Genomic DNA, 57,671 nt, shown 5'->3' on the forward strand with positions numbered 1-57,671 from the left:
ACCGCCACAGCCTCAACCGTTACCGGGTCCGCTACGCGGACCCGACCCGGTGTGTCACCCAACCCGGCCAACGTTTGTGGTCACGGCACTAGCCGGTCGATGAGACCGGGTGCCTCCGCTGTTCTGCTGGCGAGGCGGTGTTACTGGTGCTCGCGGACCTTCTCGACTGGCCAGCCGATTAACTGCGCGATGTCCTCGGCGGATGTGCTGTTCTGGCTGATCCACTCGTAGAGTGCCTTCCCAAGTGAGGGTGGTACCCCTGGGGTGTTTACCTCCGGCAGCGGCAGGTCGTCTGTGAGGCTGTCGACGTGAACCCACCGGCCGTCGGGGCAGAGCCGCTTGGTGGCGGCTGTGTAGCCCTCCCACCCGTCGTCGCCTTCGGCGATCACCTCGTCGGTGCGCCAGTCCAGAACTTTCCACTCATCGACGCCGACCTGCCCGCCGTCGACAATGCGATACCCCTTCTGCTCGAGCTCCTCCAGGCGCTCGTAGCGGGCGTCGTCGATGGTCAGTTGCGCCCGCAGCAGGCGCCTGACGTGCTCGACGGCGGCATCGCCGCTGCTGCGTACCCCGCCGTCGCCCAGCGGTGATTCAACCGCTGTGGCGGCGGCGCGGGTGTAGTTCTGTCCAGTCTTTGCCATCTCGGCGCGGATAGCTCGGGTGCGTGCACGGTTGCGCTTGCCCATGATCTGTCCTTCTGCGAAGGCCCACGCCCCTCGCGAGAAAGGGTCTGGTGTGGAATTCACGCTGCGTCGGCGACAGCTTGTCCTCGATCACCACCTGCGGCGTGGGCACCAGCGGCTTGGAGACGGGCGGGCGCGTGACCGCCGCCCGCAGTCTACGAGGTGCCGCGGGGGGACATGAAAGATGGGGCACCCGAACGTCGGCGCGCCTTGTCAGCCAGCGTCAGGGAACGGACCGATGTGTTCGTCGCTGATCTGCGCTATCGCCGCGATCATCCGCTCAAGGCCCCACCGGGGATCGAGGATCGGCCGCGCACCCCACCTCGCGCTGATTTCGGTGAGTTCCTCTCGAAGGTGCTCATGGTCATCGGCGGGTGCCAGGACCGCGACGGTCCTGCGGGGGGACAGGGGGAAGTCGCCGATGCGGCGCCACTCTCGCTCCCACCAAAACTCCTTGCGGCTGTACTTGGTCGGGCCCATCTGCTCGAAGAACGGGGTGATCTTGAAGATGGCCTCCTCGCTCAACTTGTCGCGGTCGACTGTCCGGCCGGTCGTGGCTCGGCGCACGGCGTCGTTGACCATGGCGTTCACCGCGGCGATCGGCCAGTCGCGGCCGGGCGTGATGTCGGAGTACCAAACGGGGTTGCAGCCGGCCTTGCGAGCAGTGGTCTTGGTGACGGCCAGGCCGTAAGGCTGGAAGCGCACGTCGCGCTTGTCGATGTTCTCCAGCATCATCCAAGTGTGCTCGAGCGGGGTCTCGGTGAAGCACACGACTTTCTGTGTCGCCGCCTTCCTGAGGCTCGGCTCGTGCACCGACGCCGGTCCGAACGGTGAGCGGGCTTCGATGTATCCGTCCCGGATCATTGTCAGTAGGTTTTCCCGGGCAGTGGGCCCGTTATGACCGGGAGTGTCACGGGTCAGGTGGATCAAGAAGGTCGACAAGTCGGTACGACGCTGCAGAAGGTCCTCGATGCTCGCCACAGGTCCACATTGCTATACCTCGCCGTAGCCGGGTGGGCTGCCCCACTGCCCGTCAGGTGTGGGCTGCTCAGCGCACGACAACGCCTGCCACCCGCTCTCGGCGGTGGCCACACCGCGAAGGCGTTTGGAATAAACGAGCCAGTGGGGGCGGTGAACGCCGCCGGGGCCGGCACGCGCTTGGTGACTAGAGGGCATTCGTGCTGCATCGTGGCGAGGAGGCCACGCACAGGCCCATGTTCCCCTCTGTGCCACCGTGGCCGGGTCCGTACGCGGTGCGGTTCGCCAACTTTTGGATAGGGGGCCATCAAGACCGCGCCCGGCGGGAAGCTGCGCGAGCTGCGTGCGCGCTGCTCGATGCCGGTGGTTACAGGGCCGTGCGAGAAGGCTGACATCTTCACCGTCGCCGGACCGGGGGCTGTCACTCGTGATCGGTCGGCTGACGTGGAGATGATCCTTCCCGTGTGGCACCGACGGCTGACCCCATTCCACCGGCGCCGTTTGCCCGCGGCCGTGCGGCCCGAGGGCGGGCTCGCCGGAACGGTCCGCGGCGTGCCGGGTGGGCCGGTCCGGGTGTGACGGCGGGCCTCGCCCCGATACCTGCCTGTTGAGTGATCAGAGGCTAACGCTGGTGATTGCGTGGTAGGTGGCCCAGTGGCCCTCGCTGTCGGCGGGGGTCCGGCCACACTGGCACGGCTCGTTGGTAGCCCGGTACAGCAGCTCGAGTCGGCCGAATCGGTCGCGGGCCTGGTGGAAAGCCTCCTGAAGTTCCACCTGGTAGATCTCGGCCCGTTTCATGGCGTCGCGGATCACCGGCCAAGGATCGGTCGGCTCGCCAGGGTCTTCCAGCGGCAGTTCGGCGATATAGATGTCCAGCGTCGCCCCCGCCGAGAGTCCCGTGTGCGCGAGTGATGTCGCCCCTTTCCCGTCGATGAGGTGCGCCCCGGTCACCCAGAAGTCGTAACGGCCGTTGTTCGTGACCTCCGCGAAGATCCCTCCACCATGGCGATCCTGTCGCCAGACGAACTGCACGTCGACGTGGGGGCCCAACTCGTCGTGATGGCGCGTCGACTCGATGGTGGAGATCCTTTGCGCCTCGCGCGCGGAGATGTCGGCCGCCTTCGCGGCCTGGTCGGCGGCATCGACGGCCTGTTGTGATGTGGTGAGGGCGGCCGCCGCGATGTCCGCCGAGCGTTCCGACGCCAATGCGGAACGGCGGCTCAGGCGCCAGGACAGCAGCCCGAAGACTAAACCCCCAAGCACGCCGACGGAGCCCCCGACAACGCCGAGGACTTCGGTCCAGGAAGAACCCTCCGCCGCGGCGGAGATCACAAGGTCAGTCACAGCGCGTGAGCGTATCGCGGGGGTACGACAACAACGCGGACGACCGAACCGCACCTAGCACTCAGGGCACCAAGGGCCGGGTACGGCGAGTCCTCGAGCGCCGACCGACCCCGACGCCGTCGTCGCCGGCCGCGCCCAGCCCTGGAGTTCAGGCCCGGTCGAAGGCCACGTCAACCGCATCAAAACGATCAAGCGAGAGGTATGGCCGCGCGAACCTCGACCTCCTCCGCAGACGCGTCCTGGCCAACCCGTAAGCCGCCATCAAGATCAATCACAGAATATGTGCCAGAGCCAAGGTTGAGCCGGCGTTGACACGCGGAGCAAGGTTGAGCCGGCGTTGACACGCAAGATATGGCCATTGCTTATCGATCTGCGACCGGGCGCGGTCGCAGATCGGCAATTGGGGTGGGCCGTGCCCCGCGCGTCGCCCTGGCTGGCGCCGGTAGCCGCTGGCGCTGACGTCGCCGGCAACGCTCGGGGCGCACAGTGGCGACGATGGACAGCGATCAGCCCGCCCCACCTCGAAAGGTGCGGCACCGCGCGCACAAGCGACCGGCTCGCCCGCACGCCGTGTTGCTCAGGCTGTCCGACGACGAGAAGGCTGCGATCGACGCGGCGGCGGCTGCTGCCCAGCTGACCCCAACCGGCTACGCCGCCAGGGCTGCGGTCGCCGCCGCGTCCGCTCTTCAGGCGCCCGGTGGTGTGACCGGTGACCTGCGCGATATGCAGCACGAGTTGTTCGCCGCTCGCCGCGCCGTGGCGATGTTCGGCAACAACGTTAACCAGGCGGCTGCGGCGTTCAACGCCACCGGTCGGCTGCCCGATTGGACCGCTGACGCCGTCCGGCTGTGTGCAGCCGCGATCGCCCGGCTCGACGAGGTAATCTCCCTGATCGACCGGCGGCTGCGGTGATCACGCGAGTGCACCGGCGCGGCTCGCGGGTCGGAGGGCTGCTGCGCTACCTGTGGGGCCTGGGGAAGGCGGAGGAACACGTCAACCCACGCTTAGTGGCTGCCTGGGACGGCGCGGGTCCCTTGAGCGACCTGGAACCAAAGGTCACCGCCAGCGGCAAGCGGGACCTCCGTGCGTTGACGGCATTGCTGGAGCAACCGGTCCGTGCGGGCGACCGGCCGCCCAACAAGTTCGTCTGGCATGCCAGCATGCGGCTCGCGCCCGAGGACCGGCACCGCACCATCAGCGACTCGACCTGGGCGAGCATGGCGGTGCAGATGCTCAGTGAGGTCGGCGTCGCCACCACGGCCACTGATCCGGGCCCTGCGGTGGATCGCCATGCGGCATGCCGATGAGCACGTGCACATCGTCGCCACGCTGGTGCGCGAGGACGGGCGGACCAACTGGATGCGCAACGACTACCCGCGCTGCGTCAAGGCGACCTACAACGTCGCTCGCCGCTACAACCTGCAACGCTGGGTGCCGCCGGCTGACCGGACCGCCCACCGCCGCCCCCATCCGGTCGAGGTCAGCAAGGCCCGTCGCGTAGGCCGCGCTCAGACGCCCAGGGATGAGCTGCGCCGGCGCGTACGCACGGCCGTGGCCGCGGCCGGCTCGGAGGAGGAGTTCTTCGCCCGGCTACGCGAGGCAGGAGTGCTGGTCCGGCTCCGGCCTAGCAGCACCGATGCACGGCAGATCACTGGCTACGCGGTGGCTCTTCCCGGCGCACGCACCGCCGGTGGGCAGCCGGTGTACTTCGGCGGGGGCCGGTTGGCACCCGACATGTCGCTGCCCAAGTTGCGGCTGCGGTGGGGCGCCCCGACACTACCGCCGACGGCTGCACCGACGGTGAGCCGGAGCCGGCGCGTCGAGGTCATGCGCCAGGCCGCCAGGGTTGCAGCCGCAGCCGCCGCCAACATCCGCCGTGCCGCCCGCACCGAACCGGCGCGGGCGCAGGCCACTGCGGTCGCCGCAGCCGACCTGCTCACCAGCCTGGCCTACGCGATGGAGGGTCACCGGCGTGGGCCATTGCACCGGGCCGCCGAGGTTTTCGACCGCGCAGCCCGCGAATCTACGGACGGATCCGTCGGTCCACCAGCCGTTCCCAGGAGATGCGCGCAATGTCGCGACTGGTAGCGCTCACGGGTCGCAACTCCGGCGACGACGCCGCGGTCGCCGCGCTCGCGCTGGTGCTGGACCTGGCTCGGCTCGCCGACACCCTCGAGCAGCTTCGGCGTGCCCAGCAGCGCCTGCACCAAGCCGAGACGGCTCGTGCCGCAGCCGACGCGCTGCGAGTGGTAGCGGGTGGCCGGCAACCGGCGGTAACGCTACCGCTAACTCCCACGCCAACACCCGACAGTGGGAGGCGGCCAGCGTGCTGGGCGCGGCCGCTGAGCAGGCAAAGGAGGTGCACGTGGCGCACCCGCAGCAACACGAGGACCCGATGGCCGAGACCCGCCAGCAGTTCCTGCAAGGGCTGGCGACGATGGCGACCGTCGGCGAGGCCGGTGCCCGCTGGGCCGCCGTCGGTATCCAAAACAAGGCCGCCGAACGGGAACGCCAGGCCCAAGGTGACCAGGCAGCCTCGGCGGCTCGGCGGGAAGCCGACCGGCTGGCAGCCAAGGTAAGCGGCGACCGCAAACGGATGGCAGCGTCGCTGGACGGTGACTGGCTCGTCGACAAGGCTACCTTCGCCGAGGCCGCCGCCACCTGGCGAACCGCGACGGTCCACGCCAGCAGCGACCCACTAGCCCGGCGGGCAGCAGAGTTCGCCGAGCAACGACTACGTCAGTTCCGCCCGGATCTGATGGCCGCCTACGAACGCCATCGGCAGGCCGGAACGCCGATCCCTGAGGCCATGCGTGCCGCCGCTCGGGAGGTGTGGAAGCGCGATGCCCGGGCCGGCCACCGCCACCACGGCGCTCGCGCTCACGGCGGCACACCCGACCGGGCGGGGATTAGCCAGGACGGCCCAGCCGCGCTGCCACCGGGTGGCCGTGCGCTGGTCGACGACTTCGACGCCGCTGTCCGCCAGGAGGTTATAAAACTCGCCGAGCACGTACGGCCCGAAGCTCTCGACGAGTTACAGCGCCAGTGGCGCGCCACCGGCAAACTCCCCGCGGGCGAACCCGTGCAGCTCCTTCGTGACCTCGCGGCAGAGATGAACCAGGCGATCCGGGCCGGCGAGGCTAACGGACGCCCGGTCGAAGGGATCCGTCTCGCGCAGAGTCATGTGGAGGAGGCCTTGGACCGTGATCTGCAAGGTAGGAGCGCTGCTGAGCGAGGTGAGGGAGTCCGAGAGGGCGGGGCGTTGGACGATCCTCGTACCGTGGCCGACGAGTACGCAGTCGCGCAGCCGGCGAGCGTGGTGCACGACGACGGTGCTGACTACACCGACGCCACCGCGGCCGCCGTCCACCACGCTGACCAGCTTGCGACGCCCGCGTGGGTGCAGGCCTTCCCGAAGCTTCGCGTAGCCCAGGTCGACGCGGCGCTTGCCGCCAAGCAACCTGCGGCAGCGACCGCAGTGCCGATGCGCGGACGATCGCGATGACCGTCCCCACGTCCCAGCAGGTCCGCAACGACGTGCCATACGACTCGATGAGCTCGCTGCGGAGGTGGCGAGACTGACGGCGCAGGTCGTCGACCTCCAGCAGGCCCAGGCCGAACGCGTCCACGCTGGTGATGGGGATGATCAGCCGCCGCTGTACTCGACGGTCGAGGAGTGGGTGACCACGTATCTGCTGCCGACCTTCCCACGCCCGGTCGGTGAAGTCGGCATGACTCGGTGGCACTGGTACGAACAATGGTGGCGCCACGACGAAGCGGTCACCCGGCTGACAGCCCTGTGGTACGGCTGGGAACAGGCCCGGCTGCAGATGACCGGCATGCTGCCCTGGCTGAGAGAGCTCGACCACCAGCTGCCCATCCTGTACGGCGATGACGGGCCATTCCGCGATTGTGCTGCCGGCAATGACGTCAGCGAAAAGCGACACCGCTCATTGCCAGAGACGCCGACCGAGCCCGCGCCAGAAGACTGGTGGAGCTGGTGGGCCTGACAAGGCGAAGGCCCGAGGTACAAGCTGGCGGCCGGACCGCTGCTACCCGGCTGTCCGGCCGCTATACCCATTCCCGCCTGCCATGACGAATCCGACGCCGCTAAGTGACACCGCCGTCATGGGTGTCGGAACCAGACGATTCTGCGGACGAACTACATCAGATTCAGTACGACGAGGATGGGCAGTGCGACCCCCATCGACGCGGCGAACGCCGTCCCGCCGTAGAGCACGGCTTCGGCCAATCGCGCGTCGACGCTCGACTTGAGGATGCCGGCGATGAGTGCGACCACCAGGGAGAAGAGCCCGGCCACGAGCAGCCAGAGAATCGATACGGTATGGACGGTCGGGCTACTCACGCGGATTGTCCTTTCTGCGTGTGATCAGCGGTGGGAACCGCCGATGGCGGGGAGATTTCTGCAGCGATGTCCACAAGCTGCTCCGACAGCAGGGTGCGGGCCCGCGCGGCAGCCGTAACGACGCGTTGGGCGGCGAGAATCTGTTCGTCGAGCGCGCCCAAGGCCGCGCCGACGTGCTCCTGTCGCGGTAAGGGCGGCAGTACGACCTCGAGCAACCCGAAGTCCTCGACACTGATCGAGGCGATGGCGGTGGCCGCTGATCGGCCTCTTATCCACTCCTGTACGCGCGGCAGGCTGAGGTAACTCAGCAGGTAGCCGAGGTCGACGTCGCCGGGTTGCCTCCGCCGTAGTCGAAGCAGGTTGGTACTGAACAGCCAGCCGTTCTGCTCGTGGCTCACCAACGCGGACGGCCCAGTGGATCCGGATCGTACGGAGACGATGTCACCTGCTTGCACCTGGAAGTCCTTTTTGAGTCGGTCCGCAGCCTGCGGCGGGATCCTCTCCTCCCCGGTGGCGTCGATGCGGCCGTGGCGGAGATGCTTCGGTAGCACCACGGATGTCCCCGACTGCACCTTCGGGGTGCCCAATCGGGAGTGGGAGGGCCCGGCGTGTATATCGCAGATGTCCCGAAGGTGGACGCGACGCCATCCGTCCGGAAGGCGGTCCTCGTCCAGGTCGGTCTCTGAGAGCAGGTCGAGCAGGGGACGCGTGTCGGCCTCGGCGGCGCTCGCCTGAGCCTGCTGGCGGGACAGGTCTCGGAGTGCGTCCTGCGTCTGCGCCATGGTGGCGCCGGGCGAATTGGTCCGCGCGCCGGCCATCCGATGTTCCAGCGGGTTCAGCGAGTAAGTCGGCCCGTGGAGCCTGTTGGTGTCGACGGCGAGGCTGATCTGCTCGGTGCCCAGATGATGACGGCCTTGCTCCCGATCGTCAAGGAACGATCGATAGGCGGCGACGACGGTGTCCTGGTCGATGGACGAGAGGGTGCGCTGCCCCTTGCTGGCTGCCCCCAATTTCTGGGCATTGATGAACAGCACCTGATCGCGGGGCTCGGTGGGCGCCGTCAGCAGCCACACTGAGACGGGGATCGCGGTGGTGGGGAATAGCTGCCGCGGCAGGGCGATGATGCACTCCACTACGCCCTTGTCGATCAGGACCTTCCGGATGGCGCGTTCCCGGGCATTGGTCGACGTCCCTGCGGTGTTGGGCATCACCACTACTGCCCGCCCGCCGGAGTCAAGCGATGCGAGGATGTGCTGTATCCATGCGAAGTTGTCGTTACCCTCCGGCGGCGGGCCGAAGGGCCAGTCCTCCGCACGACGCTGCTTGCTTAACAGTCCGGTGTTGAAGGGCGGGTTGGTGAGAATCAGATCCACTTTCTGCCGGGGCCAGGCCACGGTCGCCCAGGATCCGGGGGTGCCGTGTTGAAGGCGGCCTCGCAGGCCGCGCACGGCTAGGTTCATGCCGGCCAGCCGCAACGAGTCCTGGTCCGCGCTCTGCCCGTAGACCTCCACCTGAGCGTCGGCCTGGTATCGGTCGGCGAATGCGGTGAGCAGCTCACCGCCGCGGGCGTACGGGTCGAGGACGCGTCCCCCGGAGGTCCTGCCAGCCAGTAGCAGATCAGCCATTAGCCGGGCGACACAGTTGGGGGTAAAGGAGGTTTCAGGACCGAGCCGGGCCTGTGCCGCGTACCGGTCCATCAGCGTCCGGAAGGCGGCGGGCCCGAGCTGGCCGCTGGCCCGGATTACGGGACGAAGGTCGTCGGGTGAGCTTGGCTGCAGGCCGCCGAGCCCGAGCCGCACGCCAGGTAGCAGGCCACGTTCACGGAGCTGCCGATCAGCCATCACTCCGAGCTGCACGAGCAGCGTCCGGCCTTCGTTCGGTCCTCCTGACTGCCGCGACAGGTGGCGCAGGTGCTCCCATTCCTCGGGCGCACTGGCGCAAAGGAACGCCAGCGAAGTCAGCAGATGCAAGTACCCGGCCGAGGAGGCTGTGCCGGGAATGCGTCCCTCCAACGTGCTGAGAAGCCCCTCGACCAGTAGCCGCTCTTGCTCGTCCCGATTCAGAGTCTGCGTGACGGGCGGGTTCTCCCGGGTGGATTGGCCTTTCGCGGTACGGGTCCGGCGGACACGGTCGGCGTAGGTGATGCCGGCTCTCTCGCCCTCTCGCAGGGATCGGTCCGGAATCGTGCGCCTCTCCCACCAGCTCATGACCTCCGCGAGTCGGAAATACTCCGCATCGCCTGACCGGACGGGCTTCGGGAAGTCACCGTGTCTCCGCGCCCAGTTGGGGACGTTCTCCCGGCTGACCCCCGCCAGATCGGCGATCTCGGATCGGGTCACAAGCCGGTCATGGGAACCAGCCTCGTCAATCATCGACACCCCCGGTAGGACGTTGGTTACGACGCTCATCATGGCTACATGTCGATCGCCTGTCCAGCGCGCACACTAGTGCGCAGTACGTCACGAAGGCCCTGCGGTAGGTAGAGCCAACTGCATCGTCAGCGCCGAGAGGCTGATCTGAGCTGCCTTTTCAGGTCTAATAGGGAAGATTCAAACCCGCCTCGAGCTAGTCGTGAAGGATCCTAGGTGTTAACCCCCTGAACGTGACCGTGATCGAGGCGCGGGCGGGCCAGATGCGCGCGTGGAGTGGACAGGGTGATGAATCAGGAAGTCGCCGGCTCCCGAACAGCGGCTTCGTGCGGCAGCTTGGGGCTTCGTTCAACCACGGTGCTTGTCGGCGAAGCTGCCAAGCACCTCTTCGACGTGGTCAGTGGCCTGATCACCAAGCTCATCGACGTCCTGATCGTCATCAACCTGGCCTCGGCGGTCGGCACGGCGACGAGCGAGACGGGAATCGGGCCAGTCGTCGGCTACGGCGTGGCGGCCTACTACGCCTGGCAGGCGTACGACCTCTACAACGAGATTTCGACCTTCTACGGCAATGCCGAGGCCACCTTCAAGGGCATCGCCGGCACCATCAGCATGATTCAGGCCGGCGCTGCCATCGCCGCTCTTCCCAACCTCGAGACCTATCAGCACCCCGGACAGCAGGGATAGGCCATGACCGACGAGATCCACCGCCAGCCGCTGGCCCGCGCGATCCTGACGACACTCGCCAAAAGCCGCGCCGGCAACGACCCACTGGGTTCCCTGGCCCGTACCGTCCTCAGCGGCGAGGCTGACCTCCGCACGGCGGCGACGTTCTCCTGGCATGGCCAGGCGCTGGACGATGCCTTCACGGCATCGCTCAACGAGCGCGACGCCCTCACGCGCGACGAGCGCATCGAATGGGAACGGCAGGCGCAGCAGCTTCGTGAGGCGGGCGCAGAGTTGACCGTTGAGGTAGAGACTCTGGACGGTCCCACTACCGATGGCCGAAAGGAGCAGCGGTGAGCGCCAGCATGCGATGGAGACTTGCCGTCCCTTTGATCGGCCTGAGCCTGCTGTTCGTGGTCCCAACCATCTATGGCACCTGGGTGTTCTGGTCCGATTTCGGGAACACCTACCGGTCGCTCAGCGTCGTCATCTGCCTGGCCCTGCTGGCACAGCTGGCGCTGGCGGTGTCGATCGGCGTACGACCGAGCCGGGACGTGCCCTGGCTACGGATCGGACTGATCGCGGTCATGTTTTTGGCGGCCTGTGGTGTTGCGGCAGTGCGAAGGTCGGTCTGACAGCGACCGCACCGAAGCGGTCGCTGCTGATGCCGATCAAACTCCTTGCCGGAGCCTGGCCTGTCGACTCAGCCGAGCGGCTCCGGGATGTCGGACCCGACGCGGTAGTTCACCTTCCCCTCAAACTCCTCGAATCCGAGTCGTCGGTAGAAGGCGCGTGCACCGTCGTTGTCCCGGTCGGTCATCCACTCCACTCGACTGCACCCCGGCGCGGCGGCCGCAATTGCCCGCATCTCCTGCATGAGCCGCGTTCCGGTGCCCAGCCGCCGTCCGTCCGGCCGCACGTACAGCTCCTTGATGAACAGTGAGTGCGTCGATCCGGCAGCCGGCCATAAGAAGGAGTACGCCGCCAACCCCAACACCTCGTCGCCGCTAATCGCGAGCACGCAGTACGCCAGGGGTGGCGTCCCGAACAGCGAGGCTTCGACCTGTGTCAGTCGTTCGTCGAACGGTTGGATCGACGTGGCGCCGTAGTACCGCTCGATCTCCTCGATCATCGCGGCGACGGTCTTGGCGTCGCTGGGCTCGGCGTGGCGGACGACGAGGTGTTGCACTGTGCTTCTCCTTTAGGCCGGAAGCGTGGCTTGGACGTGCCGGATGAGGTGGGCGAGGTCCTGACAATAGACGGACGGGTTGCGGTACCCGCGCTCAGCGCTCAGCCGATGCGGCAGATACCCACCGCCGCAGACGGACACCAGGGGGCAGCGCTGGCACTCTTCTGCCAGGGCCGCCACGCCGACCTGCCGTCGCTGGATCGCCGGGTGGTTCGCCACCTCGTCGAAGGTGTGGTCGAAGACGTTGAGGCCGAGGCTTGCGGCGCCCGGGGCGGCGGCTTTGAGTGTGTCGATATTCTCGATTGAGCCGTCGGACTCGACCACGACGATGTCGGCCGGTGCGAGTCCGAGCGATTCGACGGAGCCTTTCGCACCGAGGCTGAGGGCGACGATGTCTTCGAGTATGCGCACCGAGTGCGTGTAGGAGTCGGCGCTGGTCCATGCGTCGTAGACGCGGCTCAGCCAGCGGCCGTACTCCGGCTCAGCGGGATTGGTGCGTCCCGGTGGGGCGTCGTGCGTGGCGTGCGGCAGGTTGAAGTCAATGACCGCCGGCCCGAGTGACGCGAGATAGTCGTGAACGTCAGCTGGGTCGTTGTGGAGGTCGACCACGGCCAGGACACCGGCAAACAGGTGGGGCCGATTGCGGAGCAGTTCGATACCGCGGACCGCCGCATCCGACGTCGACCGACCGCGGTGGCTGACCCGGTGGCGGTCATTCGCCGTGGGCCGGCCGTCGATGCTCACGCCGACCCGGACGTCGAACCGATCGAAGAGGTCCAGCCAGTCGTCGTTGAGCAGCATGCCGTTGGTCTGCAACTCGAAGCGGACGGACGGCACTCGGTCGTGAAGTATCTGCAGGATGGCGCCGAGGTTGCGCGGCCCGGCGAGCAAGGGCTCGCCACCATGCAGCACGACGTCTACGTGGTCGAGGTCGTGGGCGGTGGCGTGCTCGGCGATTCGCTGCGCGACGGCGTGGGCCACCTCGACGCTCATCCGTACGGGCAGGCCCCGCCAGGACTGGTCTGGCCCGTTGAACACATAGCAGTAGTCGCAGTTGATGTTGCAGCGGTTGACCACCTTGAGGATGAAGGTCCGCAGTGGTGGCATGCCTCGGCTCCGCGCGCGCTCAGGATTGCGCAGGAAGCGACGCCGCGTGTGCGGCTCGAACGGACTCCGGCTTCGCCTGCTCGGCCGCGATCCGGGCGTGGACCCTCTGGACCACCGTCGCCAGCACAGGCTGCACGTTCGACGTCGTCGACTGCTGCATGGTCGCCTCCTTCATGTCTGACGGTGACGATACCGGGACGCAGTGAAGTTACGTAGGTTGATTTCCGAGCCGTTCGTGGAGCATCTGGGCGGCGCTGCGGAGGTCGGCCGCTCGCTCAGGTCGCCCCAGAGCAAGTTCGCAGCGCGCGAGGCCGTCCAGCGCATGCGCCTCCTGCAGCGGCACGCCCAGGTCGCGGGCGAGGGACAGCGCGACCTCGTATCGGTCATTCGCCCGGTCGAGTTCCCCGGCGTCGAGGTGCAACGCGCCAACGTGGTTGTGCACTTCGAGTTGACCAGTACGGTCTCCGAGCTCGGCGTACCACCCGGCAGCGCTGTCCAGCGCACTCCTGGCACCGACGAGGTTGCCTTCGAGACGACGCAGGACGCCCATCTCGGCCGTGGCGGCGGCCAACCCACCCCGACTCTTCAATTCGGCGTAGATGGTCACGGCCCGCTCCTGGGCCTCGATCGCCGCTGCCTGATCCCCTCGGAGTCGGTGCAACACCCCGAGGTGCCGGATGGCGTTGGCCTCGCCGAATCGGTCACCGAGTTCGGCGTACTTGGCCAGTGCCTGTTCGTGCGATTCGGTCGCACCGTCGAGGTCTCCCTTCAGGCGACGAGCGACGCCCAGCTCGTTGAGCGCGTACGCCTGATGCACCGGGTCGCCGATCCTGGTGTAGATCGCCAGCGCCTCGCGGGCGTGGTGCTCGGCCTCGGCGTAGTCGCCTGTCAGGGAGTGGACCAGTCCGAGGTCGCGGAGCGCGTTGGCTTCGCCAAAACGATCACCGAGCAGTCGGTAGATCTCCAGCGCTTCCGTCGAAGCTTCGGCGGAAGGCCTCAGGTCACCGGTCATGCGCCGCACCATCCCCAGGTCCGCAAGTGCGTTTGCCTGACCGAGCAGGTCACCGGTCTCCCGGCAGATACTTAACGCTTCCGTCTGGGCTCTGGCCGCCTCGTCGTACGTTGCGGTCAGGTAGTGCACAATGCCGAGCTGGTTGAGCACCGACGCCTGCCCATGCAGATCGCTGAGAGCCCGGTAGATCGCGAGCGACTCGTCCAGGGTCTCCACCGCTGCCCGGTAGCGGGCCATGAGGCGGGACACCATGCCGAGGTTCGCCAATGCGTCGGCCTCTGCCTTCCGGTCACCCGTTCGGCGTGCCGCCACGACCGCGGTGCGGTGTAGCTCGGCGGCCTGGTCCCACGGACCCGCCTGGCGCAGGTACGGCGCCATCGCGGCGGCGAGTCCCACGACCAGGGCGTGCTGCTCGCGGCGCACGCACTCCTCGACGCAGGCGAGAACGTTCGCGCGCTCAGCGTCAAGCCACGCCGAGGCCGTGGCCGGCGAATCGAATCGGGCTGTGGTGGTCGTGGATCCACGGCTGATGTGGGTATTCGCCGCGTTGATGGTCTCCAGGTAATGTCCCGCAAGGTTCTTGATCGACATCGTCCCGTCCTGCCCGTCTTCCCCGAGGCTGCGTCCATAGTCCCTGACCAGGTCATGGAACCGGTACCGTCCGTGCTCGGTTTCATCCAGCAGGTGATCCCCATAGAGCGCCTCAAGCTCGGACCGCGCCACCTCCCGGGAGACCGAAGCCAGCGCCGCTGCGGCCTCTTCATCGACGTCGAGCCCGGGGAACCGGCTGAGTCGACGGAAGAACCGCTGACGTTCACCCGGCAGATCCTGGTACGACAGGTCGAACGCGGCTGCGACGGCGCGCTCGCCCGCCTGCATCTCCACCAGGCGGTACTGCGTCGACAACAAGCGATCCTTGAGATCCTCGACGCTCCAGGACGGGTGGTGCCGCAGCCTCGCCGCAAGCAGGGCAACCGCCAACGGCAGGTAACCGCAGACAGCGACGAGCTCACCAACCGATTCCTTGCGGAGCCGACTACGACCGGCCAGACGCATGAACAACGCGGCGGCGTCCGTCGTCGACAGCGCGCTCATCTGCAGACTCGTTGCGTCCGGTGCGGCTAGCCGACGACGGCTGGTGACCAACACGAGGCTGCCGGCCGCGCCCGGCAGCAGCTGCTCCACCTGCGCGTACGTGGCGGCGTTGTCGAGGATGAGCAGCATCCGCCGATCAGCCACCCGAGTGCGCCACAGTGCGGCGCGGGCCTCGGTCATCGCCCACTGATCGTCGCTGTTCGGGATCTTCTGCGGGGCGACGCCGTCGGCGAGCAGCAGCGACGCGAGTGCCTCGGCCGGTCCGACCGGCTCGCGTCCAGGTGTGTGCCCGTTGAGGTTCAGGAACAGCTGACCGTCCGGGAACTTCGACGCCAGCAGATGGCCGACGTGGATAGCGAAGGCGGTCTTGCCGACGCCAGGCATGCCGTCGATGGTCCGGACAGGCATGATCGACTGATCCATCGACGCCTCGTCCAGGATCTGCTGGATTTCGTCCTTCCGGTTCGTGAAGCCGGCCACGTCGCGCGGCAGAGTTCGCAAGACCCCGGCCGACCCCACCGACGACACGGGCTCATCGGCAGCCATCCGTATGCCGACCTGGTCCGGCTCAGTCAGGCCCGGCAGCAATGCGGCGAGGACCACGGCAACGACCGCAAGCAACAGGAACGACTGCCACGGGTACCGCTGCACCAGAGACAACCAGCCGGGCCACCGCTGCTGATTCGAGGCGGCGTTAGTCACCAGGCCGATCATCAGCGTCACTGCGGCAACGCCGGCAGCAACCAGTCCCGCAACGGTTACTCGGCGCAGCTTCACGATCAGCACCGTAGGGCATATCGACAAGGAGCACTATGGAGAATCCGTCGCCGCGACGGCATTTATCGCCTCAAGCGAACTATCCGAGTCATGCGCGGGTACGTCCCGAGGTGTCTGTCCCTGGTCGCGCCCCATGACGCGGACCGGGGTGGGTGTTGGCAGCGGCGGCCAGGGTGGTGGTTCGGTGGAGTGCAGCGCGACGATGACCTCGTGGGGGCGGCCACCGCACCACCCGAGGTCATCCGGAGTGGGTGCCTCGACGAGGACCGCTCGCGGTGCGGTGAGCAGGTGGGTGCGCAGCAGGACGCGGTGCGCCGACTCGTCGAGATCCAGCGGAAGGCGCTGGTCGGCCTCGACCAGGTGCACCAGGCGCGGTAACCGCCGGCTCGCCCGCCATTGGTCGAAGGCGTCGTCCCAGGCATACCAGGGTTGTTGTCTGCCCGGTAGCTCGGCGGCCTCCAGGCGCCAGGTGGCCGTAGCCAGGATCGCTCGTCCGTAACGCACCCGGGGGAGGAAGGGCAGCTTCGCCTGGGCGGCGGCGCCCCAGTCGAAAGCCGTGACCTGGGCGCACTGGGCGCGTCCGAGTTCGATGAGGAACCGGGCCAGCGGGGGAGTGTGGCTGCGCAGGTTCAGCGCGTGCGTGCCGACCGCCTCGATCCGGTGGCCGCGATCGGGCACCGCGAGGTACATCCGTCGGCCGTCGCACCCCACCGCCAGGTCGTCGATGGTGAGCACAGATCGACTCGGCCATCGGTGCTCGGCCAGGCTGATCACCGTTGGCAGCACCCGGATGGCACGCGCGACGTGCGCGGTCGCGGGGTCGAGCGGCGGGAATGACACCTGGGCCGGCTTGGTGGCCCGGTCGCTGGCGGGTAGATCGGCCAAGCTGGCGACGAACCTTCCCGCGTCGCTCGGCCGCAGCACACTGAGGAAGCGTCCGGTGAGTCCGCCGGCGGCCCGGGACACGGACGTGACCTCGATCGTGAACCTGCCGTGCGTCAGGTCCTCTTCATCGGCGGCCTGCACGCGTACGCACGCCTCGAGGTGCGGAGGTAGGCGTAGCCGTTGTGGACACAGGTCCAACTGTGCGATCAGTGCGTCGTCGAGGGCGACCTCGATCGCGCCGTCGAGTGCCGCGCGTTGCGCTACGTTGAGAAGCACCTCGTCCCGGCGTGACATCGGTGAGCGAGGCTCGGGGGCAGAACTTCCTACATAGCCGTCTGGCAGGCCGATGCCGCTGTCCGGGTCAATCACTTCGCGTACCGGCACCAGCGAACCGACCCCATAGCGTTCGTAGAAGCGCTGGTGGTAGGTCAGCCATGCGGCGGTGCCGTACGGGTCAGCGCTCAGCCGGGTCAGCGCCAGTACGGCACGTTCCACCTCTCTGGATACCTGATCGGGGAGCGTCACCGAGGCGTCCAATCGGAGATCCACGGCGAGCGGCTCCTGCTCGGAGATCGCGAGACCCCGCATTTGCGATGCCACCAGCCGTCGGGCCGCCGTGGCGTCGCTGGGCTGCGCCCTGTTGTGACGGTGCAGCCCAGCATGGATCTCCTGCAGAGCGCCAACGACGTCAGCGACGGATGTGCCGATTCTGGCGCCGGCCTCGTCGAGCTGGCGCAGCAGGTACCCGAGCGCGTCCAGCTCTGTGCAGGGGGCGTGCAGGCTCGTGATGAGGGCGTGGTGCGCGATCAGCTGGTTGAGCATCGCCGTAACGTCCGCCGCCGATGTTTGTGGAAACGCTCCACGGAGCTGCGAGGCGAGGACCTCCAGCCGGATCGGGATGTGGGCTGCCTCGATGGCAGCCTGTACTGGTGCTGAGTGACGCAGGGATACCTCCGTCGATCCAACTTGGCGGTTGAGCCCAGGACTCGGCTGGTAGGGGAAGATCAGCCGTTCGTCGCGGACCGTCAGCGTGTTGTTCGCGACCACGGGTAGTCGGGAGAGCAGCTCCGGGCAGTGTTCGAGATGGGCGATCACGTCGGCGAGCCAGCCGGCACCTGCCCGGGCGATAGCCTGATGGTTTGTGCCCCAGCGGGTAGGTGCTTTCGAGCCGAATACGGCCGGCGCCACGCCGGCGAGCAGTTCGAACGGCGTGGGTCGACCCAGTAGGCGCTGCGCGTACCGGGCGACGGCGTGGACCGTCCGCCGTGTCTCGCGTACCGAAGCCACCTCACCCGCGCAGAGCTTCCTGACCTTCGCCGCGAGCACCGGGCTCGAGAGCATAACCGCCTCGACCACAGCGTCGATGGCCCAGACCTGCCGTAGCCAGCCGACCCAGGACGGCACGAGGTCGGGGCGAGATTCGGTCAGGTCTGGCCACGGGGGCAGGTCCACCGCCGGCTGGGCGACGGCGCGGACAAGTGCGTTGGTCATTGACCGGTAGGCGGGGGACTGAACGGAACGGCTCACATGATCACCTCGGTCTGACAGGGGCACCCGGCCGGCACCGACGGTTGTGGCGGTGCCCACCGGCCTTGCTGAGTCCGTTAATCAGGCGACGTTGGTGGTGCATGAGGTGCAGGTACTGCCGCAGCCGTCGTCGGCCAGCTCGGCGTCCGTACTTCTTGAACGGTCGCCGCTACCGGCGGAGATCGAGAGCGTCACCTCAAGCGCATGACCACCGTGTCGTCGGTGGCCGAGACGGTCGACGCCGGCACGAGCCGGAGGGCTGGGGCGGTCCGGGCGTACGCGGAAAAACGATCGCGGGTAGGGGTTCCGCCAGCCAGGGGTGCAGGGCCGGGATACGTGGCGATGACTCGAGCCGCCCAGAAGTAGTACTCGCACGGGAAAGGCTTGAGCTGGTGGAAGTAGACGTAACAGCCGAGACAGAAGCCGTCGTCGTCCTGATGGATGTCCAGGACGACGCTCGCGGTCGCACGGAACTCGCTGTCCGTGGAGGCTTGCGCGGACTGGCTCCGAGCCAGACCGGCGGAGACCTTCACGACGTTCTCTCCTTTTCGAAGTTGCCGAGCTCGCCATCGATCCAGACCAGCTCGGCGCCGTGGATGCGTTCGCAGTGGGCGGCTTTGCTGCAGAGGGCGACCGCCTGGCTGTCGATGCTCAACGAGATGGCGGAACCGTCGGGCAGTTCGATACCCCACGCGATGACCACGGGGCTGTCATCGCCGTCCGGGTAGCGCACCAAGGCGAACCGACGGGGAACCGTGATGTGATCGCCGATCATGAACCGGTCCTGTCCGGGGTCGGTACACGGCCGCGGATAGGCTGCCGACCCCTGAAAGTGGCTGTGTGGGGAGTGATCCGTGGTGGCGTGCCGGCGCACGATGGCACCGGCACGCCACCCCGGCACCAGTGGTCCGGCGCGGGATCGCACGGGGGACGACGATCCCGAGCAGCACAGACCTCCGGTGTACGCGGGCGGGAAGGCTGCCGACGTCTCGGGTCAACGCCTGCGTGCTCTCCTGCCGCGCGCTGGTCCGAGGCGAGCGGGCCTCCTGCACAGCACCCACCCCGAACCCGTCCCTGCCAGCCTCGTGACCGCCGTCTTCACCGAACGGAGACTGGTCGGTTCCGGTCGCCAACCCCTGAGCGGGAACCCGGAGCTGGCGGTGGCGTCTGGCTGGCATGGCAACGACCTTCGCCGATGCTGCCTGTTACCAGCTAGCCACTGGTGAGCGCCCCATGGTGGGCGTCTCACCGTGAGATGGCCGGCCGTGTCCTCTGCGGCAGGGCGGACATCCTGACAGGAGCCGACTACTCTGCGCAGTATCCGCAGCCGGAGGAGGTGGCATCCATGCAGCGGGTCGTCAGACCGCAGTGGTGGCACGAGGGCACCTATCGCGGCGTCGCCATGCGCGTACACCTCGCCCATCACGACATCGGAGCTGTTTTCGGCTTTCTCAAGGAGCGAGGCTTCAGCTGGTCGTCGGTCGCGGCCGCGACGGGCCTGGGCGCCAGCCGAGTCTCGGAAATCGCCGCAGTCCGGCGCATCGTCACCGACTACGCCGTCCTGGAGCGCATCGCTGAAGGGCTGCTTATCCCGCGGCACTACATGGGGCTGGCACTTGACGAACATGCTCAGCAATACCGGCAGGGGACGTCGGTCGAGCCGGTCGGAGTCGTTGCACCACTCGATCCTCGCGAGTTGCTCGGCGTCGTCGCAAGCATCGCGGTAGGCGCCATACCCGCCGACGTAGAGCGGTATTTGCCCAGCTCCCACGATGCTGCGGTCCCTGGTGCGGTCGGCCATGACGAGGTCGCCACCGTTCGAGCCGTGACCGCCTTTCACCGCCGGCTCGACGCTGCCGCCGGGGGAGGCCGGTGCCTGCAGTCCGCACGTGGCTACGTGGCATGGGCGACGCAGCTACTGCAGGTGAGGTGCACCGAGGGGGTGGCTGCCGCCCTGCACGACGCACTCGCCGAGCTGCACAACCTCGTCGGCTGGGTGGCGCACGATCTCGACGATCACGACATGGCGCGTCGGCATCTCACCCAAAGCCTCGTGCTGGCCCGACGGACTGACTCGCTGCCACTGCTGGCAAACACGCTGTACCGCCTCGGGCGGGTCTGCCTGCACCAGGAGCAGCCCGCAGAAGCATTGCAACTCTTCGGCCTTGGGCAGCTCGCGGCGCAGCAAGCCGCCTGTCATGCCAGCGTCGCCATGCTGCACGCCAACACCGCATGGGCCTACGCGCTCCTCGGCGCTGACCGCCAGGTCGTCGACAGTCTGGCCCGCGCACGACGCGAACTTGATCAGACAGACCTGGACAGCGCGCCGGCCTGGACTCACTTCGCGCTGACCGAGGCTGACGTCCATGGAATGTCCGCCGTCGTCTACTCCGCTCTGGCCCGTCACCCAGAGCACATGCGGTACGTCGACCGCGCTGCCGAGCACTCCCACCAGGCAGTGCGGCTGCGCCGCCCGCAAGATCGTCGGTCGTTCATCTTCGACACGATCTCGGTCGCCACGGCGAGTACTCTGGCCGGTGATCTCGCAACCGCTGGCGAGTACGGGATGAAGGCGGTGGGCCTGGTGGCGGATGGGATGCGATCAGCTCGTGTGAACGATCGTCTGAACGCACTGTGGGAGCTTGCCGCGCCGCAGGCCGCGCGGGAACCGGCGCTTGCTGCTCTCGGCAGCCGGATCGCGGAGCTGCAGGCGGACTGATGACCACCGCACTCAGCGATACCGTCGCCGCTGAGCTTCATGGCCGCCTGAGCGATGTCTGTGCTCAGATCGGCGTCGACCCGCATGGTGCCAGGCTCGTCAAGTACACGATGAACGCAGTCTTCGTGGCGCCACCGATCGCGATCCGACTTGCTGCCGGTGCCCATGCTGCGACGCTCGCCCGCCGGGTGGTGTCGGTGGCGGCCTGCCTTGAGAAGGTTGGCATGCCCTCCGTGCGGCTGGCGCCCGGCGTGCTGTCTCGGCCGGTCTTCAGTGGGGAGTGGGTCGCCACGGTCTGGCAGTACGTCCCGACTGTCGATGACGAGCCGAAGCCGGTCGACCTCGCTGCACCGCTGCTTGCGCTCCACAGCCTTGATGGGCTCGACGTGGCGCTGCCGCGCTGGTCGCCGATAGAGAAGTTTCGCCAGCGTCTCAACGCTGCCGCGGCGCTACCACACGAGGAAGCCGCTGAGCTGGAGCAATGGTCGAGGACGGAACTGGCGATTCCGGCCGCCGACCTGCTGCGCGATGTTCACCGGCGATGTGACGAGGTAGAAGAGGATCTCGAAAAAGTCGCGTGGCGGCTGCCGCCGGGGGTCATCCACGGGGACGCGCACACGGGGAACGTACTTCTTCGACCAGCAGGTGATCTTGCGCCTACCAGCTCAGTCCCGTTGCTCTGTGATCTAGACGGCCTGTGCATCGGGCCGCGGGAGTGGGATCTTGTACCGACCGCCCATGGGGCCACTCGGTTCGGCCGCTCACCTGCCGCCTACCAGGGTTTCGTCGATGCCTACGGATTCGATATCACCGCCTGGACGGGCTGGTCGGTCTTGCGTCAGATTCGAGATCTGCAGCTGGTCACCAGCACCATCGACTCTCTCGCCGGGCGGCCGGATGTCGCCCGTGAGCTGGGGCACCGCCTGCGATCACTGCTTGCCAACGATGTGAGCGCTACGTGGACGCGCTATCGCTGACGACAAGAGCTACCTCAGCACACGGCCCCGAGAGGATGCCTGGCAGTCGTTCGCTTTCGAACGCTCCATGAATCTCTTCCGCGCTTCATCGGTCGAATGGTGATCGAGCACGGACCGTGTGGGGCTCGCACGGATGTGTGTAGATCAGGCAGACTAGGCCCTTCAGTGGAGCACGCTGTACTGCGGCGGGAAGGGTGCATAGCGATACATGAGTGATGTTCCCGCCCAGATCGGTCGTTACTTGGTCAAGCGCAAGCTGGGTGCGGGCGGTATGGGGGAGGTGTTCCTCGCGTACTCGCCGGCCGGTTCGCCAGTAGCTGTGAAGCTCATCCGTAGTGACCGGCTGGATCCCAGCACCCGTGCTCGCTTTGAGCGGGAGGCCTCGATCGCGAGGACGGTAATCGGTACGAATCGGGTTGCACGGTTCCTGGAGGCAGATCCATACGCCGCACGGCCATGGTTGGCCATGGAGTACGTCCCCGGCTACACCCTGCTCCAGTACGTGGACGAGTACCGAGCACTTCCACTGCCACTGGTGGCGAGCTTGGGTGCGTTGGTGGCTGAAGGACTCGAGGCGGTGCATGACTCTGGTCTGCTGCACCGAGACTTGAAACCGCAGAACGTCATGCTCGGCGCCGACGGTCCAATGATCATCGACTTCGGCTTGGCTGCGCTGCAGGATGCGTCTTCATCCCACGACTCGCTGTCGCACAGCGGCATGATCATCGGTTCGGTGCGCTGCATGCCGCCTGAGCAGGCGGGCGGGAACCCAAGGGTCACGGCAGCGGCCGACGTGTATGCGTTAGGCACAGTGTTGCTCTACGCTGCCGCCGCCCACTACCCGTACGACGGCCGGACTTGGCAGGCGATCGTCACTCAGGTGACCGACCCCCGCGCCGAGCCGGACCTCAGCGACGCGCCGCCACCCCTCCTCCCGCTGCTGCGGTCGATGCTTGCTCACGAGCCAGAGATGCGTCCGTCGGTGATCGAGGTGGCCGAGGCGTGCGCGGCCCTAATGCGCGGTGTGAAGATCACGCCCGCCGACGCACGGTTGGCCCTGATCGCGCGGACGACCGCCGTGCATCCGTCGCTGCGTGGGGACCAGGTGCCGCCGATCTCGATCGAGGAGCGGCTCGCGGAGATGAGCCCCAAGGTCGGAGAGGAGCAGCCAGGTCCGCTTGATGTCCCGCCGATCGCCCCTCCTGAAGCCGAGACCGAGGCGGAATCCCCGGAATCTCTGCCCGAGGCCGCACCTCGACCTGCCCCCGATGCTCCAGAGGCGCGGAGTCCGGCCGGTCGTCCGCCGAGACGGCCTGGTCGGGGTCCCGCCTCCACCCGGGTCGCGCAGGAGCTACGAGCCGAGTACGCGACGCAGCCGACCCTGTAGAAAGGTCACCGAGATAGCGGCAGCCTGGGTGGCCGACTGGACTGGAAGAAGGATCGGAGCGAGGGTGAGCGTCGAGGCCGAGGCCGTAGTCAGCGTGAAGCGCGTGTCGGCTGGCTATCCGCCGGGTTCGCAGGTTCTGGTGCGCGACGAGCAGTGGCTGGTACGCAAGTGCACCTACACCAAGCGCGACAAGTGGATGATCGAGGTCACCGGCGTATCACCGTTTGTGCGCGGCGTCGAGGCCGTCTTCTATCAGCGACTCGACGACATCAGGGTGCTCGACCCGCGGAAGACCGAGCTGGTGGCCGACGACTCCGCCCACCATCGGCGGGCTCGCCTATTCCTGGAGGCCGTGTTCCGCAAGACCGCCCTGCCCCAGACCGAGCACGGGCTGGCGTTGGCGGAAGGCTTCCTGATGAACCGCCAGGTACACCAGCTCCGCCCAGCCGAGCTAGCGCTGTCGATGAAGAACCCTCAACCGCGCATCCTGATCGCCGACGTCGTCGGTCTGGGTAAAACCCTGGAGATCGGCATCCTGCTGGCTGAGCTGATACGGCGTGGCCGGGGCGAGCGGATCCTGGTAGTCACCCCGCAGCACGTACTCGAGCAGTTCCAGCGGGAAGTATGGACGAGGTTCGCCATCCCGCTGGTGCGCCTCGACTCGACCGGGATCCAACGGGTCCAGCGGGAAATTCCCGCTGGACGGAACCCCTTTGCGTACTTCAAGCGCGTGATCATCTCAGTGGACACGTTGAAGAGCGACGTCTACGCCCATCACCTGGAGCGGACGGACTGGGACGCGGTGGTCATCGACGAGTCCCACAACCTCGTCAATCGCGGCACCCAGAACAACCAGCTGGCCCGGTTGCTGGCGCGCCGAACCGACGCATTGGTGCTTGCCTCGGCCACCCCGCACAACGGCAGGGCAGAGTCGTTCGCTGAGCTGATCCGGATGCTTGACGAGGCGGCAATCGCCGATCCTCAGAAGTACGACGTCAGCGACCTCGAACACCTGTACATCCGGCGTACAAAGAACTCTCCGGAGGTTCGAGAAGGACTTGCAGGCGCCTGGGCTGATCGCGGCCCATCATTGCCGATCCACGCACCCGCTAGCGACGCAGAAGCGGCGGTCTTCGCCGAGCTGATCGCCCGGTGGATCCCCGGGAACGGCGGCTCGTCGGTCAGCACTTCGCGCCTCGTGCCGTACCAACTGCTGAAATCGTTCCTCTCTTCGCACCGGGCACTGCTGGCAACCATAAAGACTCGGCTAAATACCCTCGACGTTACGCTTCCTGAACAGTCGGCCGACTGGGCCCGACGCGCCGAGCTGGCCGCCCTGATCACGCTGCGCAAGCTTGCCGAGCGCATCAAAGACGAGGACTCAGCGAAGCTGGATGCTTTGGTGGCACAGCTAGAGGAGTTCGGCATCGGCCCCGGTTCGGACACCCGCGTCGTGATCTTCTCGGAGAGCGTCCCGACCCTGAACTGGCTGGCTGACACTGTGCCGACCGCACTCGGCTTCGCACCTAGTGGGAGTGCCGATGCCCGTAAGCCATGGCTTGCGTTCGGCGGAGTGGCGCAGGTAATGCATCGCGACGTCACGGCCGGCGAGGAGCAGCAGCGAATCGTGGAGCGGTTCGGATTGCGCGGCGATCCGGTACGGCTGCTCTTCACAGGTGATATCGCCTCGGAGGGCGTCAACCTCCACCAGCAGTGCCACCTGCTGATTCACTACGACCTGCCCTGGTCGCTGATCAGGATCGAGCAGCGCAACGGCCGAATCGACCGTTACGGTCAGCAGCACCAGCCGCAGTTCCGGGCGTTGCTGCTCACCTGCGATCTGCCCTGGTCCACCGATCCTGAGACGGGTCAGGACCGGACCTTGGACGATCGGCTGGTCGGCGAAAAGCTGTTGCAGCGGGAGGCCGAGGCGCACAAGATCGACGGGTCGGCCGAGGCAGCCACCGGTCTGTTCCGCCCGGAAGACGAAGAGAAGCGGTTGATCAAGGACCTGGTCGCCGGCCGTACCGTCGAGCAGTCAATCAAAACTTCCCGACAGAGCGGTGCGGCGTTCCTCGCTGGGCTCGTCGGCCAGGTGGGCGCAGTGCCGGAACGCCCGGAGGTGCCGCGTGCGAAGGTGCTCAGCCTCTTCTCCTCCACGGCCGACTACTTCGAGGAAGGTCTCCGGCAAGTCTGCCGGCCCAATCCTGAGGACCAACTGTCCCTGCGGCGCGACAACGACGGCACCATCGCGTTCGAGCCGTCGCCAGACCTGCTCTACCGGCTGCGGTCGTTGCCCAAGGCGTACCTGACCGAGCAGCAGATCCTGCCAACGCCGGACCGCCCCGGACGAATGCGGATCACCTTCTCCAAGCAACTTGCCGAGGCCCGGCTGACGGCGGCTCGGGAAAGCTCCGACTCGCAATGGCCTAGTGTGTCCTACGTCACTGAGGTGCACCCGGTGCTGGACTGGCTGACCGACAAGGTCCTGGTGGAAATCGGCCGGCATGAAGCGCCTGTCCTGGCCGCGGCCGTCTCGGAGCCAGTCTTCCTGGTCCAGGGCATCGCCTCGAATAGGCTGGGACGCCCGACGATCGTAGAATGGATGGCCGTCAGTGGGTTGCCGCATCAGCGAAGCACCAGGCGGCTGACCCCGGAGTTGCTCGGCGACTACGGTCTCGGGCCCCGGATGCCGGCTCGAGCCGTCCCACGTGACTTGCACGGCCTTAAGGAGCTGGTGCCGGCGGCCATCGATGAAGCCTGCCGCTATTTCGAGAGCCTTGAGGGCGACTACCGACGGCAGATCGAGAGCACGTTGCAGCCGTACCGGAAACGGGTTAACCGGTGGCAGCAGGAGGCATTGTTCGCGGGCCCTCGCCCGAACCGGCGAAGTGTCGACTCAACCGCCGAGCGGCTGATGCAGCTCGTCGCATCGCTCGAGTCGGTGGGCACGCCGATGTTCCGCCTGCTCGCCGTCCTGGAACCGCTGACCGACCGCACGGGGGATGCAGCCGCATGAGTGCCGACTACGACTCGTTTACCAACCGCGGCGAGTACCTCTCAGCACACTACGTCGCCGAGGAACTGAGCACCGATCTCAAGAAAGGCATCTTTACCACCTGGGCTGCCCGGGAGAGCGATGAGAATGATCCCCGCAAGAGCCCTCGCGAGCGGGTCAGGGCCCTACGCGCCATCTATCTGGGGGAGGAGGATCGCCGGTATTTCGCCAGCGCCGCAAACTCCGATGGCGACGGTCCGGTCCGGCTGGCTACCTACGGCAATGCCGAGTGGCAGAAGCGGGTCACCGACTGGCACCAGGATGTGCTGCGTGCGCTCGGTTATGACGCCACGCCGGCTGAGGTCACCGTGCACCGCTCGGGACGCGTGCACACTCTGACGGTCGCATTCCATGGCGATGGCGTCGTCGCCGTCGACTGCGGTTGGACGGCAGACAACGATGCCGCGCTTGACCACACAGGCGCGGGACGGCTGCTGCACCCTCTGCGAGTCTCCGGTAACGAGCGGTATGAGACCGGCGCGGCCCTCGCCTCCTGGCTGTTCCAGAGTGAGGTGGGCGGCGCCGACGGAACCCGTCCCCGGTTCATTCTGCTCCTGCACGGCGGCGTGATCGTCCTCGCCGACCGAAATTCCTGGGCTGAGGGCCGCTACTTCGCCGTCAACCTCGATGCCGCCCTGGAACGCTACGACCGGTCCCAAACTGGCGAGTTAGCCACCATCGCCGCGTTGCTCAGCCTCGACATGCTGCGCCCCGGCGACAATGACACTGCCCCTGCCCTTGACGAATTGCTGAAGAGGTCAAGCACCAACGCCGTCGGCGTCTCCAAGGAGCTCCGCCAAGGCCTTCAACGCTCAGTCGAGATCATCGCCAACGAGGTCCTGCACCGAATGGCGGAATCGGGCAACAACGTCAGTCCCGCAGACATTGAAAGTCCAAAGATTCCTTTCGCCCGTGAGCTCACCCGTGAGTGCCTGCGCTACCTGTACCGCATCCTCTTCCTACTGTACGCGGAGGCACGCCCCGAGCTGGGCATCCTGCCTGCGGACGACGGCAGCTACGAGTCCGGGTACTCGATGGCGCGGCTCCGCGAGCTGGTCGCCCGGGACGAAGAACTCGTCGAGGAGGAGGCGAAGAACGGCCTTCACCTGTTCCTCTCGCTCGACGTGTTGTTCAACAAGGTGAACTACGGGCATCGGGCATACGGCACAGAGCCAGACGACGACCAGCCCGACGACGACGAGCAAACTCGTGCGGAAAAAGCTGCGCGCCGCAGCGAGGACATAGGCCTCCGGTTCGAGGCCTTGCGCAGTGAACTCTTCGAGCCCAAGGCCATCCGCCTCATCGGTCGCCGGGTGTTTGATCCGCGCAGCGACGAGGACGACGACCCTCGCTGGCTCGACCTTCAGCTGCGCAACTCAGCCCTGCATGCGGTGCTGCGCCTGCTCACTATGAAGAAGGGCAAGCGCGGCGAACGAGGTGGCTTCATCTCCTACCGCAACCTCGGCATCAACCAGCTCGGTGCCGTCTACGAGGGGCTGATGTCGTACACCGGCATCATCGCCAACGAGGAACTGTGCGAGGTCGCTCGTGGCGGTGACCCAGAGCAGGGATCGTGGCTAGTCCCGGCCCACCGACAGAGCGACTACCCGGAGGCGACTCTCGTTCGTTACACCGAGGAGGACGCCCGCCGCGGCCTTCGTGGCCCCAAGAAGTACGAGAAGGGGTCCTTCGTCTACCGGCTTGCCGGCCGGGACCGGGAGACCTCGGCCTCCTACTACACGCCCGAGGCGCTAACCAAGGTGACGGTCGAGCTGGCCCTGAAGGAACGCCTCGATCAGGAACGAGGCGCAGATGGCGATGTGATCAAGACGCGGGCAGCGGAGCTGCTCTCGTACAAGATCTGCGAACCGGCGTTGGGCTCGGGGGCCTTCCTCAACGAGGCGATTAATCAGGTCGCCGAGGAGTACCTGCGCCGTCGGCAGAACGAGCTTGGCCAGTCAATTCCGTCGGCTGACGTCTTGACGGAGAAGCAGCGGGTCAAGGCGTACATCGCACTGCACAACGCCTACGGGGTCGACCTCAATGCGACTGGCGTCGAGCTGGCAGAGGTGTCTTTGTGGCTGAACACCATGCACCCCGGCATGCGCGCGCCCTGGTTCGGGTTGCACCTCCGGCGTGGCAACTCACTCGTTGGCGCCCGCCGCGCTGTCTTCGCCGGTGAGGACGTCTCATCTCCGGCTAAGGCTTGGTTGAAGGCGAAGGGCGGCCTGTCCCCGACCCCCCTGCCGATGCGCGACGAGGACGGCCGACTGCAGCATCTGCCACACGACGCCGTGCACCAGTTCCTACTGCCCGCACCCGGCTGGGCGGCGGTTGCCAACTCTGCCGAAGCTAAGAAGCTTGAGTCGACGCAGACGGCGAAGTTGTCGGCTTGGAAAAAGGGCATCCTCCAGCGGCCGACCCGCAGTACCGCCCACCTCAACGCCGACGGTACGCCGAAGCTGAACCCCCGCACGAAGCAGCCAAAGGTGGAAGCTGCCTCCCAGTTCACCCGGCTGCGTGACGCTGCTCGACGCGTTGAGTTCCTCTGGTCGGTCGTGGTCAAGCGGATGGAGATCTCGGAGCGAGAGATCGCCCGCCGGATCCCAGTCTGGGGCGCAGACCCTGACGATCCTGAGTTTCGCTTTCTCCGGCGACCGGGGCAGGCGGTGCCAAAGGAGAAGGTCCTGCAGGACCTCTTCGAAGCGGTTGACACACCGTACTGGCGGCTCAAAATGGTCATGGACGCCTGGTGCGCGCTCTGGTTCTGGCCCGCCGATCAGGTCGCCCTGATCGATGGCACGGATGCAGAGTACGCGGTGGCGGCTGCGATGGGTCCGGACAGTCTGGCCGAGCTACTCGGCGGCGTAACCCCCAGCGGGGAACCACCAAGCGATTTGCCGTCATCCCAGGAACCGGCAAGCCTGATTGCTGCACCACCAGCAGCGGCAACCCCGTCGGTGGGACCCGCCATCTTTCGGCCGATGATGCTCTTCCCGATGGATGGGGATCAGACGACCTTCGACGAGCTCGGGTGGGGCACGACGAACGATCCGGAACCGTACGTCCCGAAGCCACGGACCCCACTAACTAAGAAGGCTCCAAAGCCGAAGGCGGTCGCCCGGCGCCGCGTCATTCCTCTCAAGGACCTCAACGACTGGCTCGACTTCCTCGAAGCCATGCTTGGGACCAGCGACATTCCGCAAGACACCTTCCTCGACGCGTACGACAGCCTGGACGCGCTCAAGGAGTTCGAGGCGCTCCTGCCCGAATTCATGGGCATGGACACCAGGAATCCGGAGGAGCGTTTTCCGTGGCTTCGGATCGTCCGAGACATCGCAGAACGGCAGGGCTTCCTGCACTGGGAGTTGGAGTTCGCCCTCATCTTCGCCGAGCACGGCGGTTTCGACCTCCAAGTCGGCAACCCCCCATGGGTACGGCCGCGGTGGGACGCCGACGCCGTCCTCGCCGAACACGAACCGTGGTTCGAGTTGGAGGAACGGCCCTCCGAGCTCGAGAAGGAGCGTCGGCGCCGCGAGCTTCTCCGGCGTTTCAAGGTCAAGCAATACGTTCTCCGTGAGCTGACCGAGAACAGCGCCCACGTCGCGCTGTTGGGTTCTTCGCAGGTGTACCCGCTGCTTGTCAGAACTCAGCCAGACCTCTATCGCGCCTTCATGTGCCAGGTCTGGACACACACCTCACCGAAGGGGAGCGTCGGGCTTCTGCATCCCGACACCCACTTCACCGGCGAGAAGGAGGGGCCGCTACGAGCGGCCGCCTACCAGAGGCTGCGCATCCACGGTGACTTCGTCAACTCCGGACAGCGGTTCTTTCCTGAGCCTGTGGGCCACACGGCTCATTTCGGAGTACACATCTACGGACCGATCAAGACGATCCGCTTCGACCACCTGTCATGGCTCGTGTCTGCGGATGCTCTGCGGCTTTCACGTCATCACGACGGCTCCGGGGAGACCCCTGGCATCCGTTACCGCCACCGTGAGTTCGACGAACGCCCGCATCGGACTCGCGTCGTCTCTGTCGACGAGACTGTCCTGGCAACGTGGCGCCAACTGCTCGACGAGGAGGACCGGCCGCTCACCCAGGCCCGTCTACTCTTCCCGGTCAGCACGGCCGAAGCGGCCGCTATCGAGGCCCTCGCGGCATACCCGTTGCGGCTTGGCGCACTCGACCCACAAATCTCACGAGGCTTCGACGAGTCTGGGGCAAAGAAGACAAGGCTGATTGAATATAACCGGGTTGACCCTGCCACTGGTAAGGAGTATCAGCCAACGGCCTGGGACGAGGTGATTTTCAAGGGCACCCAGTTGAGTACAGCGACACCGGTTTTCAAGCGGCACGATGCGAACAGCAACGACCCTTATGGGGTCGACCTCGTCAGCCTCCCCCCTGACTTCGTGCCTGACACCGAGTATGTGCGGGTTGCCGGTCGGGAGGCCGGCTATCGCGACGCGCCCGACCGGTGGGTCGACGACGCCGAACTCGCCCGCCTCCGGACAGACGAGAGCGCTGTCTCCGACGCCCGTTCCTTCATTGCGGAAGTCGAGGGTATAGCCGAGGCAGATGTCGCGCCGGACAAGGTGGACTCTGTCCTTATAGAAAGGTCTCGCCGCCCCTACCTTAACTTCTTCCGATTCGCGTGGCGTGAGATGGTGGCCCCGAATACAGAGCGCAGCCTTTACTGCGCCATAATTCCCCCGGGGCCGGCGCACACTAACGGTGTTCGCAGCGCCCGGGTGTTGAATGATCGGATGACTGCACTGATGGCAGGCATGTGGGCCTCTATCCCTATCGACTATTTGCTCCGCGCAACGGGCACCGGTCATCTTGACGTTGGCCGGGCCGGCGCTCTGCCCGCACCCTCACTAGATCACCCCCTTGTACCAGCATTGCTGCTGCGGTCACTACGGCTCAACTGTCTCACCTCGGCGTACGCCGATCTCTGGGAAGAACTGTTCGATCCAGTCTGGAGAGACACCGAGTCGTGGGCGTACGACTGGGAAGGGCTGCCACCACTTCAGGATGTTGACTCGGAGTGGCGACTCGAGACGCCGTTGCGCACTGAACGGGCCCGACGCTCCGCACTTGTCGAGATTGATGCACTCGCCGCAGTCTGGTTGGGCATGGATGCCGACGCCCTCATCGCCGCCTACCGGGGCCGGTTCCCCGTGCTGCAGAAGTACGAAGCGGTGACCTGGTTCGACGCGGAGGGTTGGAAGCTCGCCGGCAATGCCCGGACGATCGGCCAGCGGCAGTCCAAGACGACGTGGGCGCAGTTCGAGGCGTATCAGAGTGACAAGACCGTGCCGAGGACGGTGCCGGCGCCGGAGGGCTACACCCCGCCCTTCTACAAGGCGGAGCGCGAAAAGGAGATGCGCGAGGCGCATGCGGTGTTCTTGGCCAGGCTGGATGCTGCGATCGCTCGGGGTGACTGGGATCCGATGACTCGGAAGGCGGCGACGGCGTGAGGCCTACCCTCCAGGCACGCGGGTTGAAGGAAAGCTTGCTGCAGTACCTTTCGACGACGTATGCGCTGACTGACGAAGGCGCCCGCGAGGCCCTGCACCGGTTCCTCGGGAACGAGAACTCGGGCATGTTCCGTGGCCCGTTCCTGCGGATCCGTACACCGTTCACGTCGGCTGGCCCGGGGTGGGAGAAACACCTGGACTGGCAGCGAGAGGGCTGGTCGCCCTACGCCCACCAATCAAGAGCCTTCGAGCGCCTCACCTCCGCCAACGGGCACGTGCCGCAGCCGACGCTGGTCACTACCGGCACCGGCTCAGGCAAGACGGAGTCCTTCCTCTATCCCGTGCTGGATCACTGCCGGCGGGAGCGGGCTGCGGGCAAGACCGGTGTCAAGGCCGTTCTCCTTTACCCGATGAACGCACTCGCCACCGATCAGGCAGAGCGGATCAATGACCTTCTCGTCGGCAACCGGACGGAGTTGGGCAACCTCACGGCCGGTCTGTACATCGGTGACAAGGCAGCGATGGCATACGAGCGGGTTTATACCCGCCGGCTAGACATGCAACTGACCCCACCGGACATCCTCCTCACCAACTACAAGATGTTGGACCTGCTGCTCCAGCGAACCGATGACGCGCCGCTCTGGCAGAACGCGGACATCCGCTACGTGGTAGTCGACGAGTTCCATACCTATGACGGGGCGCAGGGCACGGATGTCGCGATGCTGCTCCGCCGGCTCGCGGCCGTCGTCAACGCTAGCGAGGAGGGCAGGCCGCTGGGTAGCATCTGCCCAGTAGCCACCTCGGCGACCCTCGCCTCCGCCACCGACGAGGTCGGCACGGAAGATCTCCTGAAGGTGGCGAGTGCTGTCTTCGGCACCGAGTTCACAGCGGACTCGATCGTCGCAGAGGACCGGCAAACGGTCGACGAATTCATCCCACTGGGCTCGATTGAAAATTTGCCGACGCCAACGCCGGACGAGCTTCTAGCGCTGCCGGACCCAACGACCGGTGAAGACTCACTGCTTCTGCTAGCGAACGCGGTGACAGGGGTTGACGACCTTGATCCGTTCGAGCTTGGTGCTCGACTGAAGCAACATCTCTTCACCAGGGCGATGTTGATAGCCCTCGGTAGTGAAGTGAAGACCGGTGCTGAGGTGCTCAAGCTGATGTGGCGGGCCGGCGCACACGGCTGGTCGGCGACCATCACCAAACAGCCGGAAAAGGCGGCGGAGGCCCTCGCCCGGTTTGTGGCTCTGCTTTCCTACGCCCGTGACCCGGACTCGACGAAGGAAAAGCCGCGCCCGCTCGTCCACGTGGAGGTGCACCAGTGGGCTCGGGCGGTTACCCGGCTGCTGCGGGGCGTACTGCCATGGCCGAAGGCCGAGTTCCGCTGGGACATCGCCGGCACGAGGGATACCAGCATTGGTGTCGGTGCCATTACTGCACCAGTCACTACCGCGACCGCCGGCCAAGCGGCCAACCTGTTCCTACCGGCGGTCTACTGCCGCGACTGCGGCCGTTCCGGCTGGGCGGTCTTTTCGCCAGAAAGCGATGACTTCGACGTTCAGTTCGACAGCTATAAGATCCGTAGGGCGTCAACGGGCCAGGACAAGGTACGGGTCAGGTACCTGATCGCGGCGACGGACCGGGAGGCCGGCGAGGGCGCTGGCAGCAACAAGATGCACGGGGCGGGCAAGCGGGTCGGGAACAACTCTTCGGCGCAGGGCCCCGGTGGGACGCTGATGGTGTTGGACGCCGTCCGGCAGCGGTTGCGGCTACCCGACCCTGCCAATGACTACGACTCCGCGGGCCGGCCCCTGCTGACTGCTCGGGACTCAGCATTCATTTTGGTGAACGTGGGCTCAACGGCGAACACCGCCGCCGCTGAGGACTGGTGCCCGGCCTGCGGTGAGCGCAACGCCATCCGGTACTTGGGCACCGGTGCGGCCGCGATGGCGGCAGCGTCAATTACCCAGTTGTTCACAGCGGGCGAGCTGGACAAGAAGCTGCACGAAGACAAGACGTTGATGTTCAACGCCTCAGTGCAGGATGCCGCGCACCGAGCAGGTTTCGTCGCAAATCGGTCGTACACCTTCTCGCTGCGGGCGCTGCTCACCGCACACCTCCGGCATGACGCTGGAACCGCCCTGAACGATCTGATCGCTGATGTGGTCGCGGCCACGACAAATCCCGAGACGTTGGCGGCGGTGGTCCCTCCGGATTTGCACGGCCTTCGGGGGGTGGACCGGTTGCTGTCCGGGCAAGGGCGTGGCGGGGACCTGGCAACGTGGCGGTTGATCGGGCAACGGCTGGCGTTCGAGACGCTGATGGAGTTCGGCTTTCGCTCCCGCAACGGGCGAACACTGGAGCTGACGCGCACTGCCGCAGCCCACGTTCGCATCCCTGACCCCGGCGCCACGGTGGCGCTGATCAAGCAACTGCATGCGGAGTGCAACCGCGACGATCTGTCGATTACTCCCAGGGACGATGCCCGCTACCTCGCGTTCGTGCGGGTCCTTTTGGAACGGCTTCGAAGCAGGGGCGCCGTTGCGCACAAGTGGCTGAGTAAGTACGTCGACGAGGCGGGGACGAGCCGCTATTTCATCTGGGGACAGCGCCCAGCGGGAATGCGGGCATTCCCAACCACGGTCGCGGCACCGAAGTTCTTGCTGGCGCAGCCCAAGAGCGGCAGTGACTTCGACGTCGCAGCGGGGCGCCTCTCCTGGTACGAGCGATGGGCGGGCCGTAGCCTCGGGCTGCCGCGGGAAGTCGCCCCCGAGTTTTGGGGCCGGCTGCTGCCCGAGCTGGCCTCACTCGGCCTGCTGTCGGTGCGTACCCCTAACGACACATCCGCCCGCATCTACGGGCTTCAACCGGGGAACATCGAAGCCCTGCTGCTCAACGACGACCAGGTTTGGCACGGGTTCGTGCGCTGCCCGGTCTGCTTCTGGGAACAGACCGTCCACCCGTCCCTGCTAACGCAGTGGCACGACCAGCCCTGCCCCGCATATCGATGCCAGAGCGGCCGGTTGGTGGCAGGCGACAGACCGGAGGGGTTGGGCCGTCACCAGCGTGACCGCGACTACACCCGGGACTACTATCGGCGGCTCTACCGGCGGGCGGGTACCTACCAGGTGGTGACTGCCGAGCACACCGGAATGCTCACCCGGGCTGAGAGGGAACGGGTCGAGAGGGCCTTCAAGCAGGGTAGGAACGTCGACGTGAAGCCGGGCAAGGAGCCCGACGACAAGCAACGCGCCGGTTACAAGAACCCGAACGTGCTGTCCTGTACGCCAACGCTCGAGATGGGCATCGACATCGGCGACCTCTCAGCGGTCGTGCTCGCCGCGCTGCCGCGGCGCCCGGCGAGCTACGCCCAGCAGACCGGCCGGGCCGGGCGCCGCACCGGCAACGCCTTCCTGCTCACGATTCCGGATCGATCGCGGCGTGACCTCTACTTCTTGGAGCAGCCCAAGGAGCTCATCGCTGGCACCATCATTCCGCCGGGGTGCTATCTCTCCGCAGTTGAGATCCTGCGGCGGCAGTACCTTGCCCACCTCCTGGACCTTGCAGCGGCCGGCCGACTTTACCGCGCCGACGGGACGCTCCTGCGCCCGCTACCTAATCGCGCACCCGCCTTGTTCGGTCCGTCTGGATATCTGATCGACCTTATCGAAGTCGTGATCGGCCAAGGCTCAGCGCTGGTCGAAGGCTTCCTGCGACTGTTCCCCAGCGGGGTTAGCGAGGACGCCAAGAAAGATCTTCAGGCGTACGCGAGCGGTGGGCTGCGTGCCGCACTGGAAGAAGCCGAGAGGGAATGGGGCCGCCGAACTCAAGGTCTGAAGGCCCGGATCCGTGCGATCGCCGAGGCGCACGACGAGTTGCACGACTCTGATCCGGAGCAGGCGGAACAAAAGGCCGAGCTCGACGCCGAACGGCGTGGCATCGGTAAGCGGCTGATGGAGTTGGGTGATACACCCGCGCAGAACGCGCTTTGCGACTTGGGTCTCCTGCCCAACTATGCGCTGGTGGACACCGTGACCAGGCTGTCTGCCACGCTGTATGGGCCAGACGGGGTTGACCCGAAGACCGGAAAGACTCGGTTCACGTCGACGACAGTTGCCTACGAGCGGCCGCGCCGCTACGCCCTGTCGGAACTCGCGCCGGGGAACACGTTCTACGTCAATGGCTACCGGCACGAGATCACCGGTCTGGAAATCACGACAGGTGGGCGACCGGAGTGGCGCAGTTGGAGGGTCTGTCCCGGATGTGGCTACGTCCGCACGGAGGACGCGACGCACGACCGGTCTGACTGTCCACGGTGCTATACCAGCCACATCGCGGACGACGGATGCCTGTTCCAAGTGGTGGAGCCCGTTACTGTGACCTCTCGTGACCAGCGGGAGGACGCTCGAATCCGGGACGACAAGGACGAGCGCGATCGCCGTTTCTACGCCGTCGTTGACGCAGTCGACTTCCCTGAGGACCACATCGCTCCGGGCTCGTGGCGGCATGCGTCGCAGACCTTTGGGGTCGACTACTGCCGACGTGCCATGATCCGTCGGATCAACATCGGGCCCGCCCGATTCGACGCGCCTGCTAGGGACGACTTCGCTGGACACGCCGTACGGGTCAATCCGTTCCACGTCTGCACTGGCTGTGGGGCGGCGAGTGCCGACGGGCGGCCGGTCTTCGACCATGACACCGACGCTCTGACCTCCTCGACGGCCCGGAACCCGGCCTTGAAGCACCATCGCCCGTGGTGCCCGCTACGGCGTGGCAAGCCGGACGGGATACGGCAGGAGCCTGTCCTACTCGCCCACCAGTTGCAGACTGAGGCGCTGAGAATTCTGCTGCCGGCCGCTACCGCGGACGTTGACACCAAGGTGCACTCTTTTCGGGCGGCCTTACGAATGGGCGTCGACCTGCACTTCGGTGGGGATCCTCAGCACTTGGACACAACCATCGCCTCCATGCCGGACAGCGAAAGCGGGCAGCGGCGCTGGTTCCTGGTCTTGTTCGACAGCCTCCCTGGCGGCACTGGCTATCTCGATCGGCTGACTGAGCCGGATGACTTCCGCAAGGTTCTTAAGAAGGCGCATGATGCTTTGCGCAACTGCCCGTGCGGCGAGGAGCAACGGCGGGCCTGTCACCGCTGTCTTCACCGCTACACGCCAGAGCAGACACAGGACGTCGTCTCCCGAGCGACGGCGCTCAGGATGATCGAATCTCTGCTCTTCGACGAGCAGGGCTGGCAGACGACTGAGGTCACGAACACCCGGCAGGTCGGTCTGGACCGCCAGGTCGAGTCTGACCTGGAGGCACGCTTCCTCTCGGTGCTGCGCGACTGGGTCACCGTGACAGAGGACGCCTCGTTGGACGAGGACGGCCACGCCAGCGGGCACCTGCGTTTTACCCGCGGCGCCGACGTTATTCACTGGAGGCTGACCGCCCAGGAGCAGCTCCACAAAACCCGCACTGACTTCACTTTTACGCGCGTCGACGGCCCGCAGCAGAGTGTCAAGGTGTATCTGGAAGGCTTCGAGTTTCACGCCAGCCGAAGACACAACCGCATCGCTGCGGACGCTCGACAGCGCACGATGCTCCGAGCCGACGGGCACGTGGTCTTCCAAGTCACTTGGGCGGACATCGATCTTTTTGAACAACGGCCAACCTCGGCTCGGCCCGCCTGGCCTCCCTACTCCGGCGCCGCACAGGAGCAGGCAAAGAACGCATACGAGCAGTACGGTGGTCAACGCGCTCAATTCGCTGCTGCGGTCTTTTCCAACCCCATCACCGCTCTGATTGGCTACCTTCGGGAGCCAGACAACGAACGCTGGGCCCTCCGCGCAAAGGCCATGGTCACCGGGCTGCTAGCCGCCGCAGGCACTACCCCGGTAGCAGTAACGAGCCGGCGTGATGTCTTCATCAACGCGCTGCGCTCCGAACTTCAGACCTTCGGTGGGCGTCAACGTGCGCCGGCGCAGCAGAGCGCCGGCACGAACAGCCTTGCGCACGTCTACCGCTCCAAGGACCTGACCGGTCTGCCGATCGTCGTCACGCTTGACACGGCCGACCCCGAGCATCTGCGATGGTCTGCGCTGGCCGTTCTGGACGACACCGACGCAGTGCTCGACACCGACGCGCACAAGGACCGATGGCGTTCCTGGCTCTACTGGACAAACCTCACCCAATTCCTTGCCTTCGACGGCGGCGATGGCGTCCAGTTGGCCTACAGCACGGCGGCTGACTACGACGTCGAGATGCTCGCCGTCTGTGGCGGCCTCGGTGAGCTGAACACTCTCAGCGGAGCCCGCGCTGCGTCCGCTCCGAAAGCTGGAGCCGCGCGTTCATCAGCGACAGTCCCTGCTCAGACGCGACGCGACCCAAGTTGGGACGAGGAAATCCTAGAGATCCTGCGCGACGAGCCGGACCAAGGTGGCGAGCTCGGCATCCTCGCGCAGCGTCTGGCCGAGCAGGGCAAACGCGCGCCCGTGTTCGGCTACGAACTTGGCACTAGCCGCTGGATGGCTGACTTTGCATGGGCCGAGTCCAACGTCAAGGTGGCGGTGGTCTACACAGCTCATGAGAGTGACCACGACGCGCGACGCCGCGACGAGGCGTATGTCGACGACGGCTGGACGCTTCTGACGGCGTCCGAGTGGCTGGGACGCTTCGACGAATTGGTTGCGCTGATTCCAGATGTGGAGGATCCAGCACTATGACCGCACGCCTCAGCCTCTACCGCAAGGCCGAGGAAGAGCTCTACAAGCTCGACCGGACGGTCAAAGGCCAGTTCTACGACTTCTGCCATCGCTTCAGAAAGAATCCGGACCAGCCCGGGCTCGACCTGAAGAAGCTCAAGGGCGATTCACGCATCCACCGAGCCAAGATTAATCAGTCGTACCGGGCGCTCCTGACCCCGGTCGGCACTGATCAGGACGGCATCCAGCACTGGCTGATTATTGCGGTACGGCACCGTAAGGACATCTACGACGAGCTTCAGGTTGCCGTCAACCGGATCACCGGCGAGATTGAGTTCGTCGACCTCGCCGTGGTGGGGGACAGTTCCCTCCGCCGGGCCGGCATCACCCTCACGCCGGCCGAGCCGGACGCCCCAGACCAACCGCCTGCTAGGGCCTCCGGTCACCCCAGCGCCCCGCCAGTCGAGCTAGTGGAAGCAACACCCCCGGCTTTACTCGCCGCCTACAGCTCAGATCAGCTTCGGGAACTCGGCGTCGCTGAGCAGCTCATCGGTTTGGCGCTGACCGTCACCACCGACGCGGAACTTGACCAACTGCTCGATGGGGCGCCGTTGCTGTCCAAGGACGTCCTCTACGGCCTCGCCGCGGGAATGAGCATCGACTCAGTTCTCGAGGAGGTCACCCGACCCGTCCGCCTGCAGACAGAACCCGACCTCGCCGACTTCGCCACGGCGCTTAGTCGGACCAAGGTCACATCCGTCGATGACGACGTGCAAGCGGCGATCGAGGAGGGTAGTTTTCGGGCCTGGAAGGTCTACCTTCATCCGGCCCAGGAGAAGATTGCTCACCACGACTACAGCGGCCCTGCCCGCGTCTCCGGAGGGCCAGGCACGGGTAAGACCGTGGTCGCACTACATCGGGTTAAGCACCTCGTCCAGCAGCTTCCCTCGGGAGCGGACAAGTCGATCCTGCTGACCACCTTCACCGCGAACCTTGCTGCTGATCTCCGGCTCCGGCTGACTTCGCTGATTGATGATCCGAACCTAATCGCGCGGGTCGACGTCACGCACATCGACCAACTCGCCGCCAGAATCATCGGTGAGAACACCGGCCAAGGTCATCGGCGTAGGAGGATCAGTGATCAGGTCGCGTTGATTGAGATGCGGCAGCTACTCACTGAGATGGACGAGCAACGCTGGGACGCCGAATTTGTCGTTGACGAGTGGGAACAGATCATCCTCGGCCAGGCGATACCAACTCGATCCGAGTATTTTAAGGCCCGCCGGGCCGGTCGTGGCCGGGCGCTCACTCGCCCCGAGCGCGGTCAGATTTGGAAGCTAGTCGAGCAGTTCACCGCGCGTTTGGACAAACTCGGCCTCGAGACCTGGGGACAGGCTGCGGAACGGGCGGCCCGTTACGAGATCGAACGCGCCAGGAAGATCGAGGCGGGGCGCGCCTCCAGCGGGCCCGTCGACGACGGGTCAGGGGCGTATCCTACGAGTTACCGCTACCAGCACATTGTGGTAGACGAGGCGCAGGACCTCCGCGCAGCGCATTGGAAGATGCTCCGGGCGATGGTCGCCCCGGGGCAACGCAGCGACCTGTTCATCGCTGGTGACACGCACCAGCGCATCTACGATCACCAAGTGTCTCTCGGTGCCCTCGGCATCAACATTCGGGGCCGGTCCACCCGGCTTACACTCAGCTACCGCACGACCCGCGAAATTCTGGCGCGGGCTGTGCGCATCGCCGACGGTAACCAGGTCCTTTACGACGACCTTAACGATGGAACCGACCACCTCGTTGGCTATCGTTCGGTCCTCCGCGGTCCACGGCCGATCTTCACGCCTTACCGAACCTGGGACGAGGAACTCGTCGGATTGGGGAACCTGCTGATCGCTTGGCGGGAGGAACTCTCCACCGATGAACGCGGCGCTCCACGCGATCCGGCCGGCCACATCGCCGTAGGAGTTGCTGATCGCGAGTTGATGAGCCAGGTCATGAACTACCTAACCACCAAGGTGGGCCTGACCTGTGCTGAATTGACCAAGGACGGTCCAAGCGGAGACGGCGAGATCCATGTTGGAACGATGCATCGGTTCAAGGGGCTCGAGTACCAACGGCTGGCGCTCGTCGGTGTGGGAGCGGGCGTCATTCCACGCTCTGCCATCGAGCGCTACCGGAGGGATGACCCCCAGCGGTACGAGCGCGAACAGCGCAAGGCGCGATCGCTGCTCTTTGTGGCATCGACGCGCGCCCGCGATGTCCTAGCCGTTAGTTGGTACGGCCTGCCCAGCCCTCTGCTCGACGGCGCGGCATGATCCGACGTGGCTGCGGGCCGTGACATTCCCGTGCCTACCGTGAGGCCACGAGAGCAGAGGAGATCACTTCAGGCTAGGGTTGGCAAATGCGCCTGAGCGGCGGACCTCCTGATCAGGGGGTCCAAATTAACGGATGCCGCCTGGCACCTGATGTGACCGAATGCGAATATGATCACTACCGTGACCTTCGGCACTTCCCCTCAGATGGTTAGGCAGGCGTCGTTCCTTCGCCTACTTGAGTTGGCCTTCGCCAGCCTGGACGGCCGCGAGCCGGTTGTAGTGGCTACTGAAGACAACGGACCAATAGGGCTAAAGCATGCATGGCGCTCGCACTCAACGAGTTCTCCGTCAGATCTCGCCGATAGCGCCACCGGTCTGCTTCGGACCGCACCGGTGCTGTTGATTCCGCCGTGGGGGCGAACATCCGGACGGTCGACGGTGGCTCCAGTGGACAGCGCCTTGCGGACCATTCACGAGATCGTCGTAGCCGGAACGCGGCCGAGTGGCGCCGAAGACTTACTGGCGGCATTGCTTCCGACGAGCGCACTAACTGCTCCCAGCAGCCGGACCTTCCGCGAGATCGTTGATCAGTCTTGGCAGCCATGCCTGATTGTCTTTGCGGCGGGCATCTTCGCAGAGGTTCATGAGCGCGTTGAGGCCGCAGCAATATTTTGGCGGCCACGGTCGTTGGCACCTCCACCCCTCAAGCTATTCCGGTTACCACGCCACGAGAGGGGCGAGGTGGCGGAGACTGATCTCCGACGCCTTCTAAACCGCGTAAGCGGTAGTGAGAAGTTCGGTTACGTCCTGCCCCGCCCTCCGGACTCGGGCGAGAGTCTTTCCATCGAGCTGAACGATCCGGTCCTGACAGCACGATGGTCGGAGTTGCATGTGTGGGGCACGACGACCCGCTTAGGGGACTTGTTTAGCTTTCCGGCACCAGCACTACATCAGGCTGCTGATCGCCGAATGCTGAAAAATCAGCAGCAGGATGGACTCGTGCGGGTCGTGTCGGGGCGGGATCTCAGGCACGACGGCACCGTAGCCGGAAGCGACGACTCCTCCCGGTGGGCGGAGGTCTCCCAGGAGCAACAGCTGCGAGCGGGGGACATCTTGCTCCGGCGAATATTCTCACCACAGTCGCGGAACAATTTGCGTGTTGCGGAGGTTGCCGCGAACGACTTGCCCCTGGCTGCGGACAATACCGTCGTTATATTGCGCGCCGACGCGCATCTGGGAGGTCCCCAACGCCTCGTCGCCGTCTTGTTTCTCCGGTCGCCACTTGTTCGGAGGTATGCAGCAGGACTCTCCATTGCCGATCTCGCCCCTTCTATTCTAAGTGATCTACGCATTCCGCAGCCCGATGCAGCGCTCGCCGCGACTCTGGAAGGGCTTGAATCCGCGAGATCGCAGCTAGAGAACTGGAAGAATGAGTCCGAGGCGATACTTGAGTCCGTCTTCGAAGATGAGAGTGCAGTCACCGCGAGGCGACGCATCCTGGTATCCGGGCGCCGACTACGCATGCGAGTGGAAGCTGCGGCTTTGCTCGACGACTTCAGCCATCAGGTGCGCACTCGCTATCCGTACCCCATTGCCTACCGGTGGAGCGATGTGCAGGTCCTACTCTCCAGAGGTCTTCACGAGGCGGCCTACGAGGCGATTCTCGAGGCCGGCGAGGTCTTGCTATGTTACGCAGCTCTCGTAGTCTTGTCGCTGTCAAGCGACAAGGGGCTTCGTCTCGGAGCCGTAGGCGGTATCCGGAGAAGACTGTCTCGGGGAGGAACCAATGGGCCTGGATTCGGGGACTGGGCTACGATCCTTCAGGAGGCAGCGGAGAGCAGAGCATTCCGCCGTATACCCGATGGTGACCCCCTGACTGACATCAGTCGCGCCTTTGCTGGCCCGGAGGCGACATCCGCTCGGCTGCGACTGGCTCAACGCCGTAACGACAAGGCGCATCTGCGGCGCGTAGACGCGATTGATCTTCCGTCCGCCATCCAGGAAGCACACGCTGACTTGAGGAGCCTGTTAGAACAGGCCTCATTCCTCGCCGACATGCCCTTCGTGCATGTAACAGGCCTTCGTTGGGACGCTCTCAAGAGGATTGCCCAGGTGGAGTACGAAGAGCTAATGGGCGACATCGCCCTGGTGCCGAGTCGTCAGCGACTTTACGCGAGCAACGACCTCGAGGTCGGAAGCTTGTACCTTGGGAATGAGGACGGCAGGCTTCATCTGCTGCGCCCCTACCTGCTTCGCCGCCGCTGTCCGATCTGTCGAAGTTGGGAGACGTTCCACGTTGACAACGCGCCAGACGCCTCGACTGTGGCCGTGAAAAGCCTCGAACGGGGCCATGCTGACGTCGACCCTGCACTCCGGCAGGTGCTGGAGCACGCGGGGCTTCTTGAGAGCTGATGAGGAAGGTTGTTCGGGCCTGCATCGTAAACACGTCAGGTTGGTCCGGCGCTTCCTGGCGGGGCGCGAAGTGGGGGACAGCGGCAACTGCGTCAGCGGGCGGCATGCCGCGTGGATAGTGACTACTGCGCCTCCGGCGGGGGCGCTCCGGCTCCAGGATGGCCGGAGGCGGTCCGCGGCCGCCGGCTCCGAGGTTGGTGGCGGCAGGCCATCCTGTCTGCCAACGACCCGGGCAAGCCGAGCAGACCGCCGCCCGGCCCGCCAGCGTCCGTACGAGCCGTCGAGGTCCGCGGTGGTGGCGGGCCGGGCGGCGGCCCGCTCCCCGGCGGGCGGGTCGATGGCAGACAGGATGGCGGATGCTTCGGGAACGGAGTGGCTCGCTGCGGCTGCCCGACGTTGTGCGGTGGTGGATGCCGTGGCCGGCTTGGTTCCGCGGCTTTGGCTAGGGTCGATGGCGTAAGGCCCTGGGATCACGGCACGAATGAGGGTAGAGCGTCACCGCATCGCCCTGGGGAGCCGGGATCCTGCCGTCCGGCGCTACTCATCCTCAAGCAGCCGAATAGTCGCTCGGAGTTTGCGTCGGGCCGTGCTCGTCGCGCGGCAAAAGTTGACGCTCAAGATCGATTCATACTTGGCGAGGAGGTGATCGTCGGGGTGATCTTGAGCCCACCATGGTTGGCAGTACCCGCGTGGTGGTGGCAGCTGCCTCGACCCAACGAACAGCCCATCCCGGCCGCTCTCGTGTAGAGCTTGACCGGCCGAATCCACCGGATATTCTTTCGACCTCGGTTCTCTCTGTGCGCCTGAGGTTGGTGTGGAGCAGGCGGTTCGTCAAGCTGGTCGCCCCTCACCGGTCGGCCCAGCCTCACCCGACCTGAGCTTTGCGCCTACGGACCTGACGATCAGCTAGGGGAGTAAGCGGATCATGAACGATAGTGCTGCGATTGTCCCTCCCCGCGACGACGAATTGGTCCGCCGTGTTGGCTGGGAGCTCCTCGAGCAGGGCTTGAATCGAGGCGGATCCCTTTTCACGCCCGGACGTCCAGTCTGGAGTGCGGAGACAGCGGAAGAGCTGTTCCACCTGTACAACGAACGGGTCGATACCGGCACGGACTCGTTCCTGGTCAAGCTGCACAGGCAACTCGAGCCTGGATCCGACCTCGCGATCCAACTGACAGCGGAGCTGCTGACGCTGCAGGGACTACCGTTGATGAACCTGAGCGCCGGCAAGCTGCGCGAACGGGTAAGCACAGTGCTCGGCTGGATGAAGGAACCAGTTGCCATCCCGGAGCAGGTGCTGGCCGCGTTCGAGCAGGGGACATGGAACGGCGGCATCGGCGGCCACACGATGATTTGGAAGTGGCTGGCGGACGCAGTCGTCCTCCTGTCTGACTGGTGGACCATCTCCCCCGACCGCCGGCAGCGTGCGCTGGCCGACCCCTGGGAGTGGCAGTCCCTGTTGGACGAGGCCAACATCGTTCCATCCCTGCGAGAGTCGCTGCTCTATCTGCGGTTTCCCACGCACTTCCTGCCGATCGTTAATACTGGGCACAAGCGGGCGATCCGCGACGCCTTCAGCGATCCAGGCGATCGCACGCCATCTATCAACCGCGATCTGCTCGGGATCACCGCCAGAGTCCAGAGCGAGACCGGCCAGCCAGTAGACTACTACCTGCCGCCATTCGTGAATCAGTGGCGAGTCAAGGAGAGGCCGCCCGGTGAACGGCGAGCCTGGCTGATCCGTCCGGGTCACGGGGGTCCCCGCCTGTTGGCTGACTGGCTGAAAGACTCGTTCGTATCCCTAAGTGCCGCGCATCTCGGGGATGTCGCGTTAGGCGCGTCCCGGGCCGACATCCGGTCGGCCGTGGATACCGGATACCGGCACCTCGACTACGCCCAACGTGTCACCTACGCCAACGAGTTCCATGCTTTTCTGAGCCAGATGGATAGCGACGACATCGTGACGACGCTCATTGACGACCGGATGTATCTGGGAATCCTTGCCGGTGGGCCGGAGTTTCGTCCGGCCGCAGCCGGTAGCGAGCTGCGCCGGCCGGCCGAATGGGCCGTCGCGTCGCTCGAGGCTGCCGCGCTTCCCGCACCCCTGCCAGCGGAGCTGGATCAACAGGGAAACGTGGTCGATCTGACCGGTGCACTGCCAGTGCTGATCGAGCTCTTCGAGTCAATCAGCCAGGTAGAGCAGGAAACCGGCACGGCAAGCACGGCGGATGTCGTGGACCGAGCGGTCGGCCCCACCACCCTGAAGCTCAACGCCGCCACCGTGGCGTTGGCTGAGCATGTACACATGAGCACCCACTGGCTCACCGGGCTGGTCGAGCTGTGGCAGGAGCGGTCGCAGATCATTCTGTACGGCCCACCAGGCACCGGCAAGACTTACCTGGCCCGAGCGCTGGCGGGCCACGTGGCCGAGCGGGACGCGATACGCCTTGTGCAGTTCCACCCGTCGTACGCCTACGAGGACTTCTTCGAAGGGTTCCGGCCAGTCGAGAACGTCGAGGGCGGCGCAGTGAGCTTTGTCAAGACACCAGGCCCGCTACGGGAGATCGCTTCGCAGGCAAGAAACGACCGGCACCGCCCGTACGTGCTGATCATCGATGAAATCAATCGGGCGAACCTGGCCAAGGTCTTCGGTGAGCTGTACTTCTTGCTCGAGTACCGCGAATCCACGGTGCGGCTGCAGTACTCGCCGTCCGAGGCGTTCAACTTGCCACCCAACGTGTTCATCATTGGGACGATGAACACGGCTGATCGGTCGATCGCGATGATCGACGCGGCCATCCGACGCCGCTTCGCGTTCGTCGAACTGCACCCCGACGAGGATCCGGTTCGCGATGTTCTCGGGAGTTGGCTTGCCGCCAACGGCCGCGAGGACGACGAGCGTGCCGGGCTGTTGGTCTCACTCAACACCCTGATCGGTGCCCAAGACCACGACTTCAAGATCGGGCCTTCGTATCTCATGCGGCCCGGCCTCGACGATGAGGCTGCGCTCCAGCGCGTCTGGCGGCACGATCTGCTCCCGCTGCTCGAGGAGCACTACTACGGTCGACTCAGCCGGGCGCAGGTGCACAGCCGGTTCGGACTGGCTGCGGTCCGTGCCCAAACCGCTTCCGTCGACGTTGCCGATGATTCGGATGACGTGCAGTAGCAGTGGACAGCGTGGATGCGGTCATCCTGCCCGAACTGGATACCAGTGGTGTGCTGCGGCCCCTCGACGACGCTCAGGTTCGGATACTCCGGGTGTCCGGCCTGGTCAAGCTGACCCCCGAGGGCAGGAGCTGGCGTATTCGACCCGGCGGCAAGGTGGGCGCGGTCCGCGCCGGAGACCTCGACGTCCAGGTGCAGCCGAAGGTCGGCGTGGTGAGGCTGCTGTTCTTTCTCGGGTACGCGAAAGACCCGCGGTTCCGCCCAGAGGACGTAACTGCGGCACCGGCGTCAGGACTGTGGCCGGCAATGGCCGAGTCATTGATCCGGCAGGCCGAGCGGGCCCTCGCTGGTGGTCTCCTGCAGGGGTATACCTCGTTCGAGGAGGCGCTTCCGCTGATCCGTGGGCGCGTTCGATTCGCCGAGCAGTTCGCCCGTCGGCCGGCCATACCGCTGCCGATCGAGGTGCAGTTCGACGACTGGACCGTCGACATCGTCGAGAACCGCCTGCTCCGCACCGCTGTACGCCGAATGTTGGCCGTGCCCCGGCTCCTGCCGTCCGCACGGGAGCGGCTGGAGCGGCTGGACGCACGCCTTGCCGGGGTACCCGTCCTTCCACCCCATGCGCCGGTTCCCCTGTGGAGCCCCAGTCGGATCAACATGAGGTATGTGCTCGCACTCCGGCTGGCCGAGCTGATCCTCGATAACCAGTCCGCTGAGCCCGATGCCGGCGGCATCGCAATCGCTGCCTTCGCCGTCAACATGGCCACAGTCTTCGAGAACTTCGTCGCCGCCGCGATCCGTGAGGCGCTCGGATCCTGTCCGGGAGTGGTGGAGGAGCAGTATCGGACGTATCTGGATGCCGAACAGAGCATCCCGATTCGGCCCGACCTGGTCTATCTGGTCGACGGTCGGCCCGTCGCGGTGTTCGATGCAAAGTACAAGCTTGAGCATCCGACGTCGGGTTTTCCGAACGGAGACACCTACCAGATGCTCGCCTACTGTGCTGCCCTCGATGTGCGAACTGGATGGCTGGTATACGCGAAGGGAACGACTCCGCCGGAGCGCAAGCACATCCGGAATACGACGATAGAGATCATCCATCACCCGCTCGACCTCTTGAGGCAGCCGCACGAGATTCTCCATGACGTTGCGGCGCTGGTGCGGCGCGCAGCCGCGCCAAGCGCCTACTGAGGAAGGCGACGGCCTGCAGGCGGCCGATCAACGACAGGGCAACGCGGCGATCGATCGCTGCGGACTGGTTGATCCTCTCCGACGGCGTCGCCGGCAATAAGCATGAGTCAATGCGGCGATGCGACTCGGTGAACAGGAGCGGTTCGGGGAGCGGTGGGTTCTCGGCTTGGATGCCCGCCCGCGGTGGGTCCTTCCGGACCGGCCCTCCGGCCCTGCCATTGGGGTAGCTCCGCGGCAACCCATCTGACCTGACGCCGTTCTACCGTCCGGCTGGACGGGTACCGCGGCGCCTCCCTCACAGCACCGGTGCACTCGTCGGTGTGCCGAGGACGACGCCGACCAGGCTTCTTTCCTGCGGTCCGGGATCCTGCCCGCCTTCAAAAGAAGCTTGTACGGAGGGCTCATCGATACCATCCTGGCGAGATGAGCGAGGCTGGACCGACCTGGCAGCTAATCGACGAGATGATCGTCCGCAATGGCTTGCCCGACAATGGCGTTGCCGCAGCGCGGTGGGCTGTCGGTCGATTACGCATGCACCTCGGGGAGAGCTGGCTGGGCCGCCAGTACAAGAAGCAAGGCTGGGTGCCACGCGAACTGCTGCTCGTCGGTACTCACCGCTACGCGCTACCTCAGTTGCTGTCATGGGCGCTGTGGCTGGACGCTGCAGCCGGTGAGCCTACGTTCGCGAAAGTCCGGACCAACATGAGAAAGGGCGTGGACACCGCAACCTGGCGGCACACCTGGCTTCAACTGGAGGTTGCTCGCGCGGCAGCAAGCTCCGGATCGCCATGTAGCTTCGAGCCGCCGATCCCCGGCTCAGTCAAGAACGCGGATCTCCTCATCGACCCTGAGCGGAGGCCGTGGATGGTCGAGACCACCACGGTTCCTCGGGGAGCGGTCGACATGGCGTGGGAAAACTACGAAGACCATGTTCAGGCCGTGATCAGGGGAATCGAGCGCACGCACGATGTGACCTGTGTAGTGGCGCTGGACGATCACATGGACGAAACCGAGACGTGGGAGTGGCTGAGGTCCGTCGGCGTCCTTGCGTCTGTTGCAGCAGAGTCGCACGAGGTGCAGGTGCTCCGAGGGGATCTTGGAGTGGTGGCGATCTACCCGGACTTGTCACCGCCGGGACCCAGCTTCACCGGCGCTCCCCAGAACCGTGACGGCTGGCACCGGCTCGGTCGAACTCTCGCTAAGAAGGCTGCGCAGATCGCCGGCCCGCTGCCTGCCTGGGTTCGCGTGGACTGCCTGGATGGGCTCTTTCAGTTCACTGAGTGGACCACGATGGAGCCAGCAGACCGCATCGACGCAATCGCTGCCTTGATCCGCAGCAAGATCACCTGGCCTACGAACGCCCACGGCGTCGTACTGTCGAGTGGGCCCGGGGTGAACTTCGACGGTAACGATGCCGCCGCCCAAGCGGTTACCGGTCGTTCCGAGTCCGGAGTCTTCCTCCGACGACTCACCCACCCCTACCTCGTGCGCGAGACGTTCATCGTTCCGCTCTCCAGTGAGGCGATCGAACACACCGACTGGTGGGCAGCCGCGTACGGTGACGAGCCCGCCTGGCTAGACATCGATCTCGCGGCAGTCGGGCTCCCCAAGACCGCAGACCTCTTTTTATAGATCTGCGGCCTATGTGGGGTAGCTGCTGCGGCGCGTTGGACTGCCTTCGCTCTACACGCAACTATGTTCGCCGTTGTCACCAAGCTCTGGAACGGCTGGCGTGGCCTGGTTGCGACGGCGCAGCCTCGGTTGCGCTTGGCCCAGCGGCGAATGCGTTACCGTTGCCGCTTTTCGTGGCTCTCACAGGTAGCGGCACGGTAGCCGGACCTCGGCATGGTTTGAGCTGGCGTCGGGAGCACTCCCACTGATCACAGCGGGACGAGCCACCAGCGACGTCTGGCCGGGGGGGTCTGCTGATCACGGGAGGTGATCGCGTGCTGCATGAACAGGGTGAGATAGCCGTATCGGCAAGCAAGGGACCCGAGGATGGTCAGGTGGGAGCCGGTCCCTACGACCACTACAACCTTATCGCCCGCGGCCTGCCGTTGCCGCGCCTCGCGCGGACCCTCAAGCCTCAGGCGGTACATTGCGCAGTCACATCCGTCGACGTAAGCGGCCGTCTAGCCGACCGCAGGCCACTACAAGCCCTCGGGTGGTTCGCCGGTCGTCCCGTCGACCTCGTCGCTAGGGACAACGTGATCACGGTGACCGCGCGGCGCGGCGGGCGGTGGACGATCAACCGGCAAGGTCACCTGGTGCTGCCGTCCTCAGTACGGCGGAGCTGCGGCGTCGAAAGAGGTCATCGTCTCCTGGTGCTGGCGTACCTGGACCGCTCCGTGTTGCTGGTCTACACGATGAGCGCACTGGAGCTCATGGTTTCGCGATACGGCGTACGTGAGGCAGCGTGATGGGGTCGGCCTTCAGCGGGGGCGACGAACTGGAGGCGGCTCGGCTCCTCCTGACTCGGCTAGGGGTAACGCCGGAGCAGCTCCTGGCCGTGCAGAGCACACCTCGCGTGGTCCCCACGTTCGACGAGTACATCGAACGCGTATCTGAGGCGGTAACGGCGGGCACGGGACGGGTTTACGGCACCTACTGGAACAGGGTCCGAGAGGTCTGGGGCAGCCGCCGCCTGAACGAGCCGACGCCGCTGGAGATCAGGCAGCTCGCCGAGCGCATGAAGGACCAGCTCGTAGTGCGAAGAAACTCTCGCGGTGGGCGGACGGCCGCGGAGCACCTCATCTCTTCGCTCAGGTGCCTCTACAGCTATGCCGAGGCCGACGGGCTCATCACCGAGTTCAACAACCCGGCCAAGCGGGTGCCCAAGCCCCGACGCCTGGCCAGCACGAGGCGCGCACTGTCCGAGCGGCAGCTTGCCTCGATCAACGAAGTCGCTGCTACCACCGGCAACGACCCTGAGCTCGACGCCCTGATCTTGCGACTCCATATCGAGACTGCGTGCAGGAGGGGTGGAGGGCTTGCCCTCCGCCGCGCGGATCTCGATATGGAGCAGTGCATGGTCCAGCTGCACGAGAAGGGCGAGACCGTGCGTTGGCAACCCGTCTCACTTACGCTGGCCACTCAGCTTGCGGGGCATTCTGATGACCGAGGTGGTGGCAAACCGACTGATCGGTTGCTCAGATACCGAAACGGTCGGCCCATCACAAGCCGGCGCCACGACCATCTTTGGCAGCGCCTCGGTAGGCACCTGCCTTGGGTGGCTACCCAGCAGGTCAGCACGCATTGGCTACGCCACACAACCTTGACCTGGGTGGAGCGGAGCTTCGGCTATGCAGTAGCCCGAGCGTTCGCAGGTCACAACGGCAGGTCTGATGCAGGCACTACCAGCACCTATGTGCGAGCCGACGTCTACGAGGTCGCCCGAGCTTTGGCAGCCCTAACAGGTGAGTCGCACCCTCTGCTCTCGGCAGCGGTCGGAGTGCGAGGGGTAAACGCCCAAGGTCTTATCGGCCCATCTACCCGAGATGGAACATAGGGAGTCTCTGGTTCTGGCTACCCAGTCCGTAGTCGGGCTGCAGCGTCGTTTATTTCATGCCACCGCCAGGTGGCTTACCTTGCCTTCGTCGATTGTCCACTCGAATCCGGATTCGAACATGCTTCCATGCTCATAAACGAAGTTGTCGATTGTCCACTCTGCTGGCGGCTTCCCGAGCTGGTGCGCTAGAAGGATATAGGCGATGAAGCCGCGCATCTGAACATTCCCCCAATCGACACTACTGCCTACAACTATTGGCAGATCGACCCCTTCATCGTCGCAGTAATTGATCCTTCCTACGCTGTCGCAGCCCTTGGTCGAGGCCCAACACAAGTCCAAGTAGTCACCGTAATACGTGCCTCCACCTTTGGATGTGTGAAAGAACTCGACTTGGTCATCGTGCGGAAGTTTAATGCAACTGATTCCTGCCTTCTCTGCCCTAGCTCGAGCGATCGAGGTAAATCCGCTGTTACTGAAAATCCGTCCGCCGTGGGCGTCGATGTCGTCGATTGCGCCCACAAGGGCATCTACCACTCCCACGCCCACCAGGCGAGTGTGATTCTTGCACTCCACGATTTCGCGAGATTTCGGTAGCCATATGTCGACCTGGCGACGATAGCGCTGACTCCTGTCGGAGATTCTCGCATCGAGTTCGAACGTGACATGCTGATCTTCCTCGGTGAGGTACCGCATCACCTGGCGCTCATAGCTTCTTCCACTCCTGATCGCTACCACCTCCGCTGCGTGATTGGTTACCGCTAGACAGCAGCGTAGTCGTTCCCTCCGACAGTTCTTCAGGCGCGAGAGCGGCCCCGCCAGGCGGAGATCGCGGGACAGGGGGTGGCCCGGTGAACGCCGTCGTGATTGGGTGGTGATCGTCCAAGGTGTGTCGGAATCCTTGGCATCCGCCACCCACCACCATGCCGACAGCCATCAGCCGAGACGCTGGGATCGGCGTCAGCCCGGCTGAGCGGGCTGTGGACTCCTCTTGGCGAGCTGCTCGGCGGTTTGCGAGACCCGTGCTCTGGACTCGGAACTGCCGGTCCGCGCCGCTGGTAGATTGGGCGCATGAGCACCTATCTGGTGCATGGATGCTGGACGTGGGGGTTCAAGTCCCCCCTCGGACACCAGAGTTCGTGGATATCCACGCGAGATTAATTTTCTCTCGCGTGGGGACGCGAGCCGCGACGAATCATATGTGCGCACCGACCCCAGGGAGCCGGTGCCACCTGCGTTGACACCAATGCCGCCGCGTTGGCGGGGGCCTAGGTGAATCTCGAGCGCCAGCGCCCTCGCTGGCCCGACGAGCAGCTCGTCGAGGCGCTCGTTCCCACCCCACCGCCGGTCGCATCGCCGGAGCCGGCGCCGCTGCCGACACTGCCCGCACCCGCCGCCCTGCTGCTGCGCATGCACACCGAGACCGCCTGCCGACGCGGCGGCGCCCTCGCGCGCTGCGCCTGATCGACCTGGACACCGACCACGCGCTGAACCGGTTGACGGAGGAGGGCGGCACGCAGCGGTGGCAGCCCATCACGCTGACGCTCGCCGCTCGCCTCAGCGAGCATGCCCAGGCTCGCGGGGCCGCCACGCCTAACGACGCGCTGCTGCGCTACCGCAACGGCCGTCCTGCCACCTACCGGCACTACGACCTCTTGTGGGCTCGCATCGGCCGACGGTTGTCGTGGATCGCCGCCCAGGGCATCACCACGCATTGGCTGCGCCACACCACTCTCACCTGGGTGGAACGGCACTTCGGCTACGGGGTGGCCCGCGCCCACGCCGGTCCACCGCAACGGACGACGCCCCGGGGTCCGCTGGTTCAGCGCCGTCGGGTCCTGCCACCGCGTCGTGCAGTCGGGGATGATGCGGCGCAGCACGGCCACAACGTCCAGCGCAACGAGATGGAACACCTCAGGGTGCAGGCGCCCGATGGTGTGGACAGGTGAGTGATGTTCACCGCGATGCCCTTCGACTGTTGGTGGAGTGGGGACCGAGTGGATAGCTTCGAGCCCTCGGGATGGGTGTCGGGCGGAGGCTGAATGACGCAGGGCAACGCTGAATATCGCTACAGGAACACAGCGATATTGTCGGTGGTGGCTCAGGAGGCGCCGGTTGTCGTTACTTCTGATCAGTTCGACGAGCAGTTGGACGAGACGTTCCGGCGGCTGGGGCTGCGTCGGGGGATGCTTCAGCGGATCGCCGGCATCCAGGAGCGGCGTTGGTGGCCGGAGGGCTCCGGCTTCGCGGACGCGGCGGCGATTGCCGGTGCCAAGGCGCTGTCGGAGGCGGGCGTCGACGTACGTGACGTCGGCCTGCTGCTCAACACCTCTGTGTCACGGGCGTTTCTGGAGCCCTCGACGGCGGCGGCGATCCACCACACCCTGGAGCTGCCGTCGTCGGCACTGAACTTCGACATCGCCAACGCCTGCCTCGGGTTCGTCAACGGGATGCAGGTCGCCGCCAACATGATCGACGTTGGACAGATCCGGTACGCGCTGATCGTGGCGGGGGAGAGTTCCCGCGAGGCCCAACAGGCGACGATCGACCGGCTGCGCCGACCCGACTCCACTCGGGACGAGGTGCGGGAGCAGTTCGCCACGCTGACCCTCGGTTCAGGTGCGGCAGCGATGGTGCTAGCTGCCGCCGACGACCACAAAGAGGGCCACCGGCTGATCGGTGGGGTCGGTCGGGCGGCGACCCAGCATCACAAACTGTGCGAAGGAAACAGCACCCAGATGCGTACGGATGCGAAGGGCCTGCTCGACGCGGGGGTGGCCCTCGCCGACGCGACCTGGGCGGACGCCGGGCCATGGGACTGGCAGAACATGGACCTCTACGTGATGCACCAGGTCTCGGTGGCCCACACACGAGGTGTCGTCGACCGGCTCGGCCTCGACCCTCGAAAGGTCCCGGAGACCTTTCCGCAGTGGGGAAACGTCGGCCCGGCGTCGCTGCCGATGACCCTGGCCCACCACGCCGAATCGCTCAACCCCGGTGACCGGGTGCTCTGCATGGGGGTCGGCTCCGGCCTGAACACCTGCGCCTTGGAAGTCGTCTGGTGAATGATCGACACGCCGCCCCACCACTGAGGCTGCCCGGCCTCGACACCGCCTGGTCCCGGTTTGTCACCGCCCGGGACAGCCAGGGCATCCAGCGCACCTGGCACGTCCTGGACACCGCGGCGGCCGACTCCGACGCCTCGGTCCGACCCGTCGGAACCCTGCTCTGCGTGCATGGCAACCCGACCTGGTCGTACCTGTGGCGGCACCTGCTGGCCCGGTTCGCGCAGGCCGACGCACCGCCGTGGCGAGTGATCGCCGTCGACCACCTGGACATGGGGTTCTCGGAGCGCACCGGGACGGTACGCGGGCTGGCGCAGCGGATCGACGATCTCAGCACGGTCACTGACGCGTTGGGCCTGACCGGGCCGGTAGTGACGGTCGGGCACGACTGGGGCGGCTCCATCTCGTTGGGCTGGGCACTGCGTCACCGCGATCAGCTCCGCGGTGTCGTGTTGACCAACACCGCCGTGCACCAGCCGGCCGGTTCGGCGGCGCCGGTGCTGATCCGCCTGGCCCGGCTGCCCGGTGTCCTGCCGGCGGTGACCGTCCGGACGCCGACGTTCCTGCAGGCCACCCTCGCGCTGGCGAACCCGTGGCTGCCGGGGGCTGTCCGGGATGGTTACCTCGCTGCGTACCGGACGGTGGACCGGCGGGCCGCGATCGGTGGCTTCGTCGCCGATATTCCGCTGCGCGCCGACCACCCGAGCTGGCCGGCGTTGCAAGGGGTCGCGCAGAATCTGCACACGTTGGCGCAGACCCCGACACTGCTGCTCTGGGGTCCGCGCGATCCGGTTTTCGGCGCCGCGCACCTGAGGGATCTGCGGGAGCGGCTGCCGCATGCGCAGCTGCACCGGTTCGAAGGCGCGGGTCACCTGGTCACCGAGGACGCCGACGTCGCCGACGCGGTCGCGCAGTGGCTCGTCGATCTGGACCGGCCTCCCGCCGGCCCGCCCGCGACGCCGAAGCCGGCAGCGCCCTGGCGTCCGTTGTGGGCGGAGCTGGCAGCGCGGGCCGCGGGCCGCTCGGTCGCTCTCGTCGAGTTGGCGCAGAACGGCCGGCAGGTCAGTTGGGCGCTGCTGTGGCAACGGATCCGGGAGATCGCGGCGGGGCTCTCCGCCTGCGGGGTGCGACCCGGCGATCGGGTCGCCCTGCTCGTACCGCCCGGCGCCGACCTGACCGCCGCCGTCTACGCGTGCCTGCGCATCGGTGCGGTGATCGTGGTGGCCGACCCCGGGCTGGGGCTGGCCGGGATGAACCGGGCGATGCGCAGCGCCGACCCGGCGTACCTGGTGGCCGTCGGTCGTGGACTCGCCGTCGCCCGTGCCCTGCGCTGGCCCGGACGGCGTCTCGGGGCCGGCCCCGGCGCCGCCGCGTGGGGCGCGCTGACCCTGGGTAAGCTCGCCCGCCTCGGTGCCGACATCGACGAACTACCTGCCCCGCCCGGCCCGGACGACGACGCGGCGGTGTTGTTCACCTCCGGCTCCACCGGGCCGGCGAAGGGTGTGGTCTACACGCATCGCCAACTCGCCACGATGCGGGACGCGCTCTCCGCCATCGGCGTGAACGCCGACGCCGGGATCGTTGCGGCGTTCGCACCGTTCGCACTCTTCGGCCCGGCCCTCGGCGCCCCCTCGGCGATCCCGGACATGAGCGTGACCTCGCCACGGACGTTGACCGCCACCGCTCTCGCCGAGGCGACCGCCGCCGTCGACGCCGCCTCGGTCTTCGCCTCACCGGCCGCGCTGCGCAATGTCATCGACACCGGTGACGCCCTCGACGATCGTCAGCGCGCCGCGTTGGAGGGGGTGACCTTGCTGCTCAGTGCGGGTGCGCCGGTGCCCGCCGCGCTGCTCAGCCAGGCGCGGGCGCTGATGCCCAAAGCGCAGCCGCACACCCCGTACGGCATGACCGAGGTCCTGCCGTGCACCGATATCACCCTCGACGAGATCACCGACACCGAGCCGGGTGACGGTGTCTGCGTCGGCCGGCCACTGCCCGGTGTCCAGGTGGCGATCGCCGTTCTGGACCCGACCGGCACCCCCGCCGAGCAGCCCGGCAGCGTTCCCGGGCTGACCGGTGAGATTTTGGTCCGGGCCGGGCACACCAAGGACCGCTACGACGCGCTCTGGCTGACCGAGCGCAGCAGCTCCCGCAATCCGGGCTGGCACCGCACCGGCGACGTCGGCTACCTCGATTCCGACGGCCGGCTCTGGGTGCAGGGCCGACTGGCCCACATCATCGTCACCGCCGATGGCGTGCTCACCCCGGTGGGGATCGAGCAGCAGGTCGAGTCGTTGCCGCAGATCGTACGGGCCGCGGTGGTCGGGGTGGGACCACCCGGTGTGACGCAGGTGGTGGTCGTCGCCGAGACCATGCCCGGGGCCCGCCGTGCCCGACTGGCCAGCCGGGAGCTGATCGACGCGGTACGCACCGTGGCGACGGCGCCGATCGCGGCCGTGCTGGTGGTCCCCGACCTGCCCACGGACATCCGGCACAACTCGAAGATCGACCGTACCCGGCTGCGTCACTGGGCAGAGCGAGTACTCGCCGGCGGAAGAGTCAGCCGGCCGTGAAGGTCCTGGTGACCGGTGCCAGCGGCATGCTCGGCGGCGCCGTCGCCACCGCGCTACGGGCGCGCGGCGACGAGGTCCGCGTCCTGCAGCGTCGGCAGAGCGGCCTGGTCGGCGGCGACGAGCGGCGCGGCGACATCACCAACCCGCGATCCGTAGCTGCCGCCGCGGAGGGCGTCGACGCCGTGGTCCACCTGGCCGCGAAGGTGTCGATGACCGGCCCGTGGCAGCAGTTCGAGCACACCAACGTTCGTGGCACGGCCACCCTGCTCGCCGCCGCCCAGGCCGCCGGTGTGACGCGTTTCGTGCAGGTCTCCTCTCCATCGGTCGCCCACCACGGCGCCGGCCTGGTCGGCGTCGACGCCGACACGGCTGACCCGGACCGGGCGCGGGGCAACTACGCCCGCAGTAAGGCCTCGGCCGAGTTGCTCGCGTTGGCCGCCGACTCGGCCGACTTCGCCGTGGTGGCCCTCCGGCCGCATCTGGTCTGGGGACCGGGTGACACCCAGTTGGTGCACCGGATCGTCGAGCGGGCCCGAGCCGGCCGGCTGGCACTGGTCGGCCAGGGCACCGCCCTGATCGACACGACCTACGTGAGTAACGCCGCCGACGCGCTGGTCGCCGCGCTCGACCGTGCAGCCGAGGTGGACGTACACGGGCAGGCCTTCGTGGTGACCAACGGCGAGCCACGGACGGTGCGCGAACTCGTCGAACGGATCTGTGTCGCCGCCGCGACGACGCCGCCGAGGGTCCGGGTACCGGTGGCAGTGGCGAAGACCGGCGGTGCCGCGGTGCAGCGTCTCTGGCCGGCACTTCGGCGCACCGGAGAACCGCCCATGACCCGGTTCCTGGCCGAGCAGTTGTCCACCGCGCACTGGTTTGACCAACGCCGGACCCGAGAGGCGCTGTGCTGGTCACCGAAGGTCACGCTCGACGAGGGCTTTGCCCGGCTGACCGTGGCCTACCGGCAAGAACAACGCGTTCATGGCCGCCGACAGGGACCCGGGGCGACGCCGCCGCCCCGGTGAGGATGGTGACGGCGGTTGACCGGTCACCGCCAGACGCGCCGGCAGGACAGGATGGCCGCCACGGGAAGGCTACAAGGGCTCTGTG

At 66.2% G+C, this 57,671-nt stretch carries 39 protein-coding genes; 26 read left to right on the top strand and 13 right to left on the bottom strand.

What is annotated here, in order from left to right; genetic code table 11:
* Positions 1-140: 140 nt before the first annotated feature.
* The 3 genes from ABZ406_RS27245 to ABZ406_RS27255 form a co-directional block, all read right to left on the bottom strand.
* Positions 141-686: a hypothetical protein gene (locus tag ABZ406_RS27245; RefSeq protein ID WP_357767377.1), complete on the bottom strand. Its 546-nt coding sequence runs from the start codon at positions 684-686 to the stop codon at positions 141-143.
* 210 nt (positions 687-896) lie between these two features.
* Positions 897-1,664, bottom strand: a complete 768-nt coding sequence (locus ABZ406_RS27250) for an abortive infection system antitoxin AbiGi family protein (RefSeq protein WP_238647382.1) — start codon at positions 1,662-1,664, stop codon at positions 897-899.
* Positions 1,665-2,276: 612 nt separating this feature from the next.
* Positions 2,277-3,005, bottom strand: a complete 729-nt coding sequence (locus tag ABZ406_RS27255) for a hypothetical protein (RefSeq protein WP_238647381.1) — start codon at positions 3,003-3,005, stop codon at positions 2,277-2,279.
* 495 nt (positions 3,006-3,500) lie between these two features.
* Between ABZ406_RS27255 and ABZ406_RS27260 the strand changes: the two genes are divergently transcribed.
* The 5 genes from ABZ406_RS27260 to ABZ406_RS27280 all read left to right on the top strand — a co-directional run bounded on the left by ABZ406_RS27260 (position 3,501) and on the right by ABZ406_RS27280 (position 7,015).
* The gene (locus tag ABZ406_RS27260; protein ID WP_357767382.1) at positions 3,501-3,917 is read left to right on the top strand and encodes a hypothetical protein; all 417 of its coding nucleotides are present in this window, start codon (positions 3,501-3,503) and stop codon (positions 3,915-3,917) included.
* Positions 3,914-4,312 carry a hypothetical protein gene (locus ABZ406_RS27265; RefSeq protein ID WP_357767385.1) on the top strand — a complete coding sequence of 133 codons (399 nt, stop codon included), beginning with the start codon at positions 3,914-3,916 and terminating at the stop codon, positions 4,310-4,312. Before ABZ406_RS27260 ends, ABZ406_RS27265 begins: the two co-directional genes overlap by 4 nt.
* Positions 4,296-5,093, top strand: coding sequence for a hypothetical protein (locus ABZ406_RS27270; RefSeq protein WP_357767388.1), 798 nt, complete (start codon positions 4,296-4,298; stop codon positions 5,091-5,093). Before ABZ406_RS27265 ends, ABZ406_RS27270 begins: the two co-directional genes overlap by 17 nt.
* Before the next feature lie 277 nt (positions 5,094-5,370).
* A complete protein-coding gene (locus ABZ406_RS27275; RefSeq protein ID WP_357767391.1) occupies positions 5,371-6,510 on the top strand; it encodes a hypothetical protein in 1,140 nt (379 codons plus the stop codon).
* Between the two features lie 64 nt (positions 6,511-6,574).
* Complete coding sequence (locus tag ABZ406_RS27280) at positions 6,575-7,015, top strand: DUF4913 domain-containing protein (RefSeq protein WP_357767394.1); 441 nt, start codon at positions 6,575-6,577, stop codon at positions 7,013-7,015.
* Between the two features lie 152 nt (positions 7,016-7,167).
* On the opposite strand, the gene ABZ406_RS27285 is transcribed toward ABZ406_RS27280, so the two are convergent.
* Together ABZ406_RS27285 and ABZ406_RS27290 are read right to left on the bottom strand one after the other, a co-directional pair.
* Positions 7,168-7,371, bottom strand: coding sequence for a hypothetical protein (locus ABZ406_RS27285; protein WP_357767397.1), 204 nt, complete (start codon positions 7,369-7,371; stop codon positions 7,168-7,170).
* The gene (locus ABZ406_RS27290; RefSeq protein WP_357767399.1) at positions 7,368-9,743 is read right to left on the bottom strand and encodes an N-6 DNA methylase; all 2,376 of its coding nucleotides are present in this window, start codon (positions 9,741-9,743) and stop codon (positions 7,368-7,370) included. Before ABZ406_RS27290 ends, ABZ406_RS27285 begins: the two co-directional genes overlap by 4 nt.
* 285 nt (positions 9,744-10,028) lie before the next feature.
* On the opposite strand from ABZ406_RS27290, the gene ABZ406_RS27295 reads away from it, so the two are divergent.
* From ABZ406_RS27295 to ABZ406_RS27305, 3 genes are read left to right on the top strand one after another with little or no spacing between them, the layout of a single operon-like run.
* Positions 10,029-10,427 (top strand): hypothetical protein, encoded by a 399-nt coding sequence (locus tag ABZ406_RS27295; protein WP_357767402.1) that lies wholly within the window; start codon positions 10,029-10,031, stop codon positions 10,425-10,427.
* Between the two features lie 3 nt (positions 10,428-10,430).
* Positions 10,431-10,763 carry a hypothetical protein gene (locus ABZ406_RS27300; RefSeq protein WP_357767405.1) on the top strand — a complete coding sequence of 111 codons (333 nt, stop codon included), beginning with the start codon at positions 10,431-10,433 and terminating at the stop codon, positions 10,761-10,763.
* Positions 10,760-11,041 (top strand): hypothetical protein, encoded by a 282-nt coding sequence (locus ABZ406_RS27305; protein ID WP_357767408.1) that lies wholly within the window; start codon positions 10,760-10,762, stop codon positions 11,039-11,041. Before ABZ406_RS27300 ends, ABZ406_RS27305 begins: the two co-directional genes overlap by 4 nt.
* A 68-nt stretch (positions 11,042-11,109) precedes the next feature.
* Here the strand turns inward: ABZ406_RS27305 and ABZ406_RS27310 are convergent, their stop codons facing one another.
* The 7 genes from ABZ406_RS27310 to ABZ406_RS27340 form a co-directional block, all read right to left on the bottom strand.
* Complete coding sequence (locus tag ABZ406_RS27310) at positions 11,110-11,595, bottom strand: N-acetyltransferase (protein ID WP_357767410.1); 486 nt, start codon at positions 11,593-11,595, stop codon at positions 11,110-11,112.
* Positions 11,596-11,607: 12 nt separating this feature from the next.
* On the bottom strand, positions 11,608-12,702 hold the full coding sequence (locus ABZ406_RS27315) for an FxsB family cyclophane-forming radical SAM/SPASM peptide maturase (RefSeq protein WP_357767413.1): 1,095 nt from the start codon (positions 12,700-12,702) through the stop codon (positions 11,608-11,610).
* Positions 12,703-12,721: 19 nt separating this feature from the next.
* Complete coding sequence (locus ABZ406_RS27320) at positions 12,722-12,862, bottom strand: hypothetical protein (RefSeq protein WP_357767417.1); 141 nt, start codon at positions 12,860-12,862, stop codon at positions 12,722-12,724.
* A gap of 48 nt (positions 12,863-12,910) precedes the next feature.
* Positions 12,911-15,586, bottom strand: coding sequence for a cyclophane-containing RiPP biosynthesis TPR protein HaaT (haaT, locus tag ABZ406_RS27325; protein WP_357767419.1), 2,676 nt, complete (start codon positions 15,584-15,586; stop codon positions 12,911-12,913).
* A 33-nt stretch (positions 15,587-15,619) separates the two neighbouring features.
* On the bottom strand, positions 15,620-17,962 hold the full coding sequence (locus tag ABZ406_RS27330) for a lantibiotic dehydratase family protein (RefSeq protein ID WP_357767422.1): 2,343 nt from the start codon (positions 17,960-17,962) through the stop codon (positions 15,620-15,622).
* Between the two features lie 227 nt (positions 17,963-18,189).
* A complete protein-coding gene (locus tag ABZ406_RS27335; protein ID WP_357767424.1) occupies positions 18,190-18,531 on the bottom strand; it encodes a hypothetical protein in 342 nt (113 codons plus the stop codon).
* Positions 18,528-18,773 carry a hypothetical protein gene (locus ABZ406_RS27340; RefSeq protein ID WP_357767427.1) on the bottom strand — a complete coding sequence of 82 codons (246 nt, stop codon included), beginning with the start codon at positions 18,771-18,773 and terminating at the stop codon, positions 18,528-18,530. The genes ABZ406_RS27335 and ABZ406_RS27340 overlap by 4 nt, the downstream gene beginning before the upstream one ends.
* 570 nt (positions 18,774-19,343) lie before the next feature.
* Between ABZ406_RS27340 and ABZ406_RS27345 the strand changes: the two genes are divergently transcribed.
* The 13 genes from ABZ406_RS27345 (at position 19,344) to ABZ406_RS27405 (ending at position 50,926) form a co-directional block, all read left to right on the top strand.
* Positions 19,344-20,717, top strand: a complete 1,374-nt coding sequence (locus ABZ406_RS27345) for a tetratricopeptide repeat protein (protein WP_357767428.1) — start codon at positions 19,344-19,346, stop codon at positions 20,715-20,717.
* Positions 20,717-21,694, top strand: coding sequence for an aminoglycoside phosphotransferase family protein (locus ABZ406_RS27350; protein WP_357767431.1), 978 nt, complete (start codon positions 20,717-20,719; stop codon positions 21,692-21,694). Before ABZ406_RS27345 ends, ABZ406_RS27350 begins: the two co-directional genes overlap by 1 nt.
* 208 nt (positions 21,695-21,902) lie before the next feature.
* Positions 21,903-23,081: a serine/threonine-protein kinase gene (locus tag ABZ406_RS27355; RefSeq protein WP_238647363.1), complete on the top strand. Its 1,179-nt coding sequence runs from the start codon at positions 21,903-21,905 to the stop codon at positions 23,079-23,081.
* Positions 23,082-23,145: 64 nt separating this feature from the next.
* Complete coding sequence (locus ABZ406_RS27360) at positions 23,146-26,100, top strand: DEAD/DEAH box helicase (protein ID WP_357767436.1); 2,955 nt, start codon at positions 23,146-23,148, stop codon at positions 26,098-26,100.
* Positions 26,097-31,625: a class I SAM-dependent DNA methyltransferase gene (locus ABZ406_RS27365; protein ID WP_357767439.1), complete on the top strand. Its 5,529-nt coding sequence runs from the start codon at positions 26,097-26,099 to the stop codon at positions 31,623-31,625. Before ABZ406_RS27360 ends, ABZ406_RS27365 begins: the two co-directional genes overlap by 4 nt.
* 23 nt (positions 31,626-31,648) lie before the next feature.
* Positions 31,649-38,350 (top strand): DEAD/DEAH box helicase, encoded by a 6,702-nt coding sequence (locus ABZ406_RS27370; RefSeq protein ID WP_357767441.1) that lies wholly within the window; start codon positions 31,649-31,651, stop codon positions 38,348-38,350.
* Entirely contained in the window at positions 38,347-40,650 is a 2,304-nt protein-coding gene (locus ABZ406_RS27375; protein WP_357767445.1) for a UvrD-helicase domain-containing protein, read from the top strand. The genes ABZ406_RS27370 and ABZ406_RS27375 overlap by 4 nt, the downstream gene beginning before the upstream one ends.
* A gap of 999 nt (positions 40,651-41,649) precedes the next feature.
* Complete coding sequence (locus tag ABZ406_RS27380) at positions 41,650-43,062, top strand: hypothetical protein (RefSeq protein WP_357767448.1); 1,413 nt, start codon at positions 41,650-41,652, stop codon at positions 43,060-43,062.
* Between the two features lie 925 nt (positions 43,063-43,987).
* A complete protein-coding gene (locus ABZ406_RS27385) occupies positions 43,988-46,228 on the top strand; it encodes an AAA family ATPase (RefSeq protein ID WP_357767450.1) in 2,241 nt (746 codons plus the stop codon).
* Positions 46,229-46,230: 2 nt separating this feature from the next.
* Positions 46,231-47,418 carry a restriction endonuclease gene (locus tag ABZ406_RS27390; RefSeq protein WP_357767453.1) on the top strand — a complete coding sequence of 396 codons (1,188 nt, stop codon included), beginning with the start codon at positions 46,231-46,233 and terminating at the stop codon, positions 47,416-47,418.
* A 423-nt stretch (positions 47,419-47,841) separates the two neighbouring features.
* On the top strand, positions 47,842-49,050 hold the full coding sequence (locus tag ABZ406_RS27395; RefSeq protein WP_357767455.1) for a hypothetical protein: 1,209 nt from the start codon (positions 47,842-47,844) through the stop codon (positions 49,048-49,050).
* 314 nt (positions 49,051-49,364) lie between these two features.
* Entirely contained in the window at positions 49,365-49,838 is a 474-nt protein-coding gene (locus ABZ406_RS27400) for a hypothetical protein (protein ID WP_238647354.1), read from the top strand.
* A gap of 269 nt (positions 49,839-50,107) precedes the next feature.
* A complete protein-coding gene (locus tag ABZ406_RS27405; protein WP_357767548.1) occupies positions 50,108-50,926 on the top strand; it encodes a site-specific integrase in 819 nt (272 codons plus the stop codon).
* Between the two features lie 54 nt (positions 50,927-50,980).
* Here the strand turns inward: ABZ406_RS27405 and ABZ406_RS27410 are convergent, their stop codons facing one another.
* Positions 50,981-51,619: a restriction endonuclease gene (locus tag ABZ406_RS27410; RefSeq protein WP_357767551.1), complete on the bottom strand. Its 639-nt coding sequence runs from the start codon at positions 51,617-51,619 to the stop codon at positions 50,981-50,983.
* 576 nt (positions 51,620-52,195) lie between these two features.
* Here ABZ406_RS27410 and ABZ406_RS27415 point away from each other — a divergent pair.
* The 5 genes from ABZ406_RS27415 (at position 52,196) to ABZ406_RS27435 (ending at position 57,586) form a co-directional block, all read left to right on the top strand.
* A complete protein-coding gene (locus ABZ406_RS27415; RefSeq protein ID WP_357767458.1) occupies positions 52,196-52,387 on the top strand; it encodes a hypothetical protein in 192 nt (63 codons plus the stop codon).
* Between the two features lie 32 nt (positions 52,388-52,419).
* Entirely contained in the window at positions 52,420-52,872 is a 453-nt protein-coding gene (locus ABZ406_RS27420) for a hypothetical protein (protein ID WP_357767461.1), read from the top strand.
* Positions 52,873-53,019: 147 nt separating this feature from the next.
* The gene (locus tag ABZ406_RS27425) at positions 53,020-53,988 is read left to right on the top strand and encodes a 3-oxoacyl-ACP synthase III (protein WP_357767464.1); all 969 of its coding nucleotides are present in this window, start codon (positions 53,020-53,022) and stop codon (positions 53,986-53,988) included.
* Positions 53,985-56,561 carry an alpha/beta fold hydrolase gene (locus ABZ406_RS27430; RefSeq protein WP_357767467.1) on the top strand — a complete coding sequence of 859 codons (2,577 nt, stop codon included), beginning with the start codon at positions 53,985-53,987 and terminating at the stop codon, positions 56,559-56,561. The genes ABZ406_RS27425 and ABZ406_RS27430 overlap by 4 nt, the downstream gene beginning before the upstream one ends.
* A complete protein-coding gene (locus tag ABZ406_RS27435; protein ID WP_357767470.1) occupies positions 56,558-57,586 on the top strand; it encodes an NAD-dependent epimerase/dehydratase family protein in 1,029 nt (342 codons plus the stop codon). The genes ABZ406_RS27430 and ABZ406_RS27435 overlap by 4 nt, the downstream gene beginning before the upstream one ends.
* Positions 57,587-57,671 lie beyond the last annotated feature (85 nt).

The organism is Micromonospora sp. NPDC005710 (assembly GCF_040630995.1).
In the GTDB taxonomy this organism is placed as follows: domain Bacteria; phylum Actinomycetota; class Actinomycetes; order Mycobacteriales; family Micromonosporaceae; genus Micromonospora.

Excerpts from the sequence above, each read along its gene's own strand:
- ABZ406_RS27320 (WP_357767417.1), bottom strand. The coding sequence starts at position 12,862 with ATGCAGCAGTCGACGACGTCGAACGTGCAGCCTGTGCTGGCGACGGTG.
- ABZ406_RS27260 (WP_357767382.1), top strand. The coding sequence starts at position 3,501 with ATGGACAGCGATCAGCCCGCCCCACCTCGAAAGGTGCGGCACCGCGCG.
- ABZ406_RS27290 (WP_357767399.1), bottom strand. The coding sequence starts at position 9,743 with ATGATTGACGAGGCTGGTTCCCATGACCGGCTTGTGACCCGATCCGAG.
- ABZ406_RS27350 (WP_357767431.1), top strand. The coding sequence starts at position 20,717 with ATGACCACCGCACTCAGCGATACCGTCGCCGCTGAGCTTCATGGCCGC.
- ABZ406_RS27395 (WP_357767455.1), top strand. The coding sequence starts at position 47,842 with ATGAGCGAGGCTGGACCGACCTGGCAGCTAATCGACGAGATGATCGTC.
- ABZ406_RS27385 (WP_357767450.1), top strand. The coding sequence starts at position 43,988 with ATGAACGATAGTGCTGCGATTGTCCCTCCCCGCGACGACGAATTGGTC.
- ABZ406_RS27270 (WP_357767388.1), top strand. The coding sequence starts at position 4,296 with ATGCGGCATGCCGATGAGCACGTGCACATCGTCGCCACGCTGGTGCGC.
- ABZ406_RS27340 (WP_357767427.1), bottom strand. The coding sequence starts at position 18,773 with ATGATCGGCGATCACATCACGGTTCCCCGTCGGTTCGCCTTGGTGCGC.
- ABZ406_RS27345 (WP_357767428.1), top strand. The coding sequence starts at position 19,344 with ATGCAGCGGGTCGTCAGACCGCAGTGGTGGCACGAGGGCACCTATCGC.
- ABZ406_RS27365 (WP_357767439.1), top strand. The coding sequence starts at position 26,097 with ATGAGTGCCGACTACGACTCGTTTACCAACCGCGGCGAGTACCTCTCA.
- ABZ406_RS27375 (WP_357767445.1), top strand. The coding sequence starts at position 38,347 with ATGACCGCACGCCTCAGCCTCTACCGCAAGGCCGAGGAAGAGCTCTAC.
- ABZ406_RS27300 (WP_357767405.1), top strand. The coding sequence starts at position 10,431 with ATGACCGACGAGATCCACCGCCAGCCGCTGGCCCGCGCGATCCTGACG.
- ABZ406_RS27315 (WP_357767413.1), bottom strand. The coding sequence starts at position 12,702 with ATGCCACCACTGCGGACCTTCATCCTCAAGGTGGTCAACCGCTGCAAC.
- ABZ406_RS27355 (WP_238647363.1), top strand. The coding sequence starts at position 21,903 with ATGAGTGATGTTCCCGCCCAGATCGGTCGTTACTTGGTCAAGCGCAAG.
- ABZ406_RS27330 (WP_357767422.1), bottom strand. The coding sequence starts at position 17,962 with ATGACCAACGCACTTGTCCGCGCCGTCGCCCAGCCGGCGGTGGACCTG.
- ABZ406_RS27405 (WP_357767548.1), top strand. The coding sequence starts at position 50,108 with ATGAAGGACCAGCTCGTAGTGCGAAGAAACTCTCGCGGTGGGCGGACG.
- ABZ406_RS27295 (WP_357767402.1), top strand. The coding sequence starts at position 10,029 with ATGAATCAGGAAGTCGCCGGCTCCCGAACAGCGGCTTCGTGCGGCAGC.
- ABZ406_RS27245 (WP_357767377.1), bottom strand. The coding sequence starts at position 686 with ATGGGCAAGCGCAACCGTGCACGCACCCGAGCTATCCGCGCCGAGATG.
- ABZ406_RS27410 (WP_357767551.1), bottom strand. The coding sequence starts at position 51,619 with ATGCGGTACCTCACCGAGGAAGATCAGCATGTCACGTTCGAACTCGAT.